The organism is Ruegeria sp. YKSF131 (genome assembly GCF_059612645.1).
In genome coordinates, this window is the sequence record NZ_JBXWQZ010000008.1 from 1 (window position 1) to 55190 (window position 55190).

The 55190-nt window shown below is 58.4% G+C and carries 52 protein-coding genes and 1 pseudogene; 20 read left to right on the forward strand and 33 right to left on the reverse strand.

The features are described from left to right. The 13 genes from cpaB to pdeM form a co-directional block, all read left to right on the forward strand. On the forward strand, positions 1-529 hold a 529-nt coding region (gene cpaB / locus AC2FLZ_RS04710; protein ID WP_496881882.1), incomplete at its 5' end, for a Flp pilus assembly protein CpaB. A gap of 193 nt (positions 530-722) precedes the next feature. After that, positions 723-2096: a type II and III secretion system protein family protein gene (locus AC2FLZ_RS04715; protein WP_496881883.1), complete on the forward strand. Its 1374-nt coding sequence runs from the start codon at positions 723-725 to the stop codon at positions 2094-2096. Between the two features lie 17 nt (positions 2097-2113). Further along, positions 2114-2737 carry an OmpA family protein gene (locus AC2FLZ_RS04720; RefSeq protein WP_480554477.1) on the forward strand — a complete coding sequence of 208 codons (624 nt, stop codon included), beginning with the start codon at positions 2114-2116 and terminating at the stop codon, positions 2735-2737. A gap of 221 nt (positions 2738-2958) precedes the next feature. Next, positions 2959-4194, forward strand: coding sequence for a CpaE/TadZ family protein (locus AC2FLZ_RS04725; protein ID WP_480518844.1), 1236 nt, complete (start codon positions 2959-2961; stop codon positions 4192-4194). A gap of 23 nt (positions 4195-4217) precedes the next feature. After that, positions 4218-5663 carry a TadA family conjugal transfer-associated ATPase gene (locus AC2FLZ_RS04730; RefSeq protein ID WP_480473713.1) on the forward strand — a complete coding sequence of 482 codons (1446 nt, stop codon included), beginning with the start codon at positions 4218-4220 and terminating at the stop codon, positions 5661-5663. Between the two features lie 11 nt (positions 5664-5674). Then, on the forward strand, positions 5675-6643 hold the full coding sequence (locus tag AC2FLZ_RS04735) for a type II secretion system F family protein (protein ID WP_480518841.1): 969 nt from the start codon (positions 5675-5677) through the stop codon (positions 6641-6643). 10 nt (positions 6644-6653) lie between these two features. Beyond that, positions 6654-7634: a type II secretion system F family protein gene (locus tag AC2FLZ_RS04740; protein ID WP_480604995.1), complete on the forward strand. Its 981-nt coding sequence runs from the start codon at positions 6654-6656 to the stop codon at positions 7632-7634. A gap of 9 nt (positions 7635-7643) precedes the next feature. Next, positions 7644-8228, forward strand: a complete 585-nt coding sequence (locus tag AC2FLZ_RS04745; protein WP_480473716.1) for a tetratricopeptide repeat protein — start codon at positions 7644-7646, stop codon at positions 8226-8228. A gap of 30 nt (positions 8229-8258) precedes the next feature. Further along, positions 8259-9110 (forward strand): tetratricopeptide repeat protein, encoded by an 852-nt coding sequence (locus tag AC2FLZ_RS04750; RefSeq protein ID WP_496881884.1) that lies wholly within the window; start codon positions 8259-8261, stop codon positions 9108-9110. Positions 9111-9113: 3 nt separating this feature from the next. After that, positions 9114-9659, forward strand: coding sequence for a prepilin peptidase (locus AC2FLZ_RS04755; protein WP_480554478.1), 546 nt, complete (start codon positions 9114-9116; stop codon positions 9657-9659). 117 nt (positions 9660-9776) lie between these two features. Further along, positions 9777-11084 (forward strand): DUF8689 domain-containing protein, encoded by a 1308-nt coding sequence (locus tag AC2FLZ_RS04760; protein ID WP_480473719.1) that lies wholly within the window; start codon positions 9777-9779, stop codon positions 11082-11084. Between the two features lie 40 nt (positions 11085-11124). Further along, positions 11125-13536, forward strand: a complete 2412-nt coding sequence (locus AC2FLZ_RS04765; protein WP_480554479.1) for a ligase-associated DNA damage response DEXH box helicase — start codon at positions 11125-11127, stop codon at positions 13534-13536. A 40-nt stretch (positions 13537-13576) separates the two neighbouring features. Next, entirely contained in the window at positions 13577-14239 is a 663-nt protein-coding gene (gene pdeM / locus AC2FLZ_RS04770) for a ligase-associated DNA damage response endonuclease PdeM (protein WP_496808837.1), read from the forward strand. A 2-nt stretch (positions 14240-14241) separates the two neighbouring features. Here pdeM and AC2FLZ_RS04775 read toward each other — a convergent pair whose 3' ends face one another. The 18 genes from AC2FLZ_RS04775 to ruvC form a co-directional block, all read right to left on the reverse strand. Beyond that, positions 14242-14835: a LytTR family DNA-binding domain-containing protein gene (locus tag AC2FLZ_RS04775; RefSeq protein WP_496881885.1), complete on the reverse strand. Its 594-nt coding sequence runs from the start codon at positions 14833-14835 to the stop codon at positions 14242-14244. Between the two features lie 372 nt (positions 14836-15207). Then, positions 15208-16098: a bifunctional methylenetetrahydrofolate dehydrogenase/methenyltetrahydrofolate cyclohydrolase FolD gene (folD, locus tag AC2FLZ_RS04780; RefSeq protein WP_480554481.1), complete on the reverse strand. Its 891-nt coding sequence runs from the start codon at positions 16096-16098 to the stop codon at positions 15208-15210. Between the two features lie 51 nt (positions 16099-16149). Further along, positions 16150-16455, reverse strand: a complete 306-nt coding sequence (locus tag AC2FLZ_RS04785) for a chorismate mutase (protein ID WP_480473724.1) — start codon at positions 16453-16455, stop codon at positions 16150-16152. 55 nt (positions 16456-16510) lie between these two features. Then, positions 16511-18187 (reverse strand): formate--tetrahydrofolate ligase, encoded by a 1677-nt coding sequence (locus AC2FLZ_RS04790; RefSeq protein ID WP_480586122.1) that lies wholly within the window; start codon positions 18185-18187, stop codon positions 16511-16513. Between the two features lie 144 nt (positions 18188-18331). Further along, entirely contained in the window at positions 18332-18928 is a 597-nt protein-coding gene (locus AC2FLZ_RS04795) for an MOSC domain-containing protein (RefSeq protein ID WP_496881896.1), read from the reverse strand. 99 nt (positions 18929-19027) lie between these two features. After that, on the reverse strand, positions 19028-20944 hold the full coding sequence (gene ftsH / locus AC2FLZ_RS04800; RefSeq protein ID WP_496881886.1) for an ATP-dependent zinc metalloprotease FtsH: 1917 nt from the start codon (positions 20942-20944) through the stop codon (positions 19028-19030). Positions 20945-21019: 75 nt separating this feature from the next. Then, positions 21020-22279, reverse strand: coding sequence for a tRNA lysidine(34) synthetase TilS (gene tilS / locus AC2FLZ_RS04805; protein WP_480473727.1), 1260 nt, complete (start codon positions 22277-22279; stop codon positions 21020-21022). Then, on the reverse strand, positions 22270-23094 hold the full coding sequence (gene ybgF / locus AC2FLZ_RS04810) for a tol-pal system protein YbgF (protein ID WP_480476809.1): 825 nt from the start codon (positions 23092-23094) through the stop codon (positions 22270-22272). Before ybgF ends, tilS begins: the two co-directional genes overlap by 10 nt. Before the next feature lie 4 nt (positions 23095-23098). Then, entirely contained in the window at positions 23099-23605 is a 507-nt protein-coding gene (pal, locus tag AC2FLZ_RS04815) for a peptidoglycan-associated lipoprotein Pal (protein ID WP_480518818.1), read from the reverse strand. A 72-nt stretch (positions 23606-23677) separates the two neighbouring features. Then, positions 23678-24997 (reverse strand): Tol-Pal system beta propeller repeat protein TolB, encoded by a 1320-nt coding sequence (tolB, locus tag AC2FLZ_RS04820; RefSeq protein WP_480473729.1) that lies wholly within the window; start codon positions 24995-24997, stop codon positions 23678-23680. Then, a complete protein-coding gene (gene tolA, locus AC2FLZ_RS04825; protein ID WP_496881887.1) occupies positions 24994-26097 on the reverse strand; it encodes a cell envelope integrity protein TolA in 1104 nt (367 codons plus the stop codon). Before tolA ends, tolB begins: the two co-directional genes overlap by 4 nt. 9 nt (positions 26098-26106) lie before the next feature. Further along, complete coding sequence (tolR, locus tag AC2FLZ_RS04830; RefSeq protein WP_480473731.1) at positions 26107-26583, reverse strand: protein TolR; 477 nt, start codon at positions 26581-26583, stop codon at positions 26107-26109. A 2-nt stretch (positions 26584-26585) separates the two neighbouring features. Next, on the reverse strand, positions 26586-27281 hold the full coding sequence (gene tolQ, locus AC2FLZ_RS04835) for a protein TolQ (protein WP_209505518.1): 696 nt from the start codon (positions 27279-27281) through the stop codon (positions 26586-26588). Between the two features lie 109 nt (positions 27282-27390). Further along, complete coding sequence (ybgC, locus tag AC2FLZ_RS04840; protein ID WP_480518814.1) at positions 27391-27774, reverse strand: tol-pal system-associated acyl-CoA thioesterase; 384 nt, start codon at positions 27772-27774, stop codon at positions 27391-27393. Beyond that, on the reverse strand, positions 27771-28394 hold the full coding sequence (locus AC2FLZ_RS04845; RefSeq protein WP_496822080.1) for a hypothetical protein: 624 nt from the start codon (positions 28392-28394) through the stop codon (positions 27771-27773). The genes ybgC and AC2FLZ_RS04845 overlap by 4 nt, the downstream gene beginning before the upstream one ends. A gap of 64 nt (positions 28395-28458) precedes the next feature. After that, positions 28459-29478, reverse strand: a complete 1020-nt coding sequence (gene ruvB, locus AC2FLZ_RS04850) for a Holliday junction branch migration DNA helicase RuvB (protein ID WP_480605015.1) — start codon at positions 29476-29478, stop codon at positions 28459-28461. A gap of 4 nt (positions 29479-29482) precedes the next feature. After that, on the reverse strand, positions 29483-30160 hold the full coding sequence (gene ruvA / locus AC2FLZ_RS04855) for a Holliday junction branch migration protein RuvA (RefSeq protein ID WP_496881888.1): 678 nt from the start codon (positions 30158-30160) through the stop codon (positions 29483-29485). Next, positions 30157-30654, reverse strand: a complete 498-nt coding sequence (gene ruvC, locus AC2FLZ_RS04860; RefSeq protein ID WP_496881889.1) for a crossover junction endodeoxyribonuclease RuvC — start codon at positions 30652-30654, stop codon at positions 30157-30159. Before ruvC ends, ruvA begins: the two co-directional genes overlap by 4 nt. A 333-nt stretch (positions 30655-30987) precedes the next feature. Between ruvC and AC2FLZ_RS04865 the strand changes: the two genes are divergently transcribed. Continuing rightward, positions 30988-31203 (forward strand): DUF1127 domain-containing protein, encoded by a 216-nt coding sequence (locus AC2FLZ_RS04865; RefSeq protein ID WP_480483975.1) that lies wholly within the window; start codon positions 30988-30990, stop codon positions 31201-31203. A gap of 105 nt (positions 31204-31308) precedes the next feature. Here AC2FLZ_RS04865 and AC2FLZ_RS04870 read toward each other — a convergent pair whose 3' ends face one another. The 4 genes from AC2FLZ_RS04870 to AC2FLZ_RS04885 form a co-directional block, all read right to left on the reverse strand. Then, positions 31309-31665: a hypothetical protein gene (locus tag AC2FLZ_RS04870; RefSeq protein WP_480473739.1), complete on the reverse strand. Its 357-nt coding sequence runs from the start codon at positions 31663-31665 to the stop codon at positions 31309-31311. A gap of 89 nt (positions 31666-31754) precedes the next feature. Next, entirely contained in the window at positions 31755-32633 is an 879-nt protein-coding gene (locus AC2FLZ_RS04875; RefSeq protein ID WP_496881890.1) for a 50S ribosomal protein L11 methyltransferase, read from the reverse strand. Between the two features lie 65 nt (positions 32634-32698). Further along, positions 32699-33931 carry an MFS transporter gene (locus AC2FLZ_RS04880; protein WP_480473741.1) on the reverse strand — a complete coding sequence of 411 codons (1233 nt, stop codon included), beginning with the start codon at positions 33929-33931 and terminating at the stop codon, positions 32699-32701. An 85-nt stretch (positions 33932-34016) separates the two neighbouring features. Further along, complete coding sequence (locus AC2FLZ_RS04885) at positions 34017-36212, reverse strand: primosomal protein N' (protein ID WP_480554493.1); 2196 nt, start codon at positions 36210-36212, stop codon at positions 34017-34019. An 88-nt stretch (positions 36213-36300) separates the two neighbouring features. Between AC2FLZ_RS04885 and fsa the strand changes: the two genes are divergently transcribed. The 4 genes from fsa to AC2FLZ_RS04905 all read left to right on the forward strand — a co-directional run bounded on the left by fsa (position 36301) and on the right by AC2FLZ_RS04905 (position 39541). Then, on the forward strand, positions 36301-36954 hold the full coding sequence (gene fsa, locus AC2FLZ_RS04890; RefSeq protein ID WP_209505487.1) for a fructose-6-phosphate aldolase: 654 nt from the start codon (positions 36301-36303) through the stop codon (positions 36952-36954). 197 nt (positions 36955-37151) lie between these two features. Further along, positions 37152-37859 (forward strand): DUF484 family protein, encoded by a 708-nt coding sequence (locus AC2FLZ_RS04895; RefSeq protein ID WP_480473743.1) that lies wholly within the window; start codon positions 37152-37154, stop codon positions 37857-37859. Beyond that, positions 37856-38776 carry a tyrosine recombinase XerC gene (locus tag AC2FLZ_RS04900; protein WP_480518800.1) on the forward strand — a complete coding sequence of 307 codons (921 nt, stop codon included), beginning with the start codon at positions 37856-37858 and terminating at the stop codon, positions 38774-38776. The genes AC2FLZ_RS04895 and AC2FLZ_RS04900 overlap by 4 nt, the downstream gene beginning before the upstream one ends. A 69-nt stretch (positions 38777-38845) precedes the next feature. After that, positions 38846-39541, forward strand: coding sequence for a CDP-alcohol phosphatidyltransferase family protein (locus tag AC2FLZ_RS04905; RefSeq protein ID WP_480518798.1), 696 nt, complete (start codon positions 38846-38848; stop codon positions 39539-39541). Between the two features lie 22 nt (positions 39542-39563). Here AC2FLZ_RS04905 and AC2FLZ_RS04910 read toward each other — a convergent pair whose 3' ends face one another. Next, positions 39564-40031 (reverse strand): hypothetical protein, encoded by a 468-nt coding sequence (locus AC2FLZ_RS04910; protein WP_480554497.1) that lies wholly within the window; start codon positions 40029-40031, stop codon positions 39564-39566. Positions 40032-40107: 76 nt separating this feature from the next. Next, on the reverse strand, positions 40108-40563 hold the full coding sequence (locus AC2FLZ_RS04915) for a methylated-DNA--[protein]-cysteine S-methyltransferase (protein ID WP_496881891.1): 456 nt from the start codon (positions 40561-40563) through the stop codon (positions 40108-40110). A gap of 133 nt (positions 40564-40696) precedes the next feature. On the opposite strand from AC2FLZ_RS04915, the gene AC2FLZ_RS04920 reads away from it, so the two are divergent. Beyond that, the gene (locus AC2FLZ_RS04920; RefSeq protein ID WP_496881892.1) at positions 40697-42667 is read left to right on the forward strand and encodes a hypothetical protein; all 1971 of its coding nucleotides are present in this window, start codon (positions 40697-40699) and stop codon (positions 42665-42667) included. 42 nt (positions 42668-42709) lie between these two features. Here AC2FLZ_RS04920 and ileS read toward each other — a convergent pair whose 3' ends face one another. From ileS to AC2FLZ_RS04960, 8 genes are all read right to left on the reverse strand, one after another. Next, positions 42710-45622 carry an isoleucine--tRNA ligase gene (ileS, locus tag AC2FLZ_RS04925; RefSeq protein WP_480554500.1) on the reverse strand — a complete coding sequence of 971 codons (2913 nt, stop codon included), beginning with the start codon at positions 45620-45622 and terminating at the stop codon, positions 42710-42712. A gap of 164 nt (positions 45623-45786) precedes the next feature. Beyond that, the gene (locus tag AC2FLZ_RS04930; protein ID WP_496881893.1) at positions 45787-48495 is read right to left on the reverse strand and encodes a DUF2339 domain-containing protein; all 2709 of its coding nucleotides are present in this window, start codon (positions 48493-48495) and stop codon (positions 45787-45789) included. Between the two features lie 80 nt (positions 48496-48575). Next, on the reverse strand, positions 48576-49055 hold the full coding sequence (locus tag AC2FLZ_RS04935; protein WP_496881897.1) for a DUF2269 family protein: 480 nt from the start codon (positions 49053-49055) through the stop codon (positions 48576-48578). Continuing rightward, a complete protein-coding gene (locus AC2FLZ_RS04940; RefSeq protein ID WP_496881894.1) occupies positions 49055-50371 on the reverse strand; it encodes an SDR family oxidoreductase in 1317 nt (438 codons plus the stop codon). Before AC2FLZ_RS04940 ends, AC2FLZ_RS04935 begins: the two co-directional genes overlap by 1 nt. A gap of 76 nt (positions 50372-50447) precedes the next feature. After that, positions 50448-51158 (reverse strand): VIT1/CCC1 transporter family protein, encoded by a 711-nt coding sequence (locus tag AC2FLZ_RS04945; protein ID WP_480494812.1) that lies wholly within the window; start codon positions 51156-51158, stop codon positions 50448-50450. Positions 51159-51218: 60 nt separating this feature from the next. After that, the gene (locus AC2FLZ_RS04950; RefSeq protein WP_496881895.1) at positions 51219-52208 is read right to left on the reverse strand and encodes a YcjF family protein; all 990 of its coding nucleotides are present in this window, start codon (positions 52206-52208) and stop codon (positions 51219-51221) included. Beyond that, positions 52201-52656, reverse strand: a complete 456-nt coding sequence (locus AC2FLZ_RS04955) for a GNAT family N-acetyltransferase (RefSeq protein WP_480473754.1) — start codon at positions 52654-52656, stop codon at positions 52201-52203. The genes AC2FLZ_RS04950 and AC2FLZ_RS04955 overlap by 8 nt, the downstream gene beginning before the upstream one ends. After that, on the reverse strand, positions 52653-54068 hold the full coding sequence (locus tag AC2FLZ_RS04960) for a YcjX family GTP-binding protein (RefSeq protein ID WP_480605037.1): 1416 nt from the start codon (positions 54066-54068) through the stop codon (positions 52653-52655). Before AC2FLZ_RS04960 ends, AC2FLZ_RS04955 begins: the two co-directional genes overlap by 4 nt. A gap of 107 nt (positions 54069-54175) precedes the next feature. Here AC2FLZ_RS04960 and truA point away from each other — a divergent pair, with 107 nt between their 5' ends. Then, positions 54176-54943 carry a tRNA pseudouridine(38-40) synthase TruA gene (gene truA / locus AC2FLZ_RS04965; protein WP_480518784.1) on the forward strand — a complete coding sequence of 256 codons (768 nt, stop codon included), beginning with the start codon at positions 54176-54178 and terminating at the stop codon, positions 54941-54943. Position 54944: 1 nt separating this feature from the next. Here truA and AC2FLZ_RS04970 read toward each other — a convergent pair. After that, a pseudogene (locus AC2FLZ_RS04970) lies at positions 54945-55190 on the reverse strand (hypothetical protein); the annotation flags it as partial.

Below are 55190 nucleotides of genomic sequence, written 5' to 3' on the forward strand. Positions count from 1 at the left end.
GATCATGGAGGTCAAGATCACACAGCCTGGCGAATCGGCCGGTTTGACCTCTCGTCTTGAAAGAGGTATGCGCGCCTTTGCGATTAGCGTTGACGTGGCCTCTGGTGTTTCAGGATTCCTGCGCCCCGGCGATAATGTCGACATCTACTGGACCGGATCGAGCGGAACGGTAGAAGGGAATTCTGGCGGCATCACCAAACTGATCGAAACCAACGTTCAGCTCATCGCCGTCGACCAGACCGCTGGTTCGGACGTCGCAAGTGCAACGATTGCACGCACAGTTACGGTCGCAGCCACACCGGAACAGGTTGCTGCGCTGGCGCAGGCGCAGAACACCGGTCGCCTGTCACTGGCCCTTGTTGGGGTGCAGGATGACTCAGTTGCGTCGGCAATCGAGGTGGATCAGCGCAAACTGCTTGGAATTACGGCAGCCGCACCGGAACCCGAAAAAGAAGTTGAACAGGTTTGCACGACACGCATTAGACGCGGCGGCGAGATTGTCAACGTGCCTATCCCCTGTACAAACTGACGCCAATTCAGAGTGTTACAAGATTGGAGCCGCATCCCTGATGCGGCTCTTTTCTTATTGTTGTTGCCAATTCTCCACATAAGGAAAATTCCAGAAACCATTGATTATTGCAATAAATTCGGATTTCGCGCAGTCTCTTAGCACATAGGGCAAAAGACCCAAAAAATGAGGCGTGATCGGAGAGGCAGGTCACATGACAATACGTTCCTGGATCAGCGCAACCCTGCTGGGGTTGTCGCTTGTTATGGGCCCGGTCGGCGATGCCGCCTGGGCTGAAACCCTTCGCGTGGTAAAAAAGGGCACAGTGGAAACGCTGGACGTTCCGATGAACCGCGCGATTGTTGTGGAAAGCGAACAACCGTTTGCAGAGCTCAGCATTGCCAACGCAGGCATTGCGGATATCTCTTCGCTTTCGGATCGCACAATCTATGTTTTGGGTAAGGCCCCTGGCCTGACCACACTGACACTGTTCGATGGCGCCGGAAATCTGCTGGCCAACGTACGTGTCCGGGTCTCGCCCGATGTAACCGAATTTAAAGAGCGTCTGCGTCAGATCCTGCCAAGCGAGCAAATCGAAGTACGCACCGCCAATGACGGCATCGTACTGTCTGGCACGGTTTCAAGCGCGGCCAAACTGGCCCGCGCACTTGAATTGGCTGAACGGTACGCGCCGGAACGTGTTTCGAATCTGATGTCCGTGGGTGGCGTGCAGCAAGTTATGCTGAAAGTACGCTTCGCCGAGATGAATCGCTCAGTCGCAAAAGAGCTTTCTTCAACGCTTTCAATTGCGGGCACTGATTTTGTCGGTGGTTTCAACCCGCAGAACCTTGTTCCCCCTGTCACCGTGGAAAATGGTGTCTTGTTGTTTGGCTTCGGGGTCGGATCAGCTCAGGTCAACTTGCTGCTGCAAGCCCTCGAGTCGAAGGGCCTTGTACGCAACCTTGCCGAACCGAACCTTTCGGCTCTGTCCGGGCAGGAAGCAACGTTCCTGGCTGGTGGTGAGGTTCCGATTCCGGTGCCGCAAGACGACGGTGTCGTGGCAATCGAGTACAAACCCTTCGGTGTCAATATGAACTTCATTCCGCGGGTTGTTGACGGCGACCTGATCAATCTTGAAATGGGCACATCAGTTTCGAGCATCGACACCAGCACGAACTTCACAATTAATGGAGACACCGTTCCCAGCTTTATCGTGCGGCAAGCCAAGACCACAATAGAGTTGCGCGACGGGGAAAGCTTTGCCATCGCTGGACTGCTTCAGGACAACTTTGTGGACCAGGTCAACCAAGTGCCGTGGCTGGGAGATGTGCCGGTTCTGGGGGCCTTGTTCCGCAGCGCTGATTATCAGCGTGAACAAAGTGAACTTGTCATCATCATCACGGCGCATCTGGTGACGCCGACGCGTGGCGAGGCGCTAGCCCTTCCCACCGATCGTGTCAAACCGCCCAGCGAATTTGACCTGTTCGTGAATGGTCGGGTTGCTCGTACACAGCGTCCCGGAGCCGGCGGAGCATCCGAAGTTGCCAAACAGAATTTTGGCAGCTCGTACGGCTACGTCCTAGATTGATCAGGAGGATAGGACCAATGCAGAAGTGGATCATCACACTGGGTCTTACGGTCGCCGTTGCCGCATGTACGCGCGAGGTCGGATACGAGATCGATGCCGGAACCTTCGGAAACGCGACATTGAACAATATACAGGTTCAAAACGGCGAATTGACCTATGCTCAGATTCTCGGCCGCAGATTTGCCGCAGATGTACCCAGCCAAGTGAACTTTGCCTTCAACAGTTCGCAACTGGACGCATCAGCGCAAAGCATACTGTTGCAGCAGGCTGACTGGATCAAACAGTTCCCCGAAGCCAGATTCCGGGTTTACGGACATACAGATGCCGTAGGTTCAACCAGCTACAACAAAAGCCTTGGGCTACGCCGCGCACAGGCCGTCGTCGCGTTCCTTGAACGACAAGGCATCTCACGTTCACGTCTTGAAGCCGTTGTATCCTTTGGAAAAACGCAACCGTTGATCGCTACACCGAATCGGGATCGCCGCAACCGTCGGACGGTAACGGAAGTTTCTGGCTTTGTTGACCGTCACCCGCAACTGCTCGACGGAAAATACGCGAACATCATCTATCGCGAATACGTTGAAAGTGCGACGTGGAAGAGCGTGATCGAGAACGTATCAACAACAGATACGGCCAACTAGTGCCGCAGGCATTGGTGGATAATACAAGCAGAATGGGCGACATCGTCGCCCATTTCCCTACAATTGGTTCTTTTGCGCCCAATTCTTGCCCAACTTCAAAGCAACATTGTGAAAAATAGGGTGACCTGCGGCCAAATTTGACCGTATTGGGGCGACAGCACATCAATCTGGCGGAATTCGTTCATATGACATGCTGAGCCCTCACGACGAGGATAGTGTTTATGACCAGCGCAACGCCGCAAGACGAAACTTCTGCAATCCTGGCCTGCACCATAAGCCGGGATGTCCAGAATTTCGATCTTCTGATTGAAGACATGGAAACCATTCTGGGCGAGCGCTGGGGCGACTTGGGTTTTGCCGAAGCGCTGGCCTTTTTCAGCCAGCCAGAAGCCGAAGCGCTTGAATTCGTTGCATTGGCAATCGACGGGGAAGATGAAGACAACCTGTCATTGATGGGTGAAATCATCACGCGGGCCAAGGAAAAGAAAATCAAGGTCGTCCTGATCGCCGAGGACGTCACACCTGCTTCGCTCCACCAACTGCTGCGCAAGGGCGCGGACGAGTTTGTCCCCTACCCGCTTCCGGAAGGTGAATTGCAGGAAGCGGTAGAACGCATGAAGCAGCCCGATCCGGTTGTCATGGCACAAGCCGCAGCTGTTCCATTGGCAAATGGCGAATCAAAGGAAGGCGCTTTGTTCGTCGTTCAGGGACTTGCCGGTGGCGTGGGCTCCACGACTTTGGCGGTGAACCTGGCCTGGGAGCTGGCCTGTGCATCGGACAAGGATGCCCCGTCCGTCTGTCTGATCGATCTGGATCTGCAATACGGCACGGTTTCAACCTATCTGGACCTGGCGCGTCGCGAGACGGTGTTCGAAATGCTGTCCGATACGGATTCGATGGATAGCGAGGTTTTCTCGCAAGCCCTTCAAACATATGAAGAAAAACTGCAAGTTCTGACCGCGCCATCCGACATGGTGCCATTGGACCTGATTACCCCCGAAGACATCCAGCGCGTGATTGACATGGCGCGCACACATTTCGACTATGTGGTTGTGGATATGCCCAAGACGCTGGTCTTGTGGTCGGAAACGGTCTTGCAGGCTGCACATGTATATTTTGCAATGATCGAACTCGACATGCGGTCCGCTCAGAATGCCCTGCGCCTCAAGCGCGCGTTGCAGGCCGAAGAACTGCCCTTCAACAAGCTGCGCTTTGCGCTGAACCGAGCCCCAAAATTCACCGACCTGAATGGAAAAAGCCGCGTGAAACGCATGGGGGAAAGCCTTGGCATCTCAATTGACCTGCTGCTGCCTGATGGGGGCAAGCCTGTCATGCAAAGTGGCGACCATGGTTTGCCGCTGGCCAATTCAGCCGCCAAGAACCCGCTTCGCCGAGAAATCGCGAAGCTGGCCAAATCACTTCACAGCCTTGGCAGCAGCAGCGCTGAAGCTGCGTAACATCATCCCAAGGGGGGATCGCCGTGTTCTCAAGATATAAAAAACAGCCAGCAGCGCAGCCCGTCAAAGCGGCAGCGCAGCCGGTCGAAACGGCGGCACCCGCCGCACAAGCTGCCCCCAGCCCCGCAGCAACGGCCGTCGTACGTAAACCTCAGAAAAAAACGGCTGAGGTTGCCGGGGCCGATCGTGATCGAAAACGCAAGGAACGGCTGAGTGAGATCAAGATCGAACTGCATCGCGAGTTGCTGGAGAACCTGAACCTAGCGGCTCTGGAGACCGCAGCCGAAGCGGAGCTACGAGCCGAAATCAGCGCAATCGCCAGCGAAGTTCTGGAAACCAGGAACATCGTTCTGAATCGCGATGACCGATCGCAGTTGAACAAAGAACTGTACGACGAAGTAACGGGTCTTGGTCCGCTTGAGACGCTGCTGCAGGACGATACGGTCAACGATATTCTGGTCAACGGACCGCATCAGATATTCGTGGAACGTGCCGGTAAGCTGGAAATCAGCGACATCACGTTCAAGGATGAAAAGCACCTGATGCGGATCATCGACAAGATCGTGTCTGCGGTGGGCCGTCGTGTTGATGAATCCAACCCTTATGTTGACGCCCGACTGGCCGATGGATCGCGATTCAACGCCATGGTGCCCCCTATCGCGGTAGATGGGTCTCTGGTTTCGATTCGTAAGTTCAAAAAAGACAAGCTGGGTATTGATGATCTAGTCAGTTTCGGTGCGTTCACCGAGGAAATGGCTGCCTATTTGCAGGCTGCCGTATCAACCCGTCTTAATATCATCGTGTCGGGCGGTACCGGTTCCGGTAAAACGACCACACTCAACGCTCTGTCCAGCTTTATCGACGATGCCGAACGCATCTTGACCATCGAGGATACGGCGGAACTTCAGCTGCAACAAACCCATGTGGGCCGGATGGAAAGCCGACCGCCTAACGTGGAAGGCAAAGGTGAGGTCAGCCCGCGCGACTGTCTGAAAAACGCCCTGCGTATGCGACCTGACCGCATCATCGTCGGCGAGACACGCGGCGCCGAGGTGATCGACATGTTGCAGGCCATGAACACTGGCCACGACGGTTCGATGACCACGATCCACGCGAACTCGGCCCGTGACGGGATTTCACGTTTGGAAAACATGATCGCGATGGCCGGCATCGAAATGCCCATTAAGGCCGTCCGCAGCCAGATCGCAAGCGCTGTGAACCTAATCGTTCAGGCCAGCCGATTGCAGGATGGTTCGCGCCGGATGACCTCGATCACCGAGATTACCGGTATGGAAGGTGACGTGATTTCGATGCAGGAAATCTTTCGTTTTCAACGTGTTGGCCTGACACCTGACAACAAGATCATCGGTCACTTTACGGCAACTGGGGTGCGCAGCCACTATTCGGAACGCTTCCGTCTGTGGGGTTTTGATCTGCCCGCATCCATCTACGACCCAACCACAATGTAGGAGAACCGGGTATGCAATTGCCTATGGAGGCGATCATCTATGTCGCCATCTTTGTGGGGGTTCTTGCCCTGGTCGAGGGCATCTATCTGGTTGCGTTCGGCAAATCCATCAGTCTGAACAGCCGGGTCAACCGGCGTCTGGACATGCTGGAAAAGGGTGCCGGGCGCGAACAGGTTCTGGAGCAGCTGCGCAAGGAAATGCAGCAGCACATGAAATCACAGAGCATCCCTCTGTATTCGCTGCTTGCTGACAAGGCTCAAAAAGCCGCCATTGCGTTTTCTCCCCGTCAACTGATCATGATCATGGCGCTGGTCTCGGCCATGGCGTTTGTGGGTCTGAGCATCGGTACCGCGACAGACACAGCGCTGCGCGCCGCGATTTCAATCGCCATCGGTATTGGCGGCGTTTACGCGTGGGTGAACCACAAGGCCAAGAAACGTATGGGAATGATCGAAGAGCAGCTGCCTGACGCGGTTGAGCTGATGGTGCGTTCGCTGCGTGTGGGTAATCCTTTCGTTTCGACAATTCAGGTTGTTTCGAACGAAGTTCAGGATCCGCTGGGAACCGAGTTTGGTGTTATCGCGGATGAATGCGCCTATGGTCGCGATGTGGGCGAGGCTCTGAAGGATATGGCTGAACGTCTGGATATGCAGGATTTGCGGTTCCTCGCGGTTGCTGTGGGTATTCAGCAGCAGTCCGGTGGTAACCTGGCCGAAATTCTGGCTGGATTGGCACAGGTGATCCGTGCGCGGTTCCGCCTGTTCCGGCGTGTCAAGGCAATCACGGCCGAAGCACAATGGTCAGGCAAGTTCCTGTCTGGCTTCCCAATTGCGTGTCTGATTTTCATCCTGGTCAAGGACCCAGGGTATTATGACGAAGTGTTGGACCACCCCTGGTTCATCCCTGCGTGTTTCGTTGTCGGCATTTTGCTGACACTGAACCTGATCGTCATGAAGATCATCACCAACATCAAGGTCTGAGGGCAGCACAATGGAATTTCTGACCAACATCAATGATCTGCTGACTCAACACCTGGGTGAGTTCGGCCCCCTTATCGTGGTGGGTGTACTTGGCCTGATCATGGTTCTTGTCGCTGTCTCACTGATCATGAGCCAGCCGGAAGATCCTCTGAAAAAACTTCAGCGGTCGAATGCGGCCCCGCGGGCAACGAAAAAAAGCAAGAAAGAGCAACTGCGAAACTCCAGTCGAAATGAGCAGCTCGAGAAATTCGCGACTTTTCTGGAGCCGAAAAACGAAGAAGAGTATTCGGCGGTTGAGCTGAAGCTGCGTCAGGCGGGATATCGGTCAAAAGATGCGGTCCGGTTCTTTCACTTTGCGCAGTTTTCGCTAGGTATCATTGGTATCGTTGTCGGTGTTCTGCTGATTACGGTCCTTTCAAACGGTCAGGAATTCACCGGTCAGCAAATGATGATCCGGGTGTTCGTGCCAGCCGCAATTGGTTATTTCGCCCCGAAATACTGGATCACACGCCGGGTCGAAGCACGCAAAGAGGCAATTACAGCAGGCTTTCCCGATACGCTTGACCTGATGCTGGTCTGCGTTGAGGCCGGACAGTCACTGGACCAGGCCATCGTTCGTGTGTCCGGTGAAATGAAATCCTCCTACCCCGATATCGCTCAGGAATTCGAAACCGTCGCACACGAGATGAAAGCCGGTAAGGACAAAGACACTGTATTGCGCGACTTCGGAGTGCGCTGCGGCGTACAGGACGTAAACTCATTCGTCACCGTGATGATCCAGTCGGCAACTTTCGGTACATCCATTGCCGAAGCATTGCGGGTTTACGCCTCTGAGATGCGTGACAAACGCGTGATGCGCGCCGAGGAGGCTGCGAACAAGTTGCCTACGAAGATGACTCTTGTCACAATGATGCTGACAGTTCCGCCACTGCTGATCATTCTGGTCGGCCCGTCGGCGAATGTCATTTCAACTTTCGGGCGCGCAGGATGATAAAACCCTATGAAAGCTGAATTCTGGTGCTTCCCGTCCGGGTTTCGCCGAATACTTAAGGCCACCGTGGTTTGCACCATGGTGGCTTCTTGCACAGAAGGCCTGTCGCCGAACGGCCTGGATGCGCCGGGAGTTGATCCCAGGGGACAAGCAGAAGACAATATCGAGGTCGGAAACCGGCTGATGGCTGCCGGTGAATACGAACTGGCGCTTGATACTTTTACCCGCGCCGCGCTGGACCAGGGTATGACGACACAGGTCTTGACCTCTCTGGGTACGGCCAATCTTGGGTTGCGGCGTTTAGGGCAGGCCGAGAAATTGCTGCGCCGTGCCGTGGAAGGCGATCCGGATTGGCCTGTTGCATGGAATAATCTGGGCGTTCTGCTGATGGAGAAACAGGAGTACCCCGAAGCGGCGCAGGTCTTTCAACGGGCTTACGCGCTGGACAATGGCGAAAGTGACGCAATCCGCGACAATCTGCGCTTAGCACTCGCAAAAATGGAAAATCCTGTTAATAATATCCCGCAAGAACAACAAGAATATACACTGGAGCAGCTTGGCGACGGGCAATTCGCGCTACGCAAAATCCAGTAATCGAGGCAAGAGCAGTAAAGGACGCAAAAAATGCGCCAGCAATTCTTGATTCCGGCTGTTGTTTTCAGCAGTCTGATCCTTTCGGCCTGTGCAAAGGAATCCGAAGAGGAAAAAGTGGAACGGACGTTTCAGGAAGTGAACGTTATTGACGAAACCAACCTGAACGATGTGTTGTTGAGTGCCGCCGACCCGAATGAGGCAGTGACCTATTTTCACGGTGCCACACTCAAGAACCCTGATCGCATCGATCTTCAGCGCGGGTTGGCAATATCCCTGGGACGCGCAAAACGCACCACCGAAGCGGCAGCAGCGTGGAAGCGCGTGACGACAATGAAGGGTACGAACGCCGCAGACAAGGTCGAGTACGCCGATGCGCTGGTGCGAAATGGCGACTGGTCTCAGGCCAAAACCGTTCTGGATACGGTTCCCCCAACGTACGAAACATTTAAACGCTATCGCCTTGAGGCGGTGGTCGCGGATTCCCGGAAAGAGTGGAAGCGGGCTGATCATTTCTATGAAACGGCCGTTGGGCTGACCACCCGCCCGGGCAGCGTAATGAACAATTGGGGGTATTCGAAACTGACCCGTGGCCAGTATGCCGAGGCCGAACGCCTGTTCACCGACGCAGTCCGCCAGGACAGCTCTTTGTTCACTGCCAAGAATAATCTGGTGCTGGCCCGGTCAGCGCAGGGCAACTATAGCCTTCCAGTGGTGCCGATGACCCAGGTTGAACGGGCGCTACTGCTGAATACGATGGGTATTTCCGCGGTCAAGCAGGGCGATGTAGAAACCGCGAAAAACCTGTTCCGCGAGGCCATTGCCACCCATCCGCAGCATTTCGATGAAGCGGTCCGCTCGCTTCGTGCGCTTGAAGAGGCCTGACACATGCAAATCCCCGCTGCGGCGGCGGCATGGTTCCTGCCCTTCGTGCTGCCGATCTGCTTTTACGTGGCCTTCACGGATATGCGTGAGATGCGGATCAAAAACCATGCAGTTGTTGCGCTGGCGTTGATTTTTGTCGTGGTCGGGCTGGTTGCCATCCCGCCCTGGTCCACCGGCACGGTCAGCGGTCATCTGTTGCTGATCAATGTGTCGATGCCGATCTATTTCTGGCACCTTCTGCATATCCCCGTGGTGTTGATTTTCGGCATTCTTCTGAACGCGTCAGGGGCAATGGGCGCGGGCGACGCTAAGTTTCTTGCCGCGTCCGCGCCATTTGTCTGGCTTGGCGATCTAAAGCTGGTGCTGCTTATTCTGACCGCCTGTATTCTGGCCGCCGTGGTCACGCATCGTTTGGCTAAAATCACAAGGTTGCGCACCATTGCGCCACATTGGGAAAGTTGGGATCGGGGCAAGCAGTTCCCCATGGGGTTCGCACTGGGTGGCTCGCTGGCCATGTATCTGATTCTGGGTACTGTTCTCGGTTCGTAAACTATCATCAGCGCGCCTTGCCGCTGCCTTTGTCCCGCCACAAAGCTGGGTCATTTTTCCTTCAAGTCGCCCTTATTCGGGCAGTTGGCGTTACAATTTGACGAACGAGCACCGCGCATGAATATGCAGACTTCCTCTGTTATGGCCCCCCCTACCCCGAAGGGGTTAAGCGAAATGAAGCTTCCGCTGGTGATGATGCGGGATATCTTGCTGAAGACCATATTCCGCAAGAACACCAGCACCGTGTCAGAAGTTTCTGCGGCCATATGTCTGCCTGGCGCTGTGACCCAGGAACTGATCGACATCGCACGCGAGCAGAAGCTGCTTGAGGCAATGGGGACGCTGAACGCCAACAGCGGCAACGAGATGGGATATCAGCTGACTGATGCCGGCAAGGCCCGCGCTCTGGATGCCCTCAGCCAGTCCGAGTATTTCGGTGCGATGCCCGTCCCGCTGGATGTCTATCGCGAGCAAGTCAAACGTCAATCGATCCGCAACATTCAGGTCACGCGCGACCAGTTGACCAACGCCATGGGCCATCTGGTTCTGCCCGACAGCCTGCTGGATCATCTAGGCCCGGCAGTCAGCGCAGGCCGGTCGATCCTGATGTATGGTCCGCCGGGCAACGGTAAATCGTCCATCTCGAACGGCATTCGCGATGCGCTGGGGGACAATGTCTATGTGCCCTACGCCATCGAATATGCGGGGCAGGTGATCACGGTCTACGACCCGATCGTGCACACCGCGATCGAGCAGGAGGCCGACGACCCGAACAGCCTGCGCCGCCGCAAACGTTTCGACTCACGCTATGTACAGTGTGAACGCCCGACCGTGGTCACCGGCGGTGAACTGTCGCTTAGTATGCTGGACCTGGTTTACAACCCTACCGCGCGAACCTATCAGGCACCGCTGCAGCTGAAATCCACGGGCGGCATCTTTATCGTGGACGACCTTGGCCGTCAGGCCGAACCACCGCAGGCGCTGGTCAACCGCTGGATTGTTCCACTGGAAGAGAACAAGGATATCCTGGGCCTGCAATCGGGTGAGAAATTCGAAGTTCCGTTTGATACGCTGGTCATCTTCTCGACCAACTTCCACCCGAACGAGATATTTGACCAGGCGGCCCTGCGCCGGATCTTCTTCAAGATCAAGATCGACGGCCCGAATCAGGAAAACTTCCTGAAGATTTTCGCCATGGTTGCGCGCAAACGCGGGATGCCGCTGGATGAGGCGGCGCTGGTGCACCTGCTGAAGGTCAAATACCCGACCATCAACAACATCTACGCCAACTATCAACCGATCTTTCTGATCGACCAGATGATCTCGATCTGCGAGTTCGAAGGCATCCCCTATCAGATGAGCCCCGAACTGATCGACCGGGCCTGGGCCAACATGTTCGTCAAAGACGAGAAAATCGTCAAATAACGCCGTGCCATTACCACTCTGGGGCGGGTAGTCTGCGTTCATGACGCAGATTCCCGCACGGATTGCCGCGTGGTTTTCCACCAAAGGCTGGTCCATCCACCCGCATCAGCAAGAGATGTTCGACCGCGCATTCAGCCCGGCGACACTGCTGATTGCGCCCACCGGTGGCGGCAAAACCATGGCCGGGTTTCTGCCGTCGCTGGCTGAACTTGCGGATGCTGGCCACAATGGATTGCACACGATCTATGTCTCGCCGCTCAAGGCGCTGGCCGCCGACATCAAACGCAATCTGCGCACCCCGGTGGATGAGATCGGCCTGCCTGTCAGGATCGAGGATCGAACCGGTGACACCTCAGCCACGCAGAAGAAACGCCAAAGGGCTGATCCACCGCATATCCTGTTGACCACGCCGGAAAGTCTGGCGTTGCTGACCTCGTACGAGGATGCCCCGCGTATGTTTGAAGGTGTGCAGCGGATCATCGTCGATGAAATCCACGCACTGGCTGAAAGCAAGCGCGGGGATCAGCTGATGCTGGCGCTGGCACGCCTGCAACGCCTCAATCCCGATCTGCGCCGCGTCGGGTTGTCGGCGACGGTGGAAGATCCTGTTGCGATTGCCCGCTTTCTGGCCCGCCACCCTGATCCCTGCCAGATTGTACAGGCCGACCCCGGTCCGGACCCGGATATCCGAATGCTGGAAACGTCGCAGATGCCGCCCTGGTCTGGCGGTGGCGCGGCTTATGCTATTCCAGCCGTGCTGGAGCAGATCAAGCAGCACAAGACCACATTGATCTTTCACAATACGCGCGCCCAGGCCGAGATATTCTTTCACAACCTGTGGCTGGCCAATGATGACGGTCTGCCCATCGGCATCCATCACGGCAGTCTGGACCGGCAGCAGCGCGAGCGGGTCGAGGCGGCGATGGTCCGGGGTGACTTGCGCGCCATCGTCTGCACCGGTTCGCTGGATCTGGGCATCGACTGGGGGGATGTCGATCTGGTGATCCAGATCGGCGCGCCCAAGAATGTCAAACGGCTGGTGCAAAGGATAGGACGGGCCAACCACCGCTATAACGCACCTTCCAAAGCCCTTTTGGTACCTGCCAATCGCTTCGAAGTGGTCGAATGCGTCGCCGCGCTAGAGGCCGCCAAAGCCCATGAGCTGGATGGGGAACCCCGCGGCCGTGGCCCGCGCGATGTTTTGTGCCAGCATATCCTGATTGCCGCTTGCGCCGGACCGTTCAACGCCGATGATCTTTATGCCGAGATGACATCCGCCGGGCCTTACGCTCAATTGACGCGGGCCGAGTTTGACGCCTGCCTGAATTTCTGTGCTACCGGCGGCTATGCTCTGCAAGCCTATGATCGCTGGCAAAGGCTGCAACACGGCGCCGACGGGCAATGGCAACTGCGCGACCCGCGCGCCGCATCGCGAATTCGTATGAATCTGGGCACGATTCAGGACACGGATACGCTCAAGGTTCGTCTGAAACGCAACCGGGGCGGCAAGCCACTGGGAGAAGTAGAAGAAGCATTCGCTGCCTCGCTAACGCCCGGCGACACCTTCCTGATCGGTGGGCAAATCGTGCGGTATGAGGGGCTGCGCGAGATGGTGGTCGAAGTCACGCGGCACGCTGACCGAAAGCCAAAGATTGCGACCTTCTCGGGCACGAAATTCGCAACCTCCACTCAGCTTAGCGACCGCATCCTGAACATGTTTGCCCAAACTGACTGGCCACAGCTTCCCCCTCATACGTCTGAATGGCTGGATTTGCAGCGCCAGATGTCCCGCCTGCCCCAGCGTGACCGGCTGCTCATCGAGAGCTTTCCCAGCGACGGGCGTGAACATCTTTGCGTCTACGGCTTTGCCGGACGAAATGCACAACAGACTTTGGGCCTGTTGCTGACAAAACGGATGGAGGAGACCGGACTGGCCCCGCTGGGTTTTGTCGCCACGGACTATGCCACACTGATCTGGGGTCTGGACGCGGTTACCGATCCCCGTCCGTTGCTTCAACCCGATGCACTGCGCGACAGGCTTGACACCTGGCTGGCAGGTAACGCCGTTATGAAGCGCACGTTTCGTGCATCGGCCACCATTGCCGGTCTGATCGAACGCAACATGGCAGGGCAGCGCAAAAGCGGGCGGCAGGCTACGTTTTCGTCCGATATCCTGTATGACACCTTGCTGAAATACGATCCCGATCACCTATTGATGCAGATCACCCGCGAGGAAGCCATGCGTGGGCTTGTCGATTTCGGTCGGATCGAAACAATGCTGGCCCGAATTGGCGACAGGATTGATCTGGTGCGGCTGGAGCGTGTTTCACCCCTGTCAGCGCCACTGTTTCTGGAGGTTGGCAAAGTGCCGGTGAAAGGCAGTGCCGAAGAAAGGCTTCTGGCGGAAGAAAGCGCGCGGCTGCTGCAAGCGGCGGGGTTGGAACAGCTTTGATCTGCTTGCGCCGGGCCCTGAAACAGGCCAAGAACGTATCATGAACGAACTTGAGTTTCCCTTTGCGGGTCAGCGCCTGTGTGCTTTGCCGTCCGGTGCGCTTTGGTGGCCAGACGAAAGCTTGCTGTGCGTGTCGGACTTGCATCTGGGTAAATCCGAGCGCGTCGCGCGGCGTGGTGGGCCTTCACTTCCGCCTTATGACAGCCGTGAAACGCTGGACCGCCTGAAAGATGACCTGGGACAAACGAACGCCAAAACCATTGTATGTCTGGGCGACAGCTTCGATGATCTTGAGGCTGCCCGGGCGCTGCCAAAATCAGAAATGCTAAGGATCGCGACCTTACAGTCCGGACGTCAGTGGATCTGGATTGAGGGGAACCACGATCCCGGTCCTATTGAGCTGGGGGGAACCCATCTGTTCGAATGGCACCGTGGCCCGCTTGTTTTCCGTCATATCGCGCAGGATCCCGCGCGAGGAGAAGTTTCCGGCCATTACCATCCAAAAGTCCGGATCAGGGTCAAGGGACGTCATATTTCACGCCCCGCTTTTCTGCTGAATGATCATCGCATGATACTTCCGGCCTATGGCGCTTTTACCGGGGGGCTTCGCAGCTCTGATCAAGTGCTGTCGGCACTGATGGGATCGCAGGCGATGGCGATCCTCACAGGTCCGCGTCCATACATGTTGCCAATGCCGCAATAGGTTCAGATCAGGCCATCCATTTCCAGCATCGGTTTGTATTTCCGGCTGACCGGAACCAGATCACCATTGATCAATTTCAGATAGGTTTTACTGCCTTCCCTTTCGACACTTACAATGGATGCGTCGGTGACCCAATGCGAACGGTGCGAGCAATGACCCGGGACAGGCTCCATTTCGGCAATCGCATCTGTGAAACGCGACCGGAGCGTGAAGGTGCCTTCTGAGGTGACAACATCCACGTTGTGATCCCGAACGGTCAAGCGATAGATCTGCCCGTTGAATCTGGGTGGCAAGCGTTTGACAAGTCGTGGTTTTTCAAGATCAGATTCAGTAATTGCCGCGGCATTCAGATCGTTGCGCTGTACAAGCATCAAGCCTGTCGCGAACAAAGCGCCATAAACCACAATCCTCTCGGCGTCCGGCGCCATATATCCACCACAGGTGAAAAGAACCCAGGCCAACATCCAAAGTGAAGGCGTGAACAATGCCAAGGTCAAAGAAACAAATGCCAGATCCCTCGCCGGAACATTCAGGAAAACGGGGTTCTTCCGCATCAGCTTTCTGGCAAGCCCGGCAACCGTCAAAGCAAGGACCATCACTCCCGCCCAGAATACAAGCCGCAGTCCAAATGACAGGTCAGAATCAAGGAAGGGTGGAAACGCATATGCAAGTAAAGGAAGAAAGACCAAACCCGCTACCACACGTTGCGGTGAAAATGCCTTCAGGATTATACTTATTTTAGACGTCATACCGCTTTTGTGCATGAATTAGCATAGCTCACCCCGAATGTGTCAAACACAATAGTGCCTTCACCTGTAACCAGCTGGGATTACAGGGATATCACGATTTGTTCGGCTGTCAAACCCATTCAGGGCGCTTTGCCCATGCAGTCAGGGGGCGATTTGGCTGGAGCTTTGCCTGCCAAAAAAGGGGGCCGGTCCGAAGGGTCCGATCCGGCCCCGCGTGTATCAGGCGGTCAGGCCTTCTGGTTCGGGGAGTTTGTTTGCGCGGCAGCAGGCGGTGAGGGTGTTAGCCAGCAGGCAGGCGATGGTCATGGGGCCGACGCCGCCGGGGACGGGGGTGATGGCGCCGGCGCGCTCGGCGGCGCTGGTATAGTCGACATCGCCGACCAGCTTGGTCTTGCCATCGCGTTCGATGCGGTTGATGCCCACGTCGATCACGGTGGCGCCTTCCTTGATCCAGTCGCCGGGCACCATCTCGGGGCGGCCGACAGCGGCCACGACAATATCGGCGCGGCGCACCACATCCGGCAGGTCCCTGGTGCGCGAATGCGCGATGGTCACAGTGCAGCTGTCCCCCAGCAGCAGCTGAGCCATCGGCTTGCCCACGATGTTCGAGCGACCGATGACAACCGCATCCATGCCCGACAGCGACCCGTGGTGATCGCGCAGCATCATCAGGCAGCCCAGCGGGGTGCAGGGCACCATCGATTTCTGACCAGTGCCCAGCAGGCCCACATTCGAGATGTGGAAGCCGTCCACATCCTTGGCCGGATCGATCGAGTTGATCACCAGATCCTCGTTCAGGTGTTTTGGCAGCGGCAGCTGTACCAGAATGCCATGCACCGCCGGATCAGTGTTCAGTTTGTCGATCAGCGCCAGCAGGTCCGCCTCGGAGGTCTCCACATCGAGCTTGTGCTCATACGAGTTCATGCCAACCTCGACGGTCATCTTGCCTTTCGAGCGGACGTAGACCTGGCTGGCCGGATCCTCTCCCACCAGAACCACGGCCAGGCCGGGGGTGATGCCGTTTTCCTCTTTCAGCTTTGCAACCTGATCGGCCACCTGCGCGCGCACTTTGGCGGCAAAGGCCTTCCCGTCGATAACCTGCGCTACCATCCTTTGGTCCCTTCTTTCAAAACCCAAACGGGCGCAGAACGCGCCCGGTCTTTACTCGGGGCCGAGCACACGTTCCTCACGTGCAATCGACCAGTCAATCAGAATGCGCCAGAGCGTTTCGGACAAATCGGGGTCCATCCCCGCCGCCTGCGAACTGGCGCGCACCTTTTGCACCACATCCTCGACCCGGTCCGGGATGCGGGCGGGCAGGCCCTCGCCCGGCTTAAGCTCAGACGCGCGGTCGATATAGCTTGCGCGCCTCACCAGCATCCCGATCAGCTGGCGGTCCAGCCTGTCGATCTGAACCCGCAGATCCCGCATCGAATGGCAGTCCTGCGGCGGTGTCAGAGTGGGCATCATCGTCTCCTCATGGCCCGGGGGTCCCGGACCACGAGATGTCTTATTCAGCGGCTTAGAACAAGCCCTCGATCTCACCTGCGTCATTGAGGCAGATGGTTTCCGCGGCCGGTTTGCGGGGCAGGCCCGGCATGGTCATGATCTCACCGCAGACAACCACGATAAAGCCTGCACCCGCGCTCAGGCGGACCTCACGCACCGGCACCGAATGGCCGGTGGGCGCGCCCCGCAAGCTCGGGTCGGTCGAGAAGCTGTACTGGGTTTTCGCCATGCAGACCGGCAGGTTGCCATACCCCGCAGCTTCCCATTCTTTCAGCTGCGTGCGGATCTTGTTGTCGGCCAGAACCTCGTCGGCGCGGTAGATGCGCTTGGCGATGGTTTCGATCTTCTCAAACAGCGGCATCTCGTCGGGGTAGATCGGCGCGAAGTTCGCAGACCCCCCTTCGACGATTTCCACAACCTTGCGGGCCAGATCGGCAGACCCTTCCGAGCCCAGTTCCCAGTGGCGCGACAGAACCGCCTCGACCCCGTGAGAGGAACAATAATCCTTCACCGCCTGAACCTCGGCATCGGTGTCGGTGACAAAGTGGTTGATGGCGACAACAACCGGCACACCGAACGACTTCACGTTCTCGATATGGCGGCCCAGGTTGGCGCAGCCCGCCTTGACCGCATCGACATTCTCGGCGCCCAGATCGGCCTTGGCGACACCGCCATTCATCTTCATCGCCCGCACGGTGGCAACCAGAACCACGGCAGAGGGCGCAATGCCCGCCTTGCGGCACTTGATGTTCATGAACTTCTCGGCACCCAGATCGGCGCCAAAGCCCGCCTCGGTCACCACATAGTCAGCCACTTTCAGCGCGGTCTTGGTGGCAATGACCGAGTTGCAGCCATGCGCGATGTTGGCGAACGGGCCGCCATGGACAAAAGCCGGGTTGTTTTCCAGCGTCTGCACCAGGTTCGGCTGCATTGCGTCTTTCAGCAGAACGGTCATCGCGCCTTCGGCCTTGATGTCGCGGCAATAGACCGGGGTCTTGTCGCGGCGATAGGCCACGATGATGTCACCCAGACGCTTTTCCAGATCCTTCAGGTCGTTGGCCAGACACAGGATCGCCATGACCTCGGACGCTACGGTGATGTCAAAACCTGTTTCGCGCGGGAACCCGTTCGACACGCCGCCCAGGCTGGCAGTAATCTGGCGCAGGGCGCGGTCGTTCATGTCAACCACACGACGCCATGCGACCCGGCGGGTGTCGATCTCGCATTCATTGCCCCAATAGATGTGGTTGTCGATCATCGCCGACAGCAGCGAATGGGCCGAGGTGATCGCGTGGAAATCGCCGGTGAAGTGCAGGTTCATCTCTTCCATCGGAACAACCTGCGCATAGCCGCCCCCCGCAGCGCCGCCCTTCATGCCGAAGTTCGGACCCAGCGAGGCCTCGCGGATACAGATCATCGCATTCTTGCCGATCCGGTTCAGACCGTCACCCAGACCAACCGTTGTGGTCGTCTTGCCTTCACCCGCAGGCGTCGGGTTGATCGCCGTCACCAGCACCAGCTTGCCGTCCTCACGACCCTGAACCGAGTTGATGAACTCCTGGCTCACCTTCGCCTTGTCATGCCCATACGGCAACAGATCATCACTGGATATTCCAAGCTTCGCGCCGATCTCCTGGATCGGCTTCTTATTCGCTTCACGCGCAATTTCGATGTCGGATTTATAGCTCATTGGCCGGGGTCCTTGATTGAATACCGTGCAAAACCGACGTCAAACGTCGGCGCTACGCATTCCATACCCTTGTGTACAATCTGATTAGCCATGGATTCCGACATTCTGGCGTCGCGAAGCGTCGTCAGGTCACTTCATCGGTAACTAATCGGAAACCTGCATATTTTCGGGGCTCCAGGCAGGCTGGTCCGGAACAAAGAGCTTGAGGTGATCGCCCAGTTGAATGCGCCCGGGACGTTCAATCCATCCCGTGACACCCCGGCGCCCGACGGCAGCGGGTTTGAACCCTGCACCATACCCCTGATGAACCGCTTCGATTTCGCGACCGGGCAATACGCAGGGTGCGTTTTCCATATCCACAGTGATCGTCAGCCCGTTGACCGCCTGAAGGCGCGAGGACGGCGGAATGTGCGAGAAATCCGGAACACCTTTCAGCACTATGGATACGCCCAGATAAGACGGGTCAAGCTGGTTCAGCCCCATGTTCTGCGCGATCTGCTGCAACTCTTCCAAGGACAGCACCGAAAGTTGACGAACATTGCGGATTTCAGTGCCCTTGGGATAGAGGTTCGAGACCCGAACACAGGACGCACGGTTCAGACCTTCGTGCCGTTCGCCTTTCGCGCCCTCAAACCCAAGATCCAGCAACTCCACGGGCTTGGCACGAAGCGATCCGCCGGCAGGAACAAGGCCCAGCCAAACGACTTCGGCTGCAAATTCGGTTTCCCGCAAAAACGGCATACGCGCTTCCCTACCCATTGGTGTCTGCCAGCGCATAATGCCCAGTAACGCTCTGATGGAAAGAGAAAAAACCCGGGTCAGAGCCCGGGTTCTTGCTGGTTATGCTGTCGGTTCAGGTTCCATCCCGCCCTCAGGCGGTGATTTCTTGGCCTTGGTCTTGGGGATGGCTGTCACGCTGGGCGCACTGCCCTCGTCCGACTTGTCGTTCCGGTCATCGCTGTCGCCGGGCGATTCCCCGTTCATGACGCGTTTGATTTCGTCACCGGTCAGCGTTTCGTATTCCAGCAAACCTTGGGCCAGACGTTCCCATTTTTCGTTATGATCGGTCAGAATCTTGTGCGCCTGTTCATAGCCTTGCTGGATCAGGCGCTTTACCTCTTCTTCAATCAGTTCCTTGGTATGAGCCGATACCGAGAACCCGGCAGTATTGCCCTGGTATCCCTCATGGGCCTCGGCATAGTCGATATTGCCGACCTTGTCCGACATTCCCCAGCGCATCACCATGGCACGTGCCAATTGGCTGGCCTGCATGATGTCCCCGGCAGGCCCGTTCGACACGTGATCTTCGCCATACTTGATGACCTCGGCCGCCTTACCTGCCATGGTCATCGCCAGCTTTTGTTCGCACTCATCCCGGTGATAGTTCAGGCGATCCATTTCCGGCAGCGAAACGACCATACCCAGCGCGCCGCCGCGCGGTATGATGGTCGCCTTGTAGACCGGATCGCACATGGGCAGAGACAGACCAACAACAGCATGACCCGCTTCGTGATAGGCTGTTTTTTCCTTCTGATCCTGAGTCAGCACCATCGAGCGGCGCTCGGCCCCCATCATCACCTTGTCCTTGGCGTTTTCAAAATCTTCCATGGTGACAAAGCGACGGCCCACGCGCGCCGCCATCAACGCGGCCTCGTTCACGAGGTTGGCCAGATCCGCACCCGAGAAGCCCGGCGTACCGCGCGCGATGATGCGCAGATCAACATCGGGACCCAGCGGTGTCTTGCGTGCGTGAACGCCCAGAATTTTCTCGCGGCCCTTGATGTCCGGGTTGCCGACTGTGACCTGACGGTCGAACCGGCCCGGTCGCAGCAGCGCAGGGTCCAGAACGTCCTTGCGGTTGGTGGCTGCCAGAATGATCACACCTTCGTTGGCCTCAAACCCGTCCATTTCGACCAGCAACTGGTTGAGCGTTTGTTCACGCTCGTCATTGCCGCCGCCATACCCGGCGCCGCGATGACGACCCACAGCGTCAATCTCATCGATAAACACGATACAGGGCGCATTCTTTTTCGCTTGCTCGAACATGTCGCGCACGCGAGACGCACCCACACCAACGAACATTTCGACAAAATCCGAACCCGAGATGGTGAAGAACGGCACGCCCGCCTCACCCGCAATGGCACGGGCCAGCAGCGTCTTACCGGTACCCGGAGGGCCAACCAGCAGCGCGCCCTTGGGGATCTTGCCACCAAGGCGGCTGAACTTCTGCGGGTTTCGCAGGAACTCGACAATCTCTTCCAGCTCTTCCTTGGCTTCGTCGATACCGGCAACATCATCAAAGGTCACGCGGCCATGCTTTTCAGTCAGCATCTTGGCCTTGGACTTGCCAAAGCCCATCGCGCCACCTTTGCCGCCGCCCTGCATCCGGTTCATGAAATAGACCCAGACACCAATCAGCAGCAGGAAAGGCAGCAGCGTGATCAGGAACGATTGAAACCCTGATTGCTGCTGTTTTACGGCCTGGACTGGTATGTTTTCCTCGATCAGAAGCTTGGTCACTTCGGCGTCGCCGGGTTTGATCGTGACATAGCTGGCACCGCTTTGCAGGGTATAGCGAATCTGCTCACCATCCAGGGTCACATTCTTGACTTCACCGCTTTGGACGGCACCGACAAAGTCGGAATAGGTTTTCTCGTTGTTCTGAAGCGTTCCGCCCGGTCCACTGAACAGATTGAACAGTGCAAGGATGAGCAGGAACAAAACGACCCAAAACGCGATATTGCGAGCGTTGCCCAAGGAAATTCTCCTAAAAGTTCCGGCAGGTGAGACGCTGCCAAGTTACCTCTTAAAATAGAGAGGATTGTCGTATGTTCAATGCGATAAAAAAGATGTGTGGAACTCGGGCCAATCTGACGCAAGACTGGCATGCCAACCATTCGCGAGACCCGCAAGCGGGGCGGCCAGCACCCTATCCGCATTCCAAACCGCAGGCGTCGCTGTCAAAGCTATCCTGGGACGCCCGGTTGCCCGCCACTCGGGCACCTGTTGCAACCCCTCACCCCCCAAAGCACGGATTTCTGCGCCCATTGTTGCCGGTCCGCTCAGCCGCCATTTGCCATCCCACACAGCACCGGGTGCAGCCAACTGAGATTTCACGGCATTAAATTCCCTGCAAATCCAAACACTCCCGCCGTGTGGAACAATAAGACAACCGCCCACTGACGCCGATTGCCCATTCGCAACTGCATCCATCGCCCGATCCACTGCCGCCTGACGCGGGGGATAACCCGACCCGGCAACCCACGAGAGGATTCCCAGCAGGACACGGCGCCGAATCTCAAGGGGCAACGCGGCAAATCCGGCCCGGTTCACCCTCACGTCACTTTGATCCACTTGCGCCACGGACCGTGCGGATTCTTGCGCACAGATGCCAAGTGCCGTGTGTGCCTGCGCCAGATTGTCAGCCACGCGGGACAATGAAAGCGCATCAATTCCCAAAGGTTCTAGACCACCCAAAGCTTCGCGCGCCTTGATCCGATCGAAACGGGCATCCTGATTCGAAGGGTCGTCCACCCATGCCACGCCAGCCCCAGTCAGATAGGTGCGCAGCTGTTCACGGGCAATCCCCAGCATCGGGCGCAGTATCGTCAGCCCCCGCTGTTTCCGAATGGCCGCCATTCCGGACAGGCCCGTGACCCCGGATGATCGGCCCAACCGCATCAACAGTGTTTCCGCCTGATCATCTGCGGTGTGGCCCAGCGCAATGGCATCGATTCCGCGGCCCTTTGCCCATTCGGATAACAAATCATACCGCGCCTGACGTGCGCGGTCCTGCAAGTTGCCGGTACCGTCCCATCCCGACCAACGCAGCGTGTCATGAGGCATCCCCAACGCAGCCGCCTGCAGGGATACCGTTTCGGCCTCGCGCGCGGATTCGGGGCGCAACCCGTGGTCGACCGTGGCAACGAAAAGGGTGATAGCCTCATCCTGCGCCACATGATGCAAAAGGTGCATTAAGGCGACAGAATCGCCGCCTCCCGAAACTGCAATACCCAACTTGCGCGGAAGTGTTTCGGGTAGCCGGGCGCGAAGGTCTGCAAGTAGTTTGCTGGAGTGATGGTTCAAGTACATCCCAACGCGGTCATCTCCTGCGTGGCGTTCGAAAACTCTGGCGCAGAAGGAAAGCGTACTCCGACCTCATTAAGAGTGATGCAGGCCTGATCAGTCTGTCCCAAACGGCCAAGCGCCGCACCCAGTTCGTACAACGCCTCGGGTGCAAATGCGCCCTCGGAATCACCCGTGAAGCTGGCCAGGAATGCTCGGGCCGCTTCGCGCGTGTCGCCAATCCCTTCAAGGGCATGACCGCGTTTCAGGTTGGCTTCGGGCGCCAGCGGACTGCCGGGATAGCTTGTTTCAAACTGCGCAAACAACGTGGCAGCAGTCTGGAAATCGCCATCGGCCAACGCTTGCGAGGCTGCATCAAAATCAGCACGTTCACCTATGGCCAGTTCACCATGATCGGTCGCCGTTGGCGTTTCGATACTTGTTGGCCCGGTGATCACAGCGGCCGTGTCACCACCCAATGTCGAGGTCTCACCCAATGTCGTCAAATCGCCGCCTTCCAGTTCGACCAGCCGGAACTCAAGGTCACCGATTCGGTTGGTGCCGTCAGTGACAATGTTCTGCACCCGCTGGTTCAACTGCTCGGTTTGGCGGGTCAGGCGCTGCAATTCCGCTTCGATCGCGACAACGCGTTCTTGGACCGAACTGCCGGACAGGTTCGGTGCAGGTGAACCCGTGGTAGAAAACTCGCGTTTCAAACGCTGAATTTCCACATGTAGCACCGTTAGTTCCTGACGGATATCTGCAAGAGTTTGCTGATCCTGTGCCTGTGCAACACCAGCCGTCGCCACAACCGCCGCCAAAACCCATCCTGCAATGCGCATCATCTTACCCCAGAGTTGACCCGGTCAGAACCGTTACCGCACGGCGGTTCTTGGAATAACATTCCTCGGTGCTGCAAATCTCGATCGGGCGTTCCTTGCCATAGCTCACGGTATTCAGGCGGCTGCCCGCAACTCCGCGTGAAATCAAGTATTCTCGTGCCTCATTAGCGCGTTTGGCACCCAAACCAAGGTTGTATTCCCGTGTGCCCTGCTCATCCGCGTGGCCTTCAATCGTTGCGACAAAATCCGGATTGGCCAGCAACCAGTCTGCCTGCCCTTGCAGCACTGTTTGCGCCTCGGGCGACAAGGTCGACTGGTCAACGGCAAACAGGACACGGTCCCCGACCGTTTGCTGGAAATACGCGGGCGAGCGCGGATCACTCGGTGATCCGGGGACAATAGATCCAATGCCCCCGCTACCACCGCCGCCCAAGGCCGAGGGGTCATTACTTGTGCAGGCGGCGATCACACTCAGCGCGCCCAGCGCCAGAACTTTGCTCAATACGTTCATTTCAGGTGCCTCGTGTTATGTTTATTGCCGCCTGTCTACCACAGGGACGATTTGTTGTGAACTTTGCTGCGATCAATTCTGCAATGGGCCCCAGGAAGGATCGCTCCCCCCGTCCGGTGTACGTACCGGCCGCAGGTTCCTGCCCGAGATATCCACCGAGTAAAGCGATGCCCTACCGCTGGCCCCCTGCGTTTCGCGGGTGAACATGATGACCCGGCCATTGGGCGACCAGGTGGGGCCTTCATCCAGGAAAGACGCTGTCAGCAAACGTTCTTCTGATCCGTCGATGCGCATCACGCCGATATGGAACCGGCCCTGGTTCTGCTTGGTAAAGGCGATCAGGTCGCCTCGCGGCGACCAGACCGGCGTACCATAGCGACCCGCGCCAAAGCTGATCCGCGTGGCTTCGCCCCCGTTTGCTGCCATTACGTACAATTGCGGCGTGCCGGAGCGGTCGCTTTCAAAGACAATCCGGCCACCATCCGGCGAATAGCTGGGAGCCGTTTCAATTGCGGGCGTGTTGGTCAGGCGCGTACTTTGCCCCGAGGTGATATCCATTTTCCACAGGTCGGTATTGCCGCCCTGAATCAGCGAATAGACAATCGACCGGCCATCCGGCGAGAACCGTGGCGAAAAGCTCATGGTCCCGTCCTGCGTCTTCAGTTCCCGTGGTTTCGGGCGCCCGACTTCAGTCACGTAAATGCGCGGGCTGCCGCTTTCATAACTGGTATAAAGCAGCCGGTCACCGGTGGGTGAGAACCGGGGCGCCAGAACGATGGCGGCGCTGTCAGTCATGTACTGCACATTCGCGCCATCGTAATCCATGATCGCCAAACGCTTCAGGCGCTGGTCCTTCGGACCGCTTTCCGAAACAAAGGCAACGCGGCTGTCAAAATAACCGCCTTCACCTGTGATCCGGCTATAGACCTGATCGGCCACCTTATGCGCCATGCGCCGCCACCCGTCGGTGGTACCTGCCAGTTGAAGGCCATTGCCCAGTTCCTGGCCCGAAAACACATCCCACACCCGGAACCGGACCGTCAGTTTCTGACCGGACACATTGACAGCGCCCGTGATCAGGGCGTCAGCGTTGATCGCCTTCCAATCCGCAAACTGAACCGGAGCTTCGAAGCTGCTGACCCGGCTGATGAACGCATCCGAGGATATCTCGCGGAACAACCCGGTCCCGGTCAGGTCAGCCGCCACCACGCGTGAGATATCTTGCGCGAACTGAGCTGCGGCCGGGCCGTCCGGCACAAAATTCGGAACGGCAAAGGGCAAGGGTTCGATAATCCCCTCATCCAGTTCCAGACGCAAAGGCCCGCTCTGTGCATAAACCGGCGCAGACATCAATGTCAGGCCGACAAAGAGGCTGGTCAGAAGCTTCATCATTTGATCCGCATCCTCTCGGGGTTAAATGTAATCTCAACATCCTGCCAATGTTCGTATTTGTCAGCAGGCAAATCATATCCTTTGGCCCCGCAGCGCAAAATTGCACGTCGCGCAGCCTCGTAGGCCTGTTTAACGGCTCCCGCCGAGCCGCCAGAGCTGTCCAGCATCCGAACGCTGCCGCCGACGACCGTACCATCACGGTTCAACGAAAACGCGACAACAACCACAGTGTTCAGCGCATCTGTGGACAAGGAACCCACATTCCAACATCCAGAGACGGCCAGTCGCATCGCGTCTTTCTCTCCGCTGGTCAGCGGTGGACCAGAAGGTTCGGACCCGCTGCCCAAGGCTTCGGCCAGGGCGTCGTTAATTGCCGTTTCATCGGTTTGTTTTTCAGGTTCCGGGGTCGCTTCAGGCGTTTTGGCCACAGCGGGTTCGGATGGCGGCCTTGGCCGGTTTGGGCGCACGCGCGGCCGCGGAGATGTCAGGGGCGACTGTTCCTTGGTTTCCTCGGCCTCGGTCACAATCTCCGGGGCTGCCTCTTGCGGCGCGGTCTGATCCTGCTGTTCCTGCTGAACTTCTGCGCCTTCATCCAGGGATACCGGCGGCGTTTCAAAATCATCAGGTTTTGCCTCGGGCGGTGGCGGAGCTATTGCCTCGGGCGCGACGCGATCCGAGGGGCGCGGCTGTGCCTCCGGACCAGGCGGCGCAGGCTGTGCAACAGGCTCGACCTGAGGGTCCGTCAGAACCGGAGGCTCGTCAGGAACCTCGGGTTCTGGCGGCGCTTCCACGATGACAGGCTCTGGCTCTGGTTCTGGTTCAGCCGGTGCAACAGGTTCAGGGCGCGGCTGTTCGTCAATCACGGATTCCGGCGGTTTGGTAACAGCCTCCGGTTGGGGCGGTTGTTGCAACGCGGTCGGCACTTCGGGGACTTCCGGCGCATCCCGCTGGGCAGTCATCGCCGCGAATTGTTCAGCCGTGATCACTGAGACGTCCTGCACAGCCATCGGCAACGGTTCGGACCTGAAGGTGCCGCCGAACATCGCCCATCCGATCAGGCTGACATGCGCAATCGCTGAAATCTTGGTGCCGGTATCCACCGTGCGACCTCACTCTCCACCTTCATCCAGCGTCGGCCCACCGGTATCGGTCACAAGGCCAACGTTGGAAAAACCGCCCGCGTTCAGTGCACCCATGACCTGCATCACCTGTGCATAAGGGATTGCGCCATCGGCCCGCAGGAAAACCCGGTCGCTGCTCCGCTCTGCCGCAATGGCACGCAGCTTGCCAATCAACTCTTCGCGCAACACATCGGTGGTCTGGATCTGCACGCGGCCGTCTGCGGTCAGAGTCACGGTCAAAGGCTCTTCGTTGTCGCCGGGCAGCGCACTGGCCGCGGTCTTGGGCAGATCGACCGGAACACCAACCGTCAGCAATGGCGCGGCCACCATGAAGATGATCAGCAATACCAGCATGACATCCACGAAAGGGGTCACATTGATCTCGGCCATCGGCTGCGCGCGACCGCGACGCCGACCACGTCTGCGCCCATTGCCGCCCGAAGATTGCTGGATCGCAGCGCCCATCTTCAGCTGTCCAACTGGCGCGACAGGATGGTTGCGAATTCATCCGCAAAGGCTTCATAGCCGCCAACGATCCGGTCACTATCTGCGCTGAGTTTGTTGTAGAAAATCACCGCCGGGATCGCCGCCAAAAGGCCCAACCCTGTCGCCATCAACGCCTCGGCGATGCCGGGAGCCACCACAGCAAGGTTAGTGTTTTGCTGCTCGGCAATCTCGATGAACGCATTCATGATGCCCCAAACGGTGCCAAACAGCCCGATAAACGGAGCTGTGGAGCCAACAGTCGCCAGAATGGGAAGCCCTTTTTGCAAGGTTTCCGCCTCTTTCGCGATGGCGACATCCATCGACCGGTCGATACGCGCGGTTGCCCCGGCAATCAGCCCGCCATCATTGCGATGCGACCTGCGCCATTCGATCATGCCTGATGCAAAGATCTTTTCCGAGCTGCCATCCGGCTGGGTTCCGATCTGCTCGAACAACTCATCCAACGGGTTGCCCGACCAGAAGCTTTCATCAAAAACCTGCGCCTCGCGTCGGGCCGCGCGATAGTTGATCAGCTTCTGAATGATGATCCCCCAGGACCATATGGATGCGCCGGTAAGTACCAGCATCACCAGTTTGACGATAAAGGTCGCGCGGGCAAACAGCCCCCACATGGAGAAGTCGATCTCCTGCGCCAGCGCCAGCGTTTCAGCTTCCATGAACCTGCTCTTTGTTTTGCCTGATGGCCGTTCGTTTGGCCTTGTTTTGCCAAACGCTATCTCAGTTGGTCATGAAAAGCCAACAGAACCACCCACGGTCCGCAAATTGTTACATCAATGCGCGAATCTCTGCCGGCAAACGGATCGGCTTGCCTGCTTTATTGATGCAAACGGCCGTGACTGTTGCACGAAATATTTCGGTCTCACCGCGTCGGACAAGCTGTGCCATGGTCAGACGCACGCCCGAGATTTCGGTAACTTCGGTTTCGACAATCAATTCATCATCGAACCTTGCAGGCGCCAGATACTCGGCCTCGAGCCGCCGCACGACCCAAACAATGCCTTCTTCTCGCATGGCGTTTTGGTCATTGCCCAGATTACGCACCCAGTCCGAGCGCGCGCGCTCGATATAGCGCAGGTAGTTCGCATGATAGACAACCCCACCCATGTCGGTGTCTTCATAATACACGCGGATGGGGTAGGTGTGTTTCATTGCAACGTCTCCAGACGGGCAAACAGCCTTAACGCGTGCGAGGCATCCTGTGCCGCCCGTGGCAAAACCGGATCATAGGCCGCCCGGATCAAGGACGCGATGTCGGGACGCAGGATCGTGGCCTCACCTGCGATTGCCAGTGGAGATTGATTGCGAAATGCAGTGTCCGACCAGAGCAAGATTGTCTGCACGACCTGATTGAGCGCAAGGGTTTCAGCCGGAACCTTCGACAATTCTTTGTCCATGCGCAGAAACACAAACGCCGCGCGGATCGCGCCATCTTCTTCGAACCGGAAAATGCGGTACTGGTTTGCATCTGCCGCGACCAGCCGCGCAACCAAAGGTTCCAGATCCGGGACCAGACGATCAAGGTCCGGTACTTCCAGCAGCTCCTGCCAGTCGCGGAAAAAGAAAACCATGCAATTCGCGCCAAGTTCAGGGTCCGTCTCGGCCATTTGGTGACCGGCCAGCGTGACAACAGCTTCAAAAGCCCCCTTTACGGTGGCTAGCGTCTCGTCTTCAACGCCGAAAACGATCGGAACAACAGGCCGTCCCCAGCGCGCAAACAAAAACTCGCCGCTTTCGCGTGTGAACAGCGCCTCAATTTCTTCCGGTGTCACCGCCAGCCCTTCATCTTTTTAAAAATACTCTCGCCGAAAGGCATAAAATCTAAGTGCGCGGGCTTCAACCGAACAGATCGCTTTGCCGCTTGGGCACGGCCATCCCAAGATGCGTCCACGCCTTCTGCGCCAACATCCGCCCGCGCGGAGTACGCTGGATTAGCCCCTGTTGCAGCAAATAGGGCTCGATCACCTCCTCAAGCGAGTCGCGGCTTTCGGACAGCGCGGCAGACAGGGTTTCAATCCCAACCGGGCCGCCTGCATAGTTTTCGGCAATCAGCTTCAGATACCGCCGGTCCGCACCATCAAGACCCAGATTATCAACGCCCAGACGGGTCAAGGCACCATCGGCCAGGTCACGTGTGATCCGCCCGTCCCCTTCGACAATCGCGAAATCCACAACGCGTCTCAGCAATCGCCCGGCGATACGCGGGGTTCCACGCGACCGGCGCGCGATTTCGCGCGCACCATCGTTATCCGCGGGCGCGCCCAGTTTCCGCGCGTTCCGGGTGACGATTTCGTGCAACTCATCCACCGTGTAGAACTGAAGCCGGGTCGGGATACCAAACCGGTCACGCAAGGGCGTTGTCAGCAGGCCCATCCGCGTGGTGGCCCCCACCAGTGTGAATGGCTGCAATTCGATCCGAACGGTGCGCGCAGCAGGACCTTCGCCGATAACAAGATCCAGCTCGAAATCTTCCATGGCCGGGTACAGCACTTCCTCCACAACCGGGTTGAGCCTGTGAATCTCGTCGATGAACAGCACGTCACGCGATTCAAGATTGGTCAGGATCGCTGCCAGATCCCCCGCCTTGGCCAGAACCGGGCCTGAGGTCATGCGGAAGTTCACTCCCAATTCACGCGCCATGATCTGCGCGAGGGTCGTTTTGCCCAACCCCGGAGGTCCGTGAAACAAGGTGTGGTCCATCGCCTCGCCGCGTTGCCGGGCTGACTGGATAAAGATGCGCAAGTTGGCGCGCGCCTCAGCCTGACCAATGAATTCATCAAGCCCCTGAGGACGCAAGGCGCGGTCATTGTCTTCCGGCAGGGGCTCCGGGCGCAGGGTGGGATCAGCGTCAACCATTCACTTACCCTTTCGGAGCCAGCAGCCTGAGGGCCGCGCGGATCAGATCAGCCTCGTCCGCATCCGGCTGGCTTGCAGCCGCTTCAGCCACAGCGCCCGCCGCGTCGGACGGCCCATATCCAAGATTGGCCAGCGCCGACAACGCCCCGGCAGACGCGGCCGCAGCACCTGATGGCGGTTTCGATACACGTCTAGGTGCGGGCGTAGAATCATTCGGCTCAACAACCTCAAGTTCCGGGCCGTCCAGCGCCTGAGTAATCGTGCCACCCATGGCCATCACACCCGGCGCCTTGTCCTTGAGGTCCAACACGATCCGCTGGGCTGTTTTTGGCCCGACCCCCTTGGCCGCCTTTACCGCACCCCAGTCCCCCAGGGCAATTGCGCGGCTGACACCGTCGGGTCCCAATGCACTCAGGATCGCCAGCGACACCTTCGCGCCGACCCCCTGGACCGAGCACAGCAGGCGATGCCACTCTTTCTCGACAAGCGACAGAAACCCGTAAAGCTGCATCAGGTCTTCGCGGACAACCATGTCAGTGTAGATCGAGACCGCCTCGCCCACCCCCGGCAATGCCGCCAAGGTCCGGTCGGAACAATAGACAAGATAGCCGACGCCCCGGACATCGATCAGCACATGATCTGCCGAACGATAATCCAGCCGCCCTGTCAGTTTTCCGATCATTCCCGCACCTCTTTCACACGCGCCTGTTGCGTCTTTCCGTAATAGGCGTGGCAGATTGCAATCGCCAGTGCATCCGCCGCGTCGGCCCCTTTCGGCAAACAGCCCGGCAATTGCAGTTTGACCATGTGCATAACCTGCTCTTTCTCGGCATGACCCACGCCCACCACGGTCTTTTTGACCCGATTGGGTGCATATTCCCCCACCGGCAGACCGGCCTGTGCCAGCGTCAGCAACGCCACGCCACGCGCCTGCCCAAGCTTGAGGGTTCCGGCCCCGTCCTTGTTCACGAATGTCTGTTCGATAGCAGCCTGATCGGGCCTGTGATCCGCAATCACTTCGACAATCTGATTGTGCAGCGACAGCAACCGCTCGCCCAGATCGTCGCCATCCGATTTGCATAATCCATTGGCCACATGGCTCAGGCGGCTGCCATTTGATTCGATGACGCCCCATCCCAGGGTTCTAAGCCCCGGATCGATGCCCAGAATTCGCATGTTTTGCCTCGGCCTGCTCGGGTTGTGTGATCTTTTTTCAACGCCTAGCACGAAGCGTGAACATTTTCCAAGCGAATTGACCCCAGGGCTGAAAACGACACGCGTGTTTCAGGCGCGACTTCGGGCGCGTTTTGCGACCCAGTGAAGTCTGAATTCGACACTTTCTCAAAGGCTTTTTCACCAATTGTTTAAGGGGATTACAACTTCGTGAAGCCTTGCAGAAAACGCATAGGACACATGCAAAAACTGAACTTGTGCGAACGAAATGGCGGCACTAGATGCCCCGCAGATCGCAGAAATGCAATGTGAACACTAACCAGAAGGAAACAGGATATGGCTGCACTGGACACAACCCGCGTCGCTACCACTGGCTCGTTCGGCCTTGTTGGCCGTATCGGCGCATTTTTCGTATCGGCCGTTAACGCCGCAGTTGAATGGAATGACGCCCGCGTAACCCGCAACGCGCTGACCGGTCTGACCGACCGCGAACTGGATGATATCGGCCTGTGCCGTGGTGACATCGACATCATTGCCGAAGGTCGCCGCTAAGAACCGACCCCAACACTTATATGCCCCTTCCTCCTCCCTTGAGGGGCACACAAAAACACCGCGCACCTTAAGGGTACGCGGTGTTTTTTAATCCGAGGGAGCGGATTAGTAGAAAACTTTGTTCAGCTGAGTGGCGAGGGCTTGCGACACAGGATCGATTTGCATCACCCAGGCACCGGCTTTTTCGACTGGTGTGCCTTCGTTCAGGCTGTCGATCCGATATTGATAGCCGGTGGGACTAAGGTGGGACAAAAGAAATGCTTTGAAAGCGAAAAAACCCACAAGCGTAAGCAACAGCACCTTTGCTGGCACCGCCGAGCTCACCCGCTGCGGCCTCATCACAACCAGGCCATCCTTGCGCATCGTCGCACGATAGCCACGGCTCATCTTTTGGTGTTTCTTGTTCAGGCGATTTACGCGCTGATTGAACTCCAGTTGTTTACCCGTCATGGCAGCCTCCAAAAACCGCCCCCCTCGACTTCATTCAGAAAACGGTAAAAAGAGATTGCGACAAAAACGTGGCAAAAACCTATAAAACTCCTGCAAATGGCCTAATTCGCGCCCTGTTTGGTTAAAATTAGGGTCGTCCACTCACCAATCTCGGCCCTATAGGTCTGATCGAACCCGTTTTGTGAATAAACGGAAACCAAGTCATCGGCCTGTTCGTTAAGGATTCCCGACAGGATCGCATGCCCACCTGGGCGGAGATTCGCTGCCATTTCGGGTGACAAGGCCACCAGAGGCCCTTTGAGAATATTGGCAAAGATTAGATCGTATGGCGCGGGCGCCTTGAGGTCGGGATGATCGAAACCTGCGGCTTCAACACACCGAACCGCGCCGGACATACCGTTTGCCTTCAGGTTGGCTTCGGCCACTTCAACGGCCACTTCGTCGATATCGCTGGCAATGAAATCACCATCCCATACCCGGGCTGCCGCCATGGCCAGTACGGCCGTGCCGCAACCGATATCCGCTACTTTCGAGGCACTGAACCCTTCATCCAACAACCGGTCCAGAGCTTTCAGACATCCCAGCGTGGTACCGTGATGCCCGGTGCCAAAGGCCATTGCCGCCTCGATCAGCAGTGGAATGCGACCGTCGGGCAGATTGTCGGCATCGTGGCTGCCATAGACAAAAAAGCGGCCCGCCTCAACCGGGGCAAGCTCGCGCCGCACATGGGCCACCCAATCGGTTTCAGGCAATTCCGACACAACAAAAGGTTTGGCTTCAAAGGCAACTGCCAGAACGGCCAGTGCGGCCTCGTCAGGGGCTTCGGTGAAATATCCACCCACTTCCCACAGGCCCGAGCCATCTTCGACCTCGAACACACCGACGCCGGTTGGTTCGGGCTCCAGCCGCTCCATCGCTTCGCCCAGACCTTCGGCGGCTTTCTTACCTGTCAGCGTGGTCAGCGCAGCGAATGTGGGCATGGGGAACTCCTGTTTCAGTTGGCACTGCGCGTAGGACGGTGCGCCGCCAACGTCAAGCTTGCGACCTATTCCGCCGGGGCTGGCGCGTATTTGCTCAGGACGGTCTCATTGCCCGGTTCCGGGTGGCGTGGAACCAGCAGGGACAGCAGCAGAGAAACGACCGCCATCGCCGCCGCTAGGCCAAATACGGCGCCTGGCGACATGACCCAGAGCAAACCCAGCAACGCGGGCAGGAAAACAGCAGCGATATGGTTGATCGTGAACGCGACTGCGGCAGTTGGCGCAATATCCGCCGGATCGGCGATTTTCTGGAAATAGGTTTTCAGCGCCAGCGCCAGCGCAAACAGCACATGGTCGATGACATAGAGCGTCGCCGCCAACAGCACGCCCCAGCCAAACCAGTAGATGCCACCATAGGCTGCGAACACGATCGCCAGACCGGTGTATTCAAAGATCAACGTGCGCCGTTCGCCAAACTTGGCCACCGCTTTACCCAGCAACGGAGCAACCATCATGTTGATCATCAGGTTGATCAGATACAGGCTGGTCAGCTCATGCACTTCAAAGCCGAACTTCTCGACCATCATGAACCCGGCAAAGACGACAAAGATCTGTCGCCGCGCACCGGCCATGAATTGCAGCGCGTAATATAGCCAGTATCGACGGCGCAGGATCAGTTTCTTGGTTTGCGGTGTGGGGGCATCGAATTGCGGGAAGGCGAACAGGCAAAACAGGGCTAGCAAAGCTGTTGCACCGCCAGCAGCCATGAAGACAAAGTTATAGGACAGATCGAACCGCTCCCAGGTCAGAACGATCAGCCCGTAAACCACCATCGTTGCAGCCGAGCCCATTGCGACCAGCCATCCCAATATCTGCGGCGCGCGATCCTTGGGAAGCCATTGCAACTGAAGCGACTGGTTTACAGTCTCATAGTAATGAAACCCGATTGAACTGAACAAGGTCACGAACAGCAATCCGCCAAGGCTTGGGAACCAGGCCGTAAAAGCCGTTGCGACCCCAAGCATCATCAGCGAGATCATGGCCAGCACCTGCTCGCGAATGAAAATGATGACGGCAATCACGCCGACCGCCAGAAAGCCCGGAATCTCGCGCACCGTGTGTAGCAGGCCGATATCGGCCCCGTCGAAATTCGCTGCCTCAATGACGAAGTTGTTCAACAGCGCGCTCCACGCATTAAACGCGATGGGCATGGTCAAGGCCATCACGAACAGAAGCGTGACAGGACGACGCCAGAACGGAAGGCTCTGCGCCTCGGCAAGGGGCATAGGTTTCAGCATGAGAATCCTCTACGCCCATTTCCCAACTTTGGCGAGGGGGAAGCGACCGGCGCACAATGGCCCTGCGTTAATGCAGACGTCACCGTCAGTAAAAGCTTTGTGGATCGATATCGACGGTCAGGCGGATATCGCCTTTCAGGCGTAACGGGGCAATCCAACGGGCGATAGCATCCTGGATTGGCGCGCCCTTGGGTGCCTTGACCAACAGGCGGACACGGTGACGTCCGCGAATACGGGCAATCGGCGCCGGGGCGGGGCCAAACACCTGTGCACCGATCTGGCGCAATGGACCGTCGTTGCGCGCCATGGCATTGCCGATGTCAAAGACCGGGCCGACCTCTGGCCCTGACAGAACAATCCCTGCCATACGTCCATAGGGTGGCACACCGGCCGCTTGCCGACCGGCGGCCTCGGCCTTCCAAAAGCCCTCTTCGTCCCCCGACAGAATCGCCCGGATCACCGGATGTTCCGGCTGAAAAGTCTGTAACAGCGCCTGCCCCGGTTTTTCAGCCCGACCGGCACGCCCCGCAACCTGCCGCATCAACTGAAATGTTCGCTCGGCAGCCCTCAGGTCTGCGCCATGCAGACTTAGATCCGCGTCGATCACCCCCACCAATGTCAGCTTGGGAAAGTTGTGCCCCTTGGCCACCAGCTGCGTTCCGACAACGATATCGGCATCCCCGGCCGCAATCTCTTCGATCTTGGCCTTTAGTGCGCGGGCTGAGCCGAAAAGATCAGAACTTAGCATGGCAATTTTGGCCTCGGGGAAGGTCACCTCGGCCTCTTCGGCCAAACGCTCAATGCCCGGCCCCACCGGAGCCAGCTTGCCCTCGACCCCGCAGGAAGGACAGATCTCGGGCATCGGCTTGGTCTCGCCGCATTGGTGGCACATCAGGCGCTTCAGGAATCTGTGTTCGACCATGCGCGCGTCGCAATGGTCACAAGCGATCTGTTCCCCGCAGGCGCGGCACAGGGTTACAGGAGCATATCCCCGACGATTGATGAACAAAAGCGACTGCTCGCCTTTCTCGATCCGCTGCTGCACCGCTTGCCGCAAAGTCGGAGATATCCACGTTCCGGCCTGCATCTGTTCGGCCCGCATGTCGATGGGCTTCATCTCGGGCAACACTGCCGCCCCGAAACGCGAAGTCAGGTCGATCCGATCATATTTACCTGTCTCAGCATTTGCCCAGCTTTCCAGCGATGGGGTTGCGCTGGCCAGAATCACCCGCGCGCCGCAGATGGCCGACCGCAAGACCGCCATGTCACGCGCGCTGTAATGCACCCCGTCTTCCTGCTTGTACGAGGTGTCGTGTTCCTCATCCACCACGACCAGCCCCAGATCGCGAAATGGCAGAAACAGGGCTGACCGCGCGCCAACAACCAGTTGAGCTTCCCCCTGCCCGACCATCCGCCAGACCCGCCTGCGTTCAGTCATGGTCGCGCCCGAATGCCACTCGGCAGGGCGCGCGCCAAACCGCGCTTCAACCCGTGTCAGGAATTCTGCGGTCAGCGCAATTTCAGGCAAAAGGACAAGCGCCTGCCGCCCCATGCGCAGCGCTTCGGCCACGGCCTCCAGATAGACTTCGGTCTTGCCGGAACCCGTCACGCCTTTCAGCAGCGTCGTGCCGTAATTCCCCGCCCGTTGCCCGGCGCGAAGCTGCGCAACCGCACTTGCCTGATCTTCGGTCAGGTCCTTTCCCGGTAAATCGGGATCAAGATGCGGATACGGCAGGTCGCGCGGGCTGTCTTCTTCACGAACCGCGCCTTGCTTGACCAAGCCTTTGACAACGGACGAAGTTACCCCTGCCTGTTCCGCCAGTTCCTTTAACGTGAATGCCAACCCGCCATAGTCGCGCAACACGTCAAGTACACGGGTTCTGGCGTCGGTCATCCGGTCTGGCAGGGTGGCTCCCAAACGATAGATCTTGCGCATGGACGGCGGGTCGCCCAGCCCCGGCGCGCGGGTCGCCAGCCGCAGCATCGCGGGCATCGGTGTCAGAGTATAGTCGGCAACCTTGCCGAGGAATGCCCGCATTTCCTCGCGCATCGGTGCAACTTCCAGCACACGGATCACCGATCGCGCCTTGTTCAGATCGAAACCGCCCTGCCCCGGCCCCCAGACCACGCCCAACACCTTGCGCGGACCAAGTGGCACCTCGACAAACGCACCCAGAAAGCACCCTCCTTCGGGCGCTTTGTAATCCAACGTCCGGTCAAGCGGTTGCGTTGTCAGCACCGCAATCAGCTCTCCCTCGTCGAAAAATCCGTTAGCGCTCACAGCATATCCTTTGCAGGGGGTTCCAGCATGGCTCTCTTTGAGGTAAAGCCATCCGCGACCAAGGCCAACCCATCAAAGGACTGCCCTCATGAAATTCTTCGTAGACACTGCAGAGATTGACGCCATCGCTGAACTGAACGATCTGGGCATGGTGGACGGCGTGACCACCAACCCCTCGCTGATCCTGAAATCGGGCCGCGACATTCTGGAAGTGACCAAAGAGATCTGCGATCTGGTCGACGGTCCCGTTTCCGCCGAGGTTGTCGCGACCGAAGCTGACGACATGATCGCCGAAGGCCGCAAGCTGGCCAAGATTGCCCCGAATATCGCAGTGAAGGTTCCGCTGACATGGGCCGGTCTGAAAACCTGCAAGACGCTCAGCGATGAAGGACAGATGGTCAACGTCACCCTGTGCTTTTCGACCAATCAGGCGATTCTGGCTGCAAAAGCGGGTGCGACCTTCATCTCGCCCTTCATCGGTCGTCTGGACGATATCAACCTGGATGGCATGGATCTGATCGCCGACATCCGTCAGGTCTATGACAATTACGGATTCGAAACCGAAATTCTGGCCGCTTCAATCCGCACCGTGAACCACGTTACTGAAAGTGCCCGCATTGGTGCCGACGTCATCACCGCGCCGCCAGCCGTGATCAAGAAACTGGCCGATCACCCGCTGACTGACAAAGGTCTGGAAACATTTCTGGCAGACTGGGCCAAAACCGGTCAGAAAATCCTCTGATCTGGTGTGCAACCGCGCGGCGCTATCAGGCGCCGTGCCCGGCCCAACGGCCCAAAGCCTGATCTGCGATCAGGCGTGGCAGGCGGGAGCCTATCCGCCACAGCATCCGGGGAAATCCACTCTTGCGTGCATTTTTCCCAAGGCAAATCCGGTTCGGCATGCTATAAGCCGCCCAACAAAAAAAGACCGGACAGGACATGAGCAGCAATCCCAAACTCGAGGATAATCTCCGCGCGGCAATTCTGGCCGAGCCCGACGTCGTTCTGGACGACAAGGACCTGATGCAAGCCCTTGTGGCCGCGAACGAACGCGCCCGGGGTGATAATGTGATCGATCTGCGCGGCATTGCCATGCAGCGGCTCGAGGCGCGGCTGGACCGGTTGGAAGATACCCACCGCTCGGTCATCGCTGCGGCCTATGAAAACCTTGCAGGCACCAATCAGGTACACCGCGCGATTTTGCGCTTGCTGGAACCCGTCGAATTCGAGGATTTCCTGCGTGCCCTTGGCGCCGATGTCGCAAATATCCTGCGGGTTGACCATATCACGCTGGTTCTGGAAACCACCGTGGTTCAGAACGATCCTGCCATCGACAGGCTTGGAGGCGTTCTGACGATCGCAGAGCCCGGCTTCATCAACCAATACCTGACCAATGGTCGCGGCGGCCCTGTCCGCGACGTGACCTTGCGCGAAACTCATCAGCCGAACCGACGTGTTTTCGGCGCGCTGGCGGATCAGTTGCGCTCGGAAGCCTGCCTCAAGCTGGACCTCGGTCCGGGTCGCCTGCCGGGCATGATCGTCATGGGGGCCCGTGATCCGCGGCATTTCACGCCGCAACTCGGCACCGATCTTCTCACCTTCTTTTCCGGCGTATTCGAACGCTCGATGCGCCACTGGCTGTCGTGAACCTGATCTCACCCGCTTGCCGCGACGCGCTCCAGCACTGGCTGGACACTCTGGGCGCGCTGGCGGGGCGGTCCCAGAACACCCAGACCGCCTATCGCGGCGATGTCACCGAGTTTTTGTCTTTCATGACCCTTCATCACGGGGAACGACAAGGGTTGAAGGCGCTGGAACGGATCACCGTCTCGGACATGCGCGCCTGGATGGCAGATCAGCGCAGCGGGGATATCGGCGCGCGATCCCTTGCGCGCAAACTGTCCGCCGTCAAAAGCTTCTATCGTTGGCTGGCCGAGCGAGAGGGATTTGAACCCACCGCCGTTCTGTCGACCCGCGCGCCCAAATTCACCAAGAAACTGCCCCGCCCTCTGGCCGAAGACGCCGCGCGCGCCATGATTGACACGGTCGAGCTGCAATCTGTGTCCGACTGGGTCGCGGCCCGTGATGTTGCGGTTGTCACGCTTCTCTATGGATGCGGCCTGCGGATATCCGAGGCCTTGTCTCTGACCGGTGCAGACGCGCCCTTGCCCGAGACATTGCGCATTGTCGGGAAGGGCGACAAGGAACGGATCGTTCCGGTTCTTCCAGCCGCCCGAGATGCGGTTGACCGGTATCTTCAGCTTTGCCCCCACCAGCAAGCGAAGGACGCAGCCCTGTTCCGGGGCGTCCGTGGCGGCCCTCTGAACCCGCGCGCAATTCAGGGCGTCATGGCTAAGGCACGGATGCAATTGGGGCTGCCATCAACCGCCACACCTCATGCCATGCGGCACAGCTTTGCCACCCATCTGCTTTCCGCCGGAGGAGATCTGCGGGCCATACAGGAACTGTTGGGGCACGCCTCATTGTCAACCACACAGACCTATACCGCAGTGGATACCGCTCGGCTGATGGAGGTCTACAACCGCGCGCACCCCAAGGCGTGACCGATACATCGAACAGAAACCTCGGGCTTTTGGTTTGCATCTCTGGCGTGCATCGGTCATGACCCTAACATGACACTCAGATTCAAAGCTCTTGCCGTACATCTCTTCACTGCCACAGGTGCTGTTTTCGCAATGCTGGCCATGCTGGCCGCCGTGGAAGAGAAATGGAGCCTAATGTACCTTTGGCTGGTTGTATCTTTCGTTGTTGATGGCATCGACGGTCCGCTGGCGCGGCACTATCACGTCAAAAAGAACGCGCCCGAGTTTGACGGCGTCTTGCTGGATCTGATCATCGATTATCTGACCTATGTGTTCATTCCAGCCTTTGCGCTGTTCAAATCCGGATTGATGGATGGGTGGACCGGCTGGTTCGCAATCATTGTCATCACCTTCGCCAGCGCGATGTATTTCGCGGACACTCGCATGAAAACCAAGGACAATTCCTTTTCCGGCTTTCCCGGATGCTGGAACATGTTCGTTGTCGTGATCTTCGCGCTTGAACCCAATTTCTGGATCATCCTGCTGCTGGTCACACTGCTGTCGCTTGCGATGTTTCTACCTTTGAAGTTCGTTCACCCCGTGCGCACCGAACGCTGGCGCAGTGTGACCTTGCCGGTCGCCCTTGCGTGGACGTTCTTTGCGGGCTGGGCCGCATGGGTCGATTTTCATCCCGAAAGCTGGGCACACTGGGGTCTGGTCATCGCCAGCCTGTACCTGACATTTGCGGGTATCGCACAACAGGTCATTCCGCAGCGCCGTACCTGACACGAGCGCTGCCGGACCGCGTTTAAAGAACGTCCTGAACCTCAAATTCAGTACCGTTATGGGTAAAGACGTCACCCGCTCGCAGACCGGCCATGGCCAGATAGATCGGGCTTTGCGTCGAAATCCCCATATATGTATCTCCACCCACCTCAAACCGGGTCGTCGAAACACAGACGACAAAGCTGCGGTTGTTGAACCTGATCACCGATCCCGGCCTGACTGTATCGGTCACACCAAAATCGGTATTCTCGATCACATCGATCTTGGCATGATGCGCATGGACAGGCGCGTCAAACGCAGCCGCCAGATCGGCATTTTCGCGCGATGCGGCTATGTCATCCTTGTCGTGGCCTTCCCGGTCGTCCAGTTGGGCATCCTTCAGAAACGCATCGTAATGGGCCTGCGCCGTTGCAAGCTCCTCCGCCTCAAGCGACATCAACCGGTCGATAATGGCCTTCTTCTGGACTGCGCGATCATTTTCAGTGCTCATTCAATGCGATCCTTCAAATTCAGCAACTGACATAAGTTGTGCTTCCCCGGACCGGATTGCAACCGAATTTCGAGGCTTAGATCAAAAGACCCGCCGCCCGTTCATGCCGCAGCAGTGCAACCTTTGTCTCGATTCCGCCGCACCCGGAAAACCCGCCCAGCCCATTGGCGGCCAGCACTCGGTGGCAGGGAATAATAACGGGGATCGGGTTTGCCCCGCAGGCCTGACCGACCGGTTGCGCCGGTTGCCCCAACGCCTTGGCGATATCCCCGTAGGTGCGCGTTTCCCCAAGGGGAATGGCATATATGAGATCACAGACCTGCCTTTGAAACTGCGATCCATAAATACGGTAGGGCAGATCGAAGCGGTCAAGCCGACCAGCGTCATAGGCCATCAACTGCGCCGCCGCCTCGCGCAGCAGAGCTGTTGGTTCGCCCTCGTCCTCGCCGTCCCAGACCAGCCGCGTGAGGGCACCATCGGTTTCCTCGATCCCGAGTCTTCCGAACTGAGTTTCAACTGCAATCATCGCCATGGGATGACGGTTTCAGATCAATCCTCCAAGTTCAAGTGGCGAAGCCATGGGGGCTGCGCGACGCGCGGATTTTGTGAATTGCGGTAATCATGTTAGCCTACTTGCATTGTAAAAAAGAGTTTTGGAGCATGAGATGGGTCGTCATTTGATCCTGACGGTTCATGGAATTGGCGAACAAATACCCGGTGAGACCGTCGATCAGGTCGTCGGGGCCGCGACAACCTGGCTGGATGGCTATCCCGAACCGCCGATTGAGGTTCAGCGCGGGATGATCGAGCTGGCCGAGACAACCTTCGACGGCACCCCCCGAAGCGCGACATTGTTCCCGGTCAACCTGCGCAAGGTGACGAAACCGTCAGCACCGCAGGACGAGGCCATGTTTGCCGAAGTTTTCTGGGCAGATCGCTCACCCGCCCCGAAAGGTGTCATTAAGACAGCGTTGGACCTGATCTGGGTTGTTCTCGCACTGGGTTATCTGGCGATGGACAATGCCGAACAAACGCATAGCCGCGCGGATGTGGCCTCGGACCAAGCCAACGGCAGGAACACTTTGGCCGCGCGGCTGGTTCACCTTTTTACCTGGGTTTTCTTCGGTGCAGTCGCGACCCTGAATGCCTACCTTCTGATCGGAGCGCTCGCCGTGATGGTCGATCGCGTTCCCGGGATCTTCTTTCAAAGCACGATCCTGCTGTTCTGGCTCTTGTTCACGCTTTACGCCGGAGGGGCCGCATACGGACTAAGGCGCAGCTTTAAAGCCCCGACCTATCTGAGGCGCGTATTCTGGCGCGGCATTTTCGGGATGGGGTTCTTGCTGCTGATCTGCTTGATCATAGGTCCGCTTGGTCTGGAAATCCGGGCCTGCACACCCTTGCCGGGCAGCCCAGCCTGCCCTTCGGCGCTGGAGCAGTTTGTGGCTTTTCAGGTCTACCTGCTGGCGTTTTTCTGGGCTTCACTGATCTTCATGACAATCATTTTGTACGTGCTTTCTGCGACCAGGCTTGATGAAAAGGTTCAGGCAGACAATCTGAAAGAACACAGACGGCTGTATCCCAGCGTATGTGCTGGGATGTTGGTGTTCTGGATGTTCTTTATATCCGGGTTGTGGCTTATGCTGCGGGAAATGCTCGACACGGTTCCGGGGCTTTCGGATGGAAAACTGACCGGTCTGTTTGACAATTTCCTCAGTGACTCCATCGAAACGCTCAGCGTTGCCTTTGCGGCAATTGTCCTTCTTGTGTTTGTCGGTGTTGGCCTGTTTGCCGGTCGCAGAAGGCTGAAGGCAAACCTGCATGTCCGCGACGGGCTGATCAGCCGCGCCATCCTCAATCGTTTTGCACAATGGGTCTTTTTGTTCGGTGCAATCACGCTGGCCCTGGTCGCAATCCGAGAGATCGCGATGAGCCAGCACGTCGATCCCCTGTGCCAGATCGGAACGGACAATTGCAACGTGATTGGCCTGGTTTTGAACAAGCTGGCAAGCAAACAGGGCGAGATTGGCCTGATCGTCCTGGGTGCAACAGCATTGATGTACCGCTTTTCCGATTTTGTCGCGGCAGGGCTGGGCGTGGCAAGAGACATCGTCACCTATGCCATTCGCGACAAGTGCTTTCTGAAAGCGGACCTTAAAACCAGGCTGCGCAATTATCCGGATCGCAAGGCGATTGATGAACGGTTTTACCGTGCGCTGCATTACGTGGTGGATATCTTTGCCGCGGACCACATCACGGTGATCTCACATTCACAAGGCACCGTGATTGCTACACAGATGCTGGCTGATCCACGCGTGCAAAAGCTGAATGACGGGCGCACCCTGACGCTGATCACGATGGGCTGTCCTGTGACCCATATCTATCAGCGCTATTTTCCGGAGATGTTCACAGTTGTTCCCAAAAACCTGAACGCCGCATGGATCAACATCTTCCGGCAGGATGACTTTGTAGGGACCGAGATTGAAGGCGGGCTGATATCCGTAAATCGCAACATCCCGGTCGATCCTGGTGGGCACACTGGATATTTCACGGATTATCAGGTCTGGAAGGCCCTGAAGGACCCAGCCATTGGCTTTGACCTGTTTAATCCGACACCGCAGTCCGTGCAGACGTGAAACGAAAAACGCCCCCTCGGAAGATCGAGAGGGCGGTTTCCATCAGCTTAGCGCTTCATCGCAGCGTCGGCAAACTCCGGCGTGGGCGTGGCGGCCCACGTCAGGAAGGATTTTCCAACAGCGCTGACACTTCTCGCCTTCGGCCTTCTCGAACACGACGGCAACGCCTTCGATTTCGGGTACGCGGAACGCTTCGGCCGGGGCCGGGTCGCCGGTCACAGTCAGGCCTGACGTGATGCACAGATCGTCCACGTCAAAGGTCACCAGCAGATCAAGGGTTTCACTGTCCTCAACATGCACAATCGGAGCTGCTTCGAGGCTGGAGCCGATCACCTTGTCCTGACGCTGGATCTCAAGCGCGGCCGTCACTGCACGGCGTACACGGCGCACTTTGGCAACAGCCTCTTCCAGTTCGGCAAAACGCCAATCCGCAGGCGTTTCCGGGAAGTCGACCAAATGGACCGAGCTATCTTCGCCCGGAAAGCGCTCCAACCAGACCTCTTCCATGGTGAAAACCAGAACCGGTGCAAGCCACGTGGTCAGGCGATGGAACAGGATATCCAAGACCGTCCGCGCGGCACGACGGCGCGGCGTGTCGCCGTCACAATAAAGTGCATCCTTGCGAACGTCGAAGTAGAAGGACGACAGGTCAACCGTGGCAAAGGTAAAGACCGCGCTGAATACGCCCTGGAAATCGAAAGACGCATAGCCCTTGCGAACCTGCTCATCCAGATCGGCCAGCCGGCTGAGCACCCAGCGTTCCAGACGCGGCATGTCTTCAATCGCAACGCGGTCGGCCTCGGTGAAATCCGCCAGCGAGCCCAGCATAAACCGCATAGTGTTGCGCAGACGGCGATAGCTGTCGGCGGTGCCTTTCAGGATCTCTGGCCCGATCCGCTGGTCGGCCGTGTAGTCGGTCTGTGCCACCCAAAGGCGCAGGATATCGGCGCCGTACTGCTTGACGACCTCTTCCGGTACGATGGTGTTTCCCAGCGACTTGGACATCTTGTTGCCCTTGGCATCCAGCGTGAAACCATGGGTCACGACGTTGCGATAAGGCGCGCGGCCTTTGGTGCCGCAGGCCTGCAACATGGATGAATGGAACCAACCACGGTGCTGGTCGGTGCCTTCCATGTAGACGTCGGCGATACCGTCCTCGGTCCCATCTTCGCGGTCGCGCAGAACAAAGGCGTGGGTCGAGCCCGAGTCGAACCACACATCCAGCACGTCAAACACCTGATCGTAGTCATCGGGGTTGGCGATGCCGTCTAGGATTTTCTCTTTGAACCCGTCGGTGTACCAGATATCCGCGCCGTCTTTCTCGAACGCCGCCTTGATACGCGCGTTGAGGTCTGCGTTGCGCAGCAGGTAATCCGCATCGGTGGGCAAGGCACCTTTCTTGGTGAAGCAGGTCAGCGGTACGCCCCACGCGCGTTGGCGCGAGAGAACCCAGTCCGGGCGCGCTTCGATCATCGAATAGAGGCGGTTACGGCCGGTCTGCGGCGTCCACTTGACCAGTTCGTCGATTGAGCGCAGCGCACGTTCGCGGATGGTGTCCCCCATCTCACCCATGCCGTCATCCAGCTTGCGGTCAACGGATGCAAACCACTGCGGCGTGTTGCGATAGATGATCGGCGCTTTCGAGCGCCACGAATGCGGATAGCTGTGCTTGATCTTGCCACGCGCCAGCAACCCGCCGACCTCGGCCAGCTTGTCGATGACGGCTTTGTTCGCGTCACCCTCACCGCCCTTGCGCGACAGGATGAACTTGCCACCAAAGAACGGCAGATCGGCACGGAACGAACCATCATCCATCACATTGTAGGTGATGACCTGCTCCAACATGCCCAGATCGCGATAGAGTTCGAATTCCTCCATCCCGTGCGAGGGCGCGCAGTGAACGAAGCCTGTTCCTTCGGTGTCGGTTACAAAGTCGGCAGCGCGGAAGTCGCGGATATCGTCCCATTCGCCATTGCCACCTTCGGCACCGGCCAGCGGGTGGGTCAGTTGCAGACCTTCAAGCTCGTCAGTGGCGACATCACGTACGCGGGTCCACTGATCGTCGTTCAAACGGGCACGACCCAACACATCTGCGGCCAGATTGTCAGCCAGCAGGAACCTGTCACCCACATTAGCCCAGCATTCCTCAGGCGCGCCGGTGACTTCGTACAGACCGTAAGAGATGTCTTTGCCATACACGACTGCCTTGTTCGACGGCATGGTCCAAGGTGTCGTCGTCCAGATCACGACGAATGCATCATCCAGATTACCCGCGTTCACGACCTTGAACTTCACCCAGATGGTAAAGCTTTCCTTGTCATGATACTCGACCTCGGCTTCGGCCAGCGCTGTCTTCTCGATGGGCGACCACATCACGGGTTTCGAGCCCTGATACAGCGTGCCGTTCATCAGGAATTTCATGAATTCGTCAGCAATCACGGCCTCGGCATGGAAGTCCATGGTGATGTAGGGATCAGGCCAGTTGCCGGTGACGCCCAGACGTTTGAACTCTTCCCGCTGGATGTCGATCCAGCCTTCGGCGAACTTGCGGCATTCCTGACGGAAGTCGATGATGTTCACCTCGTCCTTGTTCTTGCCCTTCTTGCGGTACTGTTCTTCGATCTTCCATTCGATCGGCAGGCCGTGGCAGTCCCAACCGGGCACGTAACGCGCGTCGAAGCCCATCATCTGATGGGAGCGCACGATCATGTCCTTGATCGTCTTGTTCAGTGCGTGGCCGATATGCAGGTGGCCGTTCGCATAGGGGGGGCCGTCGTGCAGAGTAAAGGGTTTGCGGCCCGTTTTCTCGCGCAAGCGGTCATAGACACCGATGGTCTCCCACCGCTCCAACCATGCGGGTTCGCGTGCAGGCAGGCCCGCGCGCATGGGAAAATCGGTTTTTGGTAGGTTCAGCGTTTCTTTATAGTCAGGCGTTTGAATCGTGTCGGCGCACATTTTGAGCGTCCTTTGGATGATCAGGTCGTACTTGGATCGAAGCGGTCGGTGCGAGTTCTCAAACACCTTTGCCCGGCGTCTCAGAGGGTCAGAGCGCCGGGGATATAATTCGAATAATGATGGCCGTCCGGTCATACATGGCCGCGCTTATAAGACGCCTGCCTTCAATGGTCCAGAGGTTCCGGCCCATGCGGCGAATGGCGCAGCTTGGCCCAGCGATTCAGCCATGCCAGACCAGCGAGCCCAAGCCCCAGCGCCAGCAGTGAAAACACCCGGATCAGCCCACCCAGACCGGCAATATCGATCAGGAAGACCTTGGCCACCGCCAGCCCAATCACCACCAGCCCCGCCTTGCGCATCGCATCCGAACCACGTGTCAGAGATTGGTAGAACAGCACCGCCCCGACCAGCAGCAGAACAAGGGTATATGTATAAAGCTCGGGCTGCGTGACGCCGTTGCCTTCAAACATGCCTGCTGCTCCCTGCCAGACATGGCGGATGGTCAACCCAAACCACACGGCAATCAACGCGCCCGCAATGGCGTAGCTTGCCAGCCTGATCTGCTTTGGCATGTCCCTGATCCGCCAGGCCGAGAATCCAATGGTCAGTGCAGGCACCAGATAAGCAAGGACAAGGGTGTTCAGAAACGGTGGGCCAAGCACCGGGTCGGCGTTGGGGTTCAACAACGGGTTTTGTTCGGTCAACGCCAAGGTCAGACGGAACAAGCCATGACCGGCAAAGAACGCCGCCAACGCGTACCGGGCATAATTCAGCTTGCCGCCCAGCCCAAACCTCTGAACCTGAGCAAAGGCCAGCAGCAGCCAGATGACCGCCAGCAGGCCCAGACCCCAATGGCTGTTGTCGGCCCCGCCTTCACCGAAACCTTCAAGCCACCGCAGTAGCAACAGGGACAGCAGAATGCCGCCCGTCGCCCATGCCGCGCTTTCCAGCAGCAGTGCTGCAACCGGCCGCAGCAAGGGACGCAACAGCCACCAGCCAGCCACGAAACCCAATGTGGCCGTGCCATAAACCATCACCATTTCGGACACCGGGGCCGCGTTGGCCCAGTCCAGACCCGGGTCAAGCACCAAGCGCACGGTGACGGCGAAGACACCGGCCCAGATAAACCAACTCATCTGCGGCAAGGTGAATCTGCGATCCAACGCTGCTGCTGCGACGACGCTGGCCACCAGCGCAATCGTCAGCGCGGCCGAGCTGAGCACGATGACGCAGGCAAAGACCAGACAGGACAGCGCCGACAACGTGGCCAGAGCAGCCCGCATCCTGACCTCGCCGTCGGCGCGACCAAAACGCCCGGCCAGAAACACCATCAGAACTGCCAGGACAATCGCGTGTAGGGCCCAGACGTACGCACCGATAACCGTGGCTGGATGCCAGCCCAATTCCAAAGCGATGGCCAGCGCCGGTGCAAAAATCACAGCCCCCCCGGCCCAGATTGCGCGAAACTGGTTTGCCCGGAATGACCGCCACGCCATCAAAATTGACATGAGTGCGCCCAAAGCAACCAGCACGGTGGCCACCATCGGAAAGTCGGCCTCGGGCGTCTCGGCATAGGTGTCGGCGAAGCTGCGCAGAACCGCGCCGTATTCCAGCCCGTGAGAGGCAACAAAAACCACAAGGCCCGTCGCAGGTAGCACGGTCAGATCCTGAAGGGCTGGCGCATCCTTGGCCCACAAAAGCAGCGCCAGAAGCAGGGCGGACAGCAGGCAGACACCCAGCCAGAATTCAGCTGCTGAGTCTGCCCAATGCCAGGACAGGATTGCAGTGCTGGCCGCAATCGCTCCGGCTGCGAGCCGAGTTGGAAACTCGGGCCACGGGCGGGTTCCGGGGGTGCTGATCACCTGAGACATCATGCGCCCTGCATGATTCGGCCAAACGCGCCGCACCGGAATGGCCGTTGCCAGAAGCGCCAGCACTGTTGTCGCAACCAGATACCCCGGTTCCGTATTCGGTGCGCCACTTATCAAAAGCAGGTTTGCCGCATAAACGCCGACCAACGTCAGAACAGAAATCCATGCCCAGCGCCGCACCGTGTCGATACCCAGCCCCAAAACGGCAACCAAAAGAAAATAGGCATAGAGCCACGAAGGATCGTCAGATGCGCCCCCAACCAAAAAGGGTGCGGCAAAAGCTCCGATCAGTCCAACCGCAGCCAGCAGCGGGCCGTGGAACCACCCCAGAACAAGACCAACAAGCGCGATGACAACCATACCTGCCAAAGCTGTCTCGGCCCCGATCAGGCCATAGAGCTGCCGCGCAGACAAGATGGCCCCGAACAAGGTGACAAGACCGGCCCCGGAAAAGACCGATGGCAAATAGGCAGTGGCCACCGCTTCGTCATCCCCGAACCTGCGGCGCAGAACCTCGCCCCCGACAATCAAAGCCGAACCAAAACCAAGAGCGGCGAAAACGCGGGCCACCGGAGGTAACAATCCGTTCTCAACGCCATATTGCACGAGGAAAATACCGGCCAATGCCAGCGACAGGGCCGAGACAGCGTAAAACCAGTTCTCACGCAGCCACGCGCCCAGCGCGGCAAACCGGTCATGGCGAAATACAATTGCAGGCGTAGCGGCGTCGGTGTCTACATCTTCGGCGCTTTCGTCTTCCTGTCGCTTTGGCGCGGCCCACGGCCCTGGGCTTTGAACCTGTTCCTCTGCCACAGGTTGCGGTGACGGTGCATCTTGTTCCGGTTGCAGCGATGCCGGTGCATCACGCGACACCAACGCATTGATCTGCGCTTCCAGTTGTTCGACCCGGCGACGCAATCGGGAATGCCCGACCAGAAGGGCAATCAATGTCACCGGGATGGCCAGAACAACCAGGCCAATAAGAACAAGCAGCGTTTCCAACCGAGTCTCTCCGATCCGTAATTTCGGCCAAGCTATCTTGTGCTGTCGGTCAGCAACAGTCAGGAAAGCCGTGAGAAAGTCTAAAGCACAGAAATCGCCGGGCGGGCGATCATCAGCCAAAGGATGGTCAAAACCGCCAGAAACGCAGGAACCCCGCAGGCGAACCAGAACCGAAACAAGCGGTAATACTCCGATGGCAGTTGCGTTCCCTGCTCTGCCGCCGTTCGCGCGTAGTCCCGCAACCGGATTTGGACCCAAACCACCGGCAACCAGAACAGGCCCGTCAAACCATAAAGCACCAGAGACAACACAATCCATCCTTCACCCAAATGCCACCCGATCTGCCAGGCAAGCAGCGCTCCGGTCACCGGTTGCAGGATGACAGCGGTCGTGGTGAACAGAAGGTCACCCAGCACCACCGTACCCGCCGTATGGGCGATGACGCGCGGGTCGTTTGTCCGGTGCGCGATCAGCATGAAAAAGGCGATCCCTGCCCCGGTTCCCAGCAGCACACATGCACCGATGACGTGCAGCCATCGCAAAATCAGTTCAGGGTCCATCATCGGCTCTCAAACAAGGGCAGCGCCACAAGCGACAGGATCATCGCGGGCAGGATTTTCACCAGCGGCCCCAGCGGGTCCAACCACAAGTCCGGCATCGTGATCGAAGCGGCGATCAGGTAGAACACGGCCACGGTTAACTGCGCCACGCAGGCCCGCGCCGCCCATGGGCGCCACAGGATGGCCAGTCCCAGCGCTATGTCGATCAGGGACCAGAACACAACGCTGGTCACCGCCATGGCGGATGACCACCCTGCTTCGACCAGCATGCCAGAAGCCGTGGATAAACCCGCCAAACCAAACAGGCCCGACAGCAACCAGAACAGGCTGAGTGTTGCAACGATCAGCGGCATCAACAGCGTCATCCGAGCGGTCAACCGATGCTCGCGCGCGCAAGGCAGCTTGGCGTAGACATCAGGCAAGGCGGCAATCCCGCGCCCGGCCGCTGCACGATAGTGGCCGGGGTCGCCAACCACGCCATCCGCCATGACCGTCATCGCCGTGCTGCGCAGCGGAGACCGCCAACCCAACCGGGCCAGACAGTCCGCCATGGACGCAACGGCTTTTGTCAGGACAGGCGGCAGGACCAAATGAAAGCGCGCGGCAGGAAACCCGAGCCACTGCCGCGTGCAGCGCACCACGTCCGACAAACTATGCGGGATATCCTCGACCAGATCGTAATTACCCTGCGGTAGGCGACCGGCAACGGCGGCAATCACGACGTCACACAGGTCGGGCATCCCGATGCATTGAACGGGTGTATCGGGGTAAGCCAGCGGTTGAACAAAAGGCACGGCAGCCAGCATTCTCAGCAACGCCGTTCCCCCATAATCCGTTTGCCCGATAACTAGCCCCGGCTTCAGGATCCAAAGTGTTACGCCCGATGAACGTAAAGCGGCATCTCCGCGCGCCTTGCTGCGCAGGAAATGCGTGCTCGCGTCCGGCTCTGCCCCGATTGCCGAGATCTGAACAACGCTGATGCCACCTTTAGCGCAGGCCTCTGCAAGGGCTGTGATTGCTGAATGGTGCACCGCTTCAAGGTTGTCCTGCGCGTTATCCTGCAAAACCCCCGCGCAATTCACCACGACATCGACGTTGGCCAGCAGGTCCTGCCAGTCTTCCTTGTGCAACAGATCTCGCAAATCGCCCTGTTTCAGCGACACCCCCGGCAGGACCTTTGCCCCTTGCTCAGGATTGCGCCCCATGCCCTGAACCGTGGCACCTGCGGCTGACACTGCCCGCGTGACGGCGGCGCCGATGAAGCCATAAGCACCCAGAACCAAAACGTTCTTTCCAGAAAGCTCGTGATCTGCCATTAGCCTTTGCACCCGTTTTGCGCCACTCTACCTATCCGGGAAGCTTTGACCAGTCGCGACTACCGAGCTGCGACATTTATGGATGGAACAGAGACCCGACGAGATACGCGATCAGTGCCGCCGAACCACCGATCAACAGCGTTTCGATACCTGATCGCCACCAAGCCGCCAACGACCACCGGCTTTTGAATGCTCCAATCGCAAAGAAAACCCCCAACGTCATCCAGATCGACATCTCAAAAGCGTTCTCCACCGACGCTAAAAACGGCAGCAGCGGGATCATCCCGGCCACAAGGAACGCGAAAAACGTGGCCAACGCGGCTTTCATCGGATGCGGGTCTACACTGCCCAGCCCATATTCACCCTCGATCATCAGGTTGACCCAATGTTCGTGGCTCGACGTGATCGCGGCGGTGGCTTCGTTCAGAATTTCCCCTGACAACCCTTTTTGTGACAGAATTTCACGGACCTCCTCGCGCTCGCCGTCGGGGTAGAGTGCGATGTGGCGTTCCTCGATCGCCCGAATGCGCCGTATGTTGTCAAGTTCGGCCTTCGTGCCCGAATAGTTACCTGCGGCCATGGAAAACCCGTCCGCCAGAACGTTTGCCAGACCAAGCGCCACGATGACAAACGGGGAAAGACCCGCCCCCGCGACACCGGCGACAATGGCAAACGTAGTGACGGAACCGTCAATGCCGCCATACACAACGTCGCGCAACACGCCACGCCCGGGCGGAGCATTGATCCGGTCGGCGATTTCCTGCGGACTGTGACCGTGATCCGTCATGGCTAGCTCCTTTTTCACAGGCAGAGTGCCGAAGGGAGTGTTCTGACGCTTTGCTCTGGATCAACCCTTGGAGAATAGACCCTGCAAGGCTCGCTTGATGATGCCCCGCGTGGAGGGTTTGTGGCGTTTTGAGAATGGTAACGGGCGGCAGACTTCCATCGCGGCCACGCCCACTCGGGCGCTGAGCGCACCGTTGACCAGACCTTCTCCGAACCGTCGGGACAATTTGCTGAGAACGGATCCGCCAAGAACAGGTTCCAGCAGATCGTCACCAACGGCCACCGCCCCAGTTGCGACCAGATGCACAAAGACGGCACGCGTCAGACGCCAGCTTCCCAACGTGCCAGCCCGCCCCCCGTAGATTTCCGCAATGCGACGGATCATCCGCAGGGACGCAGCCAGTGCCGTTACAACATCCGCCAGTGCCAGAGGGACCAGAGCGGTCACGGTGGCAACCTGCCGTGCCGCGGCCTCAACCTCACGGCTGGCGGCGGCGTCGAGCGGGGCCAACAGCTCATCCTCGGCAAGGACTATAAGCGCCTCGGCATCGAACTGTTCTCCCATACGCTCGGACAATCGCTCACGACCCCAGCGGGTATCCCCGCGCCCTTTGTAGAATGCTATGATGCGATGTGTGACGGCACGCGCCTGAGCCAGGTCTTCATCAGCCAATGCAATATCCGCTGCACGGCGCATCCCATCAACACGGGACAACCGCCCCAAAGCCGCGAGCTCGCGCAGCGCGATGATCACCGCCACCAGAACCAATGCAGCCAACAGTCCGGCAACGATCCAACCCAATACGGGCGTCCGCTCCACCAGAGAGGTTGCAAAATCCCAGGCAGCCACCGATATGGCCGCCCCGACCACCGAAAGCGCAAGCCCCCAGAACCAGCGCGCAAGGGCCGAGGGTTTGCGGGCCGCCAGTCGGGCCGCGCTTTGCATCGCCTGCCCTTCAGGCGGCACAATATCCGGCACCGGTTTTGCCTGCGCGACATCAGCAGCGGGTTCATCATCGTCAAGATCGATCAGAACCGGACCTTTAGCCATTTGTCGCATCCCTGCTGTGCCAGACAAACCTTATGTCCGGCAGGTTTTCATCGTTTTCTGCCCCATCGCTGCGCGCCACCTCGGCAAAGCCGTTTCGCTCATAGAACCGACAGGCACGGGAATTATCCTGAAACGCGTATAAGCCCAGCCGCCGCTGGCTTGATTTCGCGTGACCCAGCAATTGCTGACCAATCCCCTGCCCCCGAGCTTGCGCATCCAGATAAAGTGAATGGATTTCACCACCATTCAGCGCCAGAAACCCGACCACACCTGTCTCTGCCTCGGCCACAGTGACCCAATCCTGATCAATCATCCGGCCGCAAAAGGCGATGGTTTCAGCACAGCTGTGCAGTTTGGGCATCCAGTCGTTTTCCAAGGCGAAGCCGTGCAGGATCGTACCGATTGTACCGGCATCTGTGGTGCGTGCGGGGCGCAGTGTCGCGATCACAATCTGTCTCCGATCAGAAACTGCGCCGCACGATCCAGTCGGATATGCGGAGGGCCGTCACCGGGTTTCAGGGTTAGTTTTGCCGGGGCAAAGGCCATGAACCCATAGTCTTCGTTCAACCAGCTCTCCGCTCCATTTCGCGCCGGACCCAACAGATGCGCCGGATCCTCGGGCAAGTCTCCGGGATAGAAAGCGGCCTGTTTGCCGCTGTCCAACAAAGTACCACGCACGCATGGCAGATCGGTTCCGTCGTGGCTGCGAATCTCTTCGGTCGTTGCACGCAGCGATGCCAGAGACAGGGCTGCGGTCCGGGCCCCGGCGAAATTCGCACGATCGCGCGCCTCGCGCGTCAAAGCCTCGATAATCGCGGTCAGGCGGGGATGTTGCGTGTGGTGCAGGTGGTCCGCTTTTGTCGCTGCAAACAGGATGCGTTCGACCTTTTTGCCCAGCAAAAGCTGGCTCAGCCATGCGTTCCGGCCCGGACGAAAAGCCGACAGGATATCGGCCATCGCGCGGCGCATATCTTCAACGGCCTGAGGACCCTTGTGAATTGCGCCCAGCGCGTCAACCAGAACCACCTGCCGATCAATCCGCGAGAAGTGATCCCGAAAAAACGGTTTCACGACCTGAGATTTATAAGCTTCAAACCGCCGTTCCATCTCGCGCTGAAGGGTCCTGCGCCGCGACGAGCCAGTGATTGCCAGCGGTGCAAAGGTCAGCACCGGAGATCCCGCCAGATCGCCCGGCAGAAGGAAACGTCCCGGCGTACAGTCGTAAAACCCGGCATCGCGCGCTGCGTTGAGATAGGCGGTGAACGACGCGGCCAGAGCTTGTGCGGCAGGTTCGTCGTGCCCTACCGACGGGTCTGTATTTTGGACCAGCGCCAGATACGCGGCAGCCTCCGCACGGGTCTCGATCCGTGCCAGAGTTTCCTGAGACCAGTCTGCGTAAGATTTGTCCAGCAAGGCCAGATCCAGCAGCCATTCGCCGGGGTAATCGACGATATCCAAATGGACCGTGCGCGGCCCTTGCAACCCGGCAAGCAGCCCGGCGGGACGGGCCTTGAAGGACAAACGCAATTCAGACACCGCACGCGTGCTGTCTGGCCAGTGCGGTGTCGGTCCCGTCAGGGCAGACAGGTGCGATTCATAATCGAACCGGGGCACAGTGTCATCCGGCTGGGGTTGCAGAAAGGCGGCATTGATCCGCCCCTCCTGCTGCGCAACAAGCCCGGTCATACGGCCCCGATCCAACAGATTGGCAACCAACGAAGTGATGAATACTGTTTTGCCGGATCGTGCCAGCCCGGTGACACCCAAACGGATGACCGGCTCGAAAAATGTCTCGGACACGCTGTCGCCGATACTTTCGACGCCACGCGCAAGACTGTCTGCCAGTGAAGAGATGACCAATCCGCCGCCCCGCAATTTTCCTTTTACCCAAGATAGGTAGCGGTCGCGGCACATACCAGCGCTTTCGCCCCCTTGCCCGATCCTGCGCTGCGCTGTACCAGCGGCACATGCCCAGATATGCGTTGAAAGTTGAATACCAGGGGGAGCCGTTTGCCGGATGGCAGCGGCAAAAGGATCAACCATCCGTGCAAGGTGCCATCGAACAGGCGCTTTCCCGAATTCAGCCGGGCGGCCACACAATTGCCGCAGCAGGGCGCACAGACGCCGGTGTTCACGCTCTGGGGCAGGTTGCCCATTGCGACATGGCAATGGAATGGGACCCGTTTCGCCTGTCTGAGGCGCTGAACTATCATCTCAAGCCTCTTCCAGTGGCTATCGTTAAGGCCGCCCCAGTGGCCGAGGATTGGCACGCGCGGTTTTCAGCGGTTGAACGGCAATATCTGTTCCGCATCCTGATGCGCCGTGCGCCTGCAACCCACGACCGGGGACAGGTCTGGCAGATTAGCCACCAGTTGGATGTTGACGCCATGCAGGAAGGGGCAAACATGCTGCTGGGCCGGCATGATTTCACCACCTTTCGGTCCTCCATCTGTCAGGCGGCCAGCCCGGTCAAAACCCTTGATGAACTGCGCGTTGAACGGGTCGAGGGCTTTTCCGGCCCCGAGGTTCATTTCCACGTGCGCGCCCGGTCGTTCCTGCACAATCAGGTGCGCAGTTTCGTTGGCACTCTGGAACGTGTCGGGGCGGGAGCGTGGACCCCGGACAACGTGCGTGAGGCTTTGGAAGCCACCGACCGCGCTGCCTGCGGGCCGGTATGTCCGCCGCAGGGGCTTTATCTGGCGCGGGTCGGATACCCGGAACCGGTTTTCGACTGATCTAAACCGCGCGCAGAAGCAACCCGCCTGCAATCACCGCAATTGTAAGTCCTGCCACCAGTTCGATGCTGGGTGCCAAAATCGACGCAAAGCGCGTGGCCGAAGCCGAAGCCAGCAGCCCGCCGCGCAGACCAAAAGACGTCCACCCGACCAGCGTAGTCACAGTCGCCGTGCCAAGCGCCATGGCAAAAGCACCCGCGATCCCCACCATGGCGATGCCCATTTGCCACGTCAGGATCAGTACAAA

Bases quoted from the DNA above. Each gene is read 5' to 3' on its own strand.
- AC2FLZ_RS04715 (WP_496881883.1), top strand. From the start codon at position 723: ATGACAATACGTTCCTGGATCAGCGCAACCCTGCTGGGGTTGTCGCTT.
- AC2FLZ_RS04720 (WP_480554477.1), top strand. From the start codon at position 2,114: ATGCAGAAGTGGATCATCACACTGGGTCTTACGGTCGCCGTTGCCGCA.
- AC2FLZ_RS04725 (WP_480518844.1), top strand. From the start codon at position 2,959: ATGACCAGCGCAACGCCGCAAGACGAAACTTCTGCAATCCTGGCCTGC.
- AC2FLZ_RS04735 (WP_480518841.1), top strand. From the start codon at position 5,675: ATGCAATTGCCTATGGAGGCGATCATCTATGTCGCCATCTTTGTGGGG.
- AC2FLZ_RS04740 (WP_480604995.1), top strand. From the start codon at position 6,654: ATGGAATTTCTGACCAACATCAATGATCTGCTGACTCAACACCTGGGT.
- AC2FLZ_RS04745 (WP_480473716.1), top strand. From the start codon at position 7,644: ATGAAAGCTGAATTCTGGTGCTTCCCGTCCGGGTTTCGCCGAATACTT.
- AC2FLZ_RS04750 (WP_496881884.1), top strand. From the start codon at position 8,259: ATGCGCCAGCAATTCTTGATTCCGGCTGTTGTTTTCAGCAGTCTGATC.
- AC2FLZ_RS04755 (WP_480554478.1), top strand. From the start codon at position 9,114: ATGCAAATCCCCGCTGCGGCGGCGGCATGGTTCCTGCCCTTCGTGCTG.
- AC2FLZ_RS04760 (WP_480473719.1), top strand. From the start codon at position 9,777: ATGAATATGCAGACTTCCTCTGTTATGGCCCCCCCTACCCCGAAGGGG.
- AC2FLZ_RS04765 (WP_480554479.1), top strand. From the start codon at position 11,125: ATGACGCAGATTCCCGCACGGATTGCCGCGTGGTTTTCCACCAAAGGC.
- pdeM (WP_496808837.1), top strand. From the start codon at position 13,577: ATGAACGAACTTGAGTTTCCCTTTGCGGGTCAGCGCCTGTGTGCTTTG.
- AC2FLZ_RS04775 (WP_496881885.1), bottom strand. From the start codon at position 14,835: ATGGTCCTTGCTTTGACGGTTGCCGGGCTTGCCAGAAAGCTGATGCGG.
- folD (WP_480554481.1), bottom strand. From the start codon at position 16,098: ATGGTAGCGCAGGTTATCGACGGGAAGGCCTTTGCCGCCAAAGTGCGC.
- AC2FLZ_RS04785 (WP_480473724.1), bottom strand. From the start codon at position 16,455: ATGCCCACTCTGACACCGCCGCAGGACTGCCATTCGATGCGGGATCTG.
- AC2FLZ_RS04790 (WP_480586122.1), bottom strand. From the start codon at position 18,187: ATGAGCTATAAATCCGACATCGAAATTGCGCGTGAAGCGAATAAGAAG.
- AC2FLZ_RS04795 (WP_496881896.1), bottom strand. From the start codon at position 18,928: ATGCCGTTTTTGCGGGAAACCGAATTTGCAGCCGAAGTCGTTTGGCTG.
- tilS (WP_480473727.1), bottom strand. From the start codon at position 22,279: ATGTACTTGAACCATCACTCCAGCAAACTACTTGCAGACCTTCGCGCC.
- ybgF (WP_480476809.1), bottom strand. From the start codon at position 23,094: ATGCGCATTGCAGGATGGGTTTTGGCGGCGGTTGTGGCGACGGCTGGT.
- pal (WP_480518818.1), bottom strand. From the start codon at position 23,605: ATGAACGTATTGAGCAAAGTTCTGGCGCTGGGCGCGCTGAGTGTGATC.
- tolB (WP_480473729.1), bottom strand. From the start codon at position 24,997: ATGATGAAGCTTCTGACCAGCCTCTTTGTCGGCCTGACATTGATGTCT.
- tolR (WP_480473731.1), bottom strand. From the start codon at position 26,583: ATGGGCGCTGCGATCCAGCAATCTTCGGGCGGCAATGGGCGCAGACGT.
- tolQ (WP_209505518.1), bottom strand. From the start codon at position 27,281: ATGGAAGCTGAAACGCTGGCGCTGGCGCAGGAGATCGACTTCTCCATG.
- ybgC (WP_480518814.1), bottom strand. From the start codon at position 27,774: ATGAAACACACCTACCCCATCCGCGTGTATTATGAAGACACCGACATG.
- ruvB (WP_480605015.1), bottom strand. From the start codon at position 29,478: ATGGTTGACGCTGATCCCACCCTGCGCCCGGAGCCCCTGCCGGAAGAC.
- ruvA (WP_496881888.1), bottom strand. From the start codon at position 30,160: ATGATCGGAAAACTGACAGGGCGGCTGGATTATCGTTCGGCAGATCAT.
- ruvC (WP_496881889.1), bottom strand. From the start codon at position 30,654: ATGCGAATTCTGGGCATCGATCCGGGGCTTAGAACCCTGGGATGGGGC.
- AC2FLZ_RS04865 (WP_480483975.1), top strand. From the start codon at position 30,988: ATGGCTGCACTGGACACAACCCGCGTCGCTACCACTGGCTCGTTCGGC.
- AC2FLZ_RS04875 (WP_496881890.1), bottom strand. From the start codon at position 32,633: ATGCCCACATTCGCTGCGCTGACCACGCTGACAGGTAAGAAAGCCGCC.
- AC2FLZ_RS04880 (WP_480473741.1), bottom strand. From the start codon at position 33,931: ATGCTGAAACCTATGCCCCTTGCCGAGGCGCAGAGCCTTCCGTTCTGG.
- fsa (WP_209505487.1), top strand. From the start codon at position 36,301: ATGAAATTCTTCGTAGACACTGCAGAGATTGACGCCATCGCTGAACTG.
- AC2FLZ_RS04895 (WP_480473743.1), top strand. From the start codon at position 37,152: ATGAGCAGCAATCCCAAACTCGAGGATAATCTCCGCGCGGCAATTCTG.
- AC2FLZ_RS04905 (WP_480518798.1), top strand. From the start codon at position 38,846: ATGACACTCAGATTCAAAGCTCTTGCCGTACATCTCTTCACTGCCACA.
- AC2FLZ_RS04910 (WP_480554497.1), bottom strand. From the start codon at position 40,031: ATGAGCACTGAAAATGATCGCGCAGTCCAGAAGAAGGCCATTATCGAC.
- AC2FLZ_RS04915 (WP_496881891.1), bottom strand. From the start codon at position 40,563: ATGGCGATGATTGCAGTTGAAACTCAGTTCGGAAGACTCGGGATCGAG.
- AC2FLZ_RS04920 (WP_496881892.1), top strand. From the start codon at position 40,697: ATGGGTCGTCATTTGATCCTGACGGTTCATGGAATTGGCGAACAAATA.
- ileS (WP_480554500.1), bottom strand. From the start codon at position 45,622: ATGTGCGCCGACACGATTCAAACGCCTGACTATAAAGAAACGCTGAAC.
- AC2FLZ_RS04935 (WP_496881897.1), bottom strand. From the start codon at position 49,055: ATGGACCCTGAACTGATTTTGCGATGGCTGCACGTCATCGGTGCATGT.
- AC2FLZ_RS04940 (WP_496881894.1), bottom strand. From the start codon at position 50,371: ATGGCAGATCACGAGCTTTCTGGAAAGAACGTTTTGGTTCTGGGTGCT.
- AC2FLZ_RS04945 (WP_480494812.1), bottom strand. From the start codon at position 51,158: ATGACGGATCACGGTCACAGTCCGCAGGAAATCGCCGACCGGATCAAT.
- AC2FLZ_RS04950 (WP_496881895.1), bottom strand. From the start codon at position 52,208: ATGGCTAAAGGTCCGGTTCTGATCGATCTTGACGATGATGAACCCGCT.
- truA (WP_480518784.1), top strand. From the start codon at position 54,176: ATGCCCAGATATGCGTTGAAAGTTGAATACCAGGGGGAGCCGTTTGCC.